Here is a 57,671-nt window from a genome sequence, read left to right on the forward strand (position 1 = left end):
AGACGATCGGCCGGTTCAGCAGAAACTCGCCGCTTGAAATCGATCGCCGTCAATTTGTTCATACACCACTATTGACGTTAGCTCCAGAACGCATCCAGTCCGCGATAACGTCGAGAGCTGGTTTGGTATGTCCTTCAAGCCGAGCAGCAACGTAATATTGATCAAGATGATTGTCCTTGAACATTGCGGCGAGACCCGCCACATAGTCGTTCAAACCGATCAAACTGTCTTCAAGTTGCTCATAGGTCTGGAACCGCAGTGCTGCCGTTCCATTGACGAATTCCCGAGCCATCGCATTGATGTCCCGGCGGGCGACGATGATCAGCATGTCTAGCTTTTGCGTATCGACCAGCTGCTGGTGCTCTGCCCAAATTTCGGTACGAATTCTGTCCTTGGTGAGCGGCGTTGCTTCGTTCTTGCATTCGACACCGACCGTGATACGCCGGCCGAAATCCGAAGTGGTGTAGACGATATCCACCTTTTTGGCGCCGACGAGTACCTCCGTTTTTGCATCGGAATACTTCGTGCGCAGAAGCGCTGCGACAGCATCCCTAAAGCTGTCGCCGACCTCGGTTGTACTGGTGGAACTGGCAGATTTTTTTGCCATCGCTATGTTCGATGTTGGTTTGCGGAGACGTTGCATACACCGCCAGCAGCGGAGCCGGCTACCCGCGAGCGCAATTGTGCAACAACTGGCCATTATGCACCTACGGCATCTCACAATACGAGCAGCATAATTTGACGCGAAGCGCGAAGCAAAACCCGCTTACCTGTGAACGCCCTTCCCGCTCTAAAATCGCGGATAGACCGATTGCCCCTCGAACAAATTTAGCTCTTCGCTGACAGATAACCGCGAACGCCGATACTCGTCATGACAAAACCGCCCGTCGATGTTCGAAAGTTGCTTCAGGCAACAGCCGTGACCATGCAGGCAACCTTCCAACTGAGCGGCGCCAGCGCGCGTCCCGACCATCAGGGAACTCCGCGCGAAGCAGAGATCAGGACGTTCCTGCGCAACCGGCTGCCGCGCAAGTTCGGCGTGTCGCACGGTCATGTGATTCATGCCGACCGGACGTCACGCGAATTTGACGTGATCATTTACGACGCATTGAACTGTCCCACCTGGGCGGTGGACCCCACGGACGACCCTAGGCTATTGGTGCCAGTCGAAGCCGTCGTCGGCGTCATCGAAGTGAAGTCGACGCTAACACGAGATATGCTCAAGAGCGCTTGCCGAAAATTGGGCGAGCTGGACGAGTTCCTGGAGGCAGCAGGCACCGACTCCTCCTCGCGCCCCTTTCGCTTCGTGTTTGCGTACAGCCTCGACGTAACTGACACCTTCAATGGTTGGGGGTCACCGGAGATTTACTTGACCCGCTATGCGTCAGAGGTCGCGTGTCAGCCCGATGCTGTATTTGTGCTGGACTCTCGCTTTTCCCTGCTAACCAGCGTGCACTCCGTCACGAAAGCTTATGCTTTGCACTGGGGCGTGTCCCGCGACGAGGTGTGGACATCTAGCAATATCGAGCCGCAACTCGAGGATGAACGACGTGACTTTTACCGCGATCAGTACGGTTATACGCTCGACTACTTTGCTGCACCAGCCACGAGTGGACTGCTACTGCTGGCGTTTTTCACGTTTGTCCTCGAAGCGGCTGAGCGATATGTTCCACTCGCCATTAGCTACACGGATCGGTTTTACACATGGGGCGGCAGTGGGATCGTTAGCTTGCGCGAGGACCCCTTATCCGACTAGCCGTCGGCGCATGTCCAGGTCTAGTCGTCGTGGCGAACGCGGGCCGGGCGAGAGCGCACCTGGTTCGCTGTTGACTTGGGCGCCGGAGTGCGGCTTCACCGATCCGGTCAGCCGCCCTAGACGGGCACGTCTAACCTACAACAAGAAAGTCTATGGATACTATGAGCGGGCGAGGAGTGAAATCGGAACAGCGGTATTTAGTGGACGGGCTCATCCCGGTCAGCCCACCGGTATATGCGATCCGTAAATCTGTCGACGCATCGACCCACCCGGGCCTAGGCCTCGAGGTTTTCCTAGACGACGATAAAATCGGACCGTTCCTGGAAGCCATACGGGCGAGAGAGTGGACGCGCCGCTTTCTCAACGTACCGGTCTCGGCCATTGTCGCGATCGCCCATAAAAATTCACCGTTGCGCGGTAATACATGGCGTGAATTGATCGAAGGCATTATCGGTGACAATTGGGGGGACGAGGTGTTCGAGTACTTTCGCTCGGAGATCGGTCAAAAGAAGTTTCCCGTTCCGCATTCTGAGCCGCGATCGCACGGGGACTCCAGCTGGCGGCAGTCGGCGGCGCTGTCATCTGTTCCAACGGCGTGCATCGCCTCATCGCCGCGGTATGCTCACGCCTTGGCGACACAACGGACCATGCCGCGTTTCCGACGCTGCTCAAGGTCGACGTTCGGTTCTGCGAGTTGCATCCGGCAGTGCGGCAGTTCTTTGACGAAGAAAAGGCACTCGACGCCGAACTCTTGGTCGCGCCGCGCGACCCGCTCTCTCGGGCCGATTGCGTGTTTCGCACACGCCGGCGCGGCACCGCGCGCGACTTTGTGTTTGACGGGAAGGAGGTCGTCCCGCGAAACCAGCATATCGCCCCTCTCGTGAGCGACGAGCAACGCAGTTGGCTGCCCGTGCCCATGCGAATCGCACAAGCCCTAAAACACGACGCCTGATTGAGGCACCAACATCCGGCCTACACAGATGTGCCGGTCTAACTCGATGCCGACTACCCGCCAAACCGCCATCGGCTGAGCCTATGCGCGCACGAAGAAGACGATCGCCGTCACGATGAGACGACCCAGAGCCATCGGATGAACTGGAACTGAGCGACGCGACGCAATCACGTCGGCGCGGCAACGCCAAATGCGATGCGGGGGATTTGTTGGCGACACTTTGACGCTATCGCTCCGCCTGGCCGGAGACGCGGCTCATCACGAACAGGAATCGCAGCCGAGAGCCCCTTAGCCTAGCGCCGGCCGAACGCGAGCATAGGCTTCAAAGCGCACTTCAATGCCTGTAATCTGCTTGAGCTGGGTCTGGGATAGATTGCGCAAGCGCAGCTTCCACGGACCATATGGACTAACGCCAACGAATTGGGCCGTGCCCTCGCCTTGCACGCTACCGGCCACCGTTCCGTCTGCAATTATGCGGCCATCGGGACCTACCTCGTAAGCCGTGGGCACCATCACGTGCGAGAATACTTGCAACTCACCACGATCATCGATCATCAGTGAGCGACCGAGATGCAACAGCGCGGCTTGGTAGGGCGTATGTTTCGGCATGCCCTTCAGATCGATCTGAATCTTTTGAGCCAACACGTGGGAATACCCGAGAAACACGGCTGTTTCGGGTGGCAGTGAAAAGATCATGTTCCCGTTGTCGCGCAACGCTGCGAGTCCTTGCGGCCCAACGAAATCCCCGAGGGCGATCGCTTCCGGCGTCAGTTTCAAGAGGCCTACACCGTAGGACACTAGTGCGCCGTTATAGTCGGACACCTGCTGTACAGCGGTCGTTTCAAGCGCCGCAATCGTGGCGTCAGTCACCGGAAACGCAGGGACAGCCGCGCTCAACGTATAAAAGCGGTGGCATCGATCGACTTCGTACATCACCCTCACAATTTCGGTCTTCGCTTGCAAATACGCGCTCTCCATGAAGGTCATTGCGCCGGCGACACTACCGGCCGTGGTCATGGCGAGCTTCGTTGCGATCGCATTCGCATCTGCGCGCAAGGACGTAATCCGCGCGCTCACACGACTGTATTCCGCACGTTTCCAGTTGTATTCCAAGACTTTGTTGTTACGAGCTTCGGCTATCGTCACAAATGTATGGATCAGCGCTTGATACTGTCTAGCCTCAGGTAGTGCAAGGTAGGGCTGGAGTTGCTTATCGATGTCCGCCGCCTGTGCCAACAGTTTGGTTTCATCACCGGGCAACGACGGGGCTGGTGCATCTTTCGGCTGCGATAGCCCAATCTTGTCTCGCGCTACATCGACCGCGTGCATAAAGTCACCGACCGATTGGCCGGCGGCGACAACGGTCTTCACCTCGTACTCGAATCCCGAAAAGTCGTCTGAAATGGGCGCACCGTTTTGACCGGGGGCTCCCGGTCCACTGAGCGCGCTCAGGGCCGGCCCAATCAGCGCCGCCGCGGATCCCCCTGTGGCAACGAGGGTAGCCACTGCCGAACCGATAGCAGCAATCTGTCCGAAGCTGCACCCACCGCCGAGCCTCGCCACGGCCCGCTTGAATGACGACTCAGCGGTGAAAAGTTGCACCCACAACCCATCCAGCTCGTCGCGCAACGCGTCGATCGATTTCTGAAGGTCCCGCTGATCCACGAGAAGTCCCGCGAGCTCGTTTTGCAATCGATCGGCGTTTTCGAGCGTTGTGGCCTGAGCCACGCTAAGTGCGGCAACCTGTTGTTTTATATCCGCATTCTTGGCCGCGTAGGCGTTGTACTGAACTTCGATCGAGCGGCCGTAGGAAAAAAGGTAGTCGAGCAGGCTTTTGTAATACGCGGCCGTAAGCAACGGCACGTAGTTCTGATAGTTCCCGAAGTAGTCGAGGCCTAACTGCATTTGGCGCCCGAGCACGCCGACGCGATCGCGTTGCGCCTCATACTGCGTCTTTGGCTGGAAACCTTGTTCTGACGCCGTGCTCACAAGGGGGGTCAATAGATTCGCGATCCATCGCAGACGTGATGTAGCGCTGTCGAAACGCCCATGTAGATAATCGATTTCCGCCGCGTGAAGGAGCAGGCCGGTATAGTCGGGCGACACAACATTCGACGCCGCGCTGTATGGGACCGCTTCGACGACGACAGGGCCACTGGTGCCGCTGAGCGCGATCGGCGGCCTGCTCGCATACGGCGCTCCGCCGGGTCCCGGGTGCCCGCCTGCAACATTGACTGGATCCCCATAGTCTTCGCACATCATCGGCATGGTGCGCTCCCTACGTCAGTAAATGGATCTGGGTGACCAACTCAAATCGCGCCGACGTCGTGCTTCCATGCGAGCGGCGGGACAACTTAGGAAGGCGGACTTTGCTTTAGCGCTGACCGCAGACGTGCACATGAACCGGCCAATATCGGCCGCCATTGCCCGCTTGGCCACCTGCGCCAGGTTTCCCAGGCGACGCCGGGGTGCCAGCACCTCCTCCGCGACTAACGAGAATGGGTTTGGGCAGAACCGTTATGGTGCCGACGACATACACTCCGATCCTTCCGCCGTTTCCGCCGTTCCCCGGCTTACCGGGCGCGCCTGCCCGTCCACCAACGCCCCCGTCGCCCCCTTGGGCCATTCCTCGAGCCCAATCTCGACCATGCGCGCCAGGCGCACCGTCCCCACCGTTTTCTGCTGCGCCGCCTTGCGCGCCGGATGCATCGACAGTTAGATTGCCGGACATGTTCTCGGCAAAAATCAAAACTTGGCCACCATTTGCGCCATCACTGCCGTTTCGCCCATCTTGTCCGGGATCACCCGATCGCACACCGTTCGGCGCGGTGGCTCCCGCATAGTCGACAGCTACCGCAGGGGCCTTCGTTGAAATAGTAGCGTTGGCACCACAAACAATTTGTCGAGCCAAAATGGTCAGATCCCGACCTGGGAGAGAAATTAAGCCGTCTATCCTTATGGTATCGGCGCGCACAGTTAGCGCCCCGTCACCGGGGATATGCGATTGATCGAGTGAAATGTCGATTGCATCCAGAAAAAAATCTTTGCCGGATTGAGTTAAGGATTCGTCGGCTGTACCAGCCTGGGGCGGCAATGTCAGAGCGGCCTGAGTGGTCGCATAACGATAAAGGAGCAGTGTGCCGATACCAGCTAAGGTGCCTTTAAGCACGTCACGTCGAGTAAACATGCTGATTCCCCGTCTGATTTTGTGGCGCTGGTCTTACGCCTTGCACGAAAGATTAGTAAGCGGGCAGTCGCCAGTCAAATTTTTCTTTCGCGTGACCATGTCGTATCAGCCCCTACAGCCGCAGTGCCCCGTGCAATCGCCAATTCGCGGTTAAACGCGATTCCAACTTCGCATGCACGGCTCTTTAGTTCCCGCGCCGACGCATAAAGCGAATCCGCTCGAGTGCGTGCTTGACGGTGCTCGCCGCTCGCCCACGTGACAACTTGTAGCCGCCGCCCGGGGCCATCGGGTCGGCTGCGAGTTAAACTACCGAGAACGAAGAAGAGCCATTCTCGCCGGGGAATCAATGACATCGTCATCAGCTTCGAATTGGCAGGATCTACCCTTCCGGGTCCAACAAGCGCCGTCAGCCGCTTGGGACAACGGTGCAATGCCGGCTGCGGCGTCGGCCCTCTACAGTCGGTGGTGGCAACTCGAAAGTCTGCCCCGAATGTGCATATGAATGGTCGTCGCAAGACGCGACGGCAACAGAGGCGGTTGCCAAGGTTTACCGGGACTCGGCCGGGAACGTTTTGCAGGATGGAGACACCGTCACCGTCATCAAGGATTTGAAGCTGAAGGGTTCCGGCGGTGTCGTCAAAATGGGTACAAAAGTGAAAAACATTCGGCTGGTCGACAGCGACCACGATATCGATTGCAAGATCGACGGCTTCGGCGCGATGAGTTTGAAATCCGAATTCGTTAAGAAGGCTTGACTTAGCGAGGCGCCTGATTTCGTTTGGATGGGCGCCCGCGTAGATGGCTTTCGGTAAAGGAGGCAGTATCGATGGCTAGCGAATCAATTGCCGAATCCCCAGCCCGACGATCACGCCTCCGCAAATTCGATCGATCCATGTCTTCGCATGACGATACGCGCCCGCAATCGCCGCTTGCGACAGAAAGAACGCGACCGCGCCGTACCAGCAGGTCGCCGTGAGCCCCACGGTTGCCAGCATGGCTAGAAACGTTTCAGCGGAAACATGGCTCGGCGCCGCGGAAGAGAAGACCGCGGCATAAAAAGCGATCGACTTCGGATTGGCGATATTCGTCGCGACGCCTTGCAGGAAGGCGGCACGAAACTTCGGAGCCTTCAGCGAAGACGGCACGGCAGCGTCATTCCCCCCCGACGATGCGATCAAACGCACCCCGAACCAAATCAGATATGCCGCTCCCGCGAGTCGAACTCCGACGGCGAGCCATGGAAATACCGCGAATACCATACCGATGCCCAGAATCGCGCATGTCGCCCAAAACAGATTGACCGCGACGATACCCGCGACAAGCGCCGCCGTGTCGGAGCGCGTCCCGGACACCGCCTTGTGAACTACGGCCACGAAATTTGGCCCGGGAATGACGACTCCCGCCGCATAGACGGAAAAGACGGCCGCGATAGCCGACACATCGATCATGTTTGCCCTCTTTGGATGGGTGGACGACGGGAGCGGAACCGGACTTTCCAGGCGGTATTGTCTATCAATTCTCGAGGGGCCCGCCAAGGCTTTGCGCAAAGTCGGGCGACAATGTTCTCGCGCTCGTCGCACGCCGGATCGCCGGCCGGCGCGCCAACTTATCAAGTTCAGCAAAGAACTCGAACGCTTTGTCATTCTCCCGCACCACATCGAATCCAAGCTTACGATGAAAGGAAACGGACAAGCGGTTCGTCTTGTACACGTGACTTCTAAACGCTCGAATTCCCCGTTCCTCGGCTACCATCCCAACCTTCGCCAATAGTTCGGCGATAACGGCATACGTCCGGTGCAGGGGGTGGATACCAAACGAGCCGACGAACCAGCATGAGTCAGACTCCGCACGAAGCATGGCGTAAGCGACAAGCTTGCCGTCGCGTCGCACGAAGCAAAGCGCGTCGAGGATCAAAGACTCGTGAAGCCGAGCCCTATGTTTTTCCACATCGAACGCAGCACCAGATCGTTCTGTATGCTCTCGCAGGGTTAGTAGGTCAAGTGCAAGAAGTTCGTCGATGGATGGCGACATATCGCAACAAGATTCGGACAGTCACCGCAGTATAGGGCATTGATATGGCCCGAGTTTTACCGCCGCCCTCCTATTAAAGGCGGCGCTCCCAGCTCCCCGCCACCGAAACCCCACCGCCATTTAGCGAAGACGCGCGAATCGTCCTAATCTTTAAGCGTCAGGGGCGGCTCTCCCGCCGGCGGCGGCGCATTCGCATGCGTCGAGTGAAAACGATGAAAACCCACCCGTTGCCGCGAATCGCGTCGACTTGCCTAATGCGCCCGCCCATGCGGTTGCGCGGATGGCTATGGTATTGCGTAGCCGCATGGCTCGCGCTCTCATCGTGGGCATCGTGGGCGGCCGCAGCGCCATCGGCTGCCGCGGCCGGCAACAACGAGGTCGTCGTCATTCCCGTGGCAGGCGCGATCAGCCCCGCAAGTGCCGACTTCATCACCCGCTCGCTCATCCGCGCGGCGAATGAACGGGCCCAATTGGCCGTCATCGAACTCGATACGCCCGGCGGACTCGATATTTCGATGCGGCAAATCATCAAAGCCATCTTGGCCTCGCCCGTGCCTGTCGCCGCGTTTATCGCGCCTGGCGGGGCACGCGCAGCGTCGGCCGGCACCTACATCGTCTATGCCAGCCACATCGCGGCGATGGCGCCGGGCACCAACCTGGGCGCGGCCACGCCGATTCAACTCGGCGCCCCAGGCCTCGCGGCCCCTGAGCCGAAACGCCCGAACGAATCCGGCAAAGGCGCGGCCTCCGCGCCGGCGACCGATTCGCAATCGACCGAGACGCGCAAGCAGATCGGCGACGCAGCCGCCTACATCCGCGGCTTGGCCCAATTGCGCGGACGCAACGCGGACTGGGCCGAGCACGCCGTCCGGGAAGCGGTCAGTTTGTCGGCAAACGAAGCACTCGATCAACACGTCGTCGATCTAATAGCCCGCGATCTGCCCGAGCTACTGGTGAAACTCGACGGCCGAATCGTCGAAACGGCAACCGGCCCGCACCGGCTCGCAACGTCCCATGCACGAGTCGTGACGTTGGAGCCCGATTGGCGCAGCCACTTCCTAGCCGTCGTCACCAATCCGAACGTCGCGCTGATCCTTTTGACCATCGGCATGTACGGCCTCTTTTTCGAATTCGCCAACCCCGGCTTCGTCCTGCCGGGGGTAGCCGGTGCGATTTGCCTCCTGGTCGGCCTGTTCGCGCTGCAGTTGCTGCCGATCAGCTACACCGGACTGGCGCTGATATTTCTCGGCCTAGCCTTCCTCATCGCTGAAGCATTTCTGCCGACGTTCGGCACGCTCGGCTTCGGGGGAATCGTCGCGTTCGCCGCCGGCGCGCTGATGCTGATCGACACCGATCAACCCGGCTACGGTATCCCACTGCCGACAATCGCCGCACTCTCCGCCGCCGGCGCCGTCTTGGTCTTCTTCGCCTCGAGCTTCGCCTTCCGCGCGCGGCGGCGGCCCGTCGTCACGGGCGGCGAAGCGCTCGTCGGCAGCGTCGGCGAAATCATCGATGCCGCGCTCGTCCCGGCCGACGGCGAAGCGCAAGGCGCCAGTGTCGGCTGGGCACGCGTTCACGGCGAGCGCTGGCGCGTGCGCGCCGCCGCACCGCTCGTGGCCGGCGCCGCTGTGCGGGTGACGGGCCGGCAGGGGCTGACGCTCGACGTCGTCGCGGCCGAAGAACCACAACAGCGAGGAGTCTCGCCATGATCGGTTTCACGTTCAGCTTCGGCACGATTGTGCTTCTCATCGTGATCGTCGTCGTGGCCTCGTCCATTCGCATCTTTCGCGAATACGAGCGCGGGGTCGTCTTCTTGCTCGGCCGCTTTTGGAAAGTCAAAGGCCCGGGCCTCGTCCTGATCATGCCCGTCGTGCAACAGGTCGTGCGCATCGATCTACGCACCATCGTGTTCGACGTGCCTCCGCAGGACGTCATCACACGCGACAACGTCTCCGTCAAAGTCAGCGCCGTCGTCTACTTTCGCGTCGTCGACCCGGAAAAAGCGGTCATTCAGGTCGCCCGTTTCTTAGAGGCCACGAGCCAACTCTCGCAAACCACGCTGCGCGCCGCCCTCGGCAAGCATGAACTCGACGCCTTGCTGGCCGAGCGCGAGCAACTGAACGCGGATATTCAAAAGACGCTCGATGCCCAGACCGACGCTTGGGGTATCAAAGTATCGAACGTCGAAATCAAGCACGTCGATATCAACGAGACGATGATCCGCGCCATTGCCCGGCAAGCGGAAGCGGAACGCGAGCGGCGCGCGAAAATCATTCATGCCGACGGCGAATTGCAAGCTTCGCAAAAGCTGCTGGAAGCGGCGCAAACGCTCGCAAAAGAGCCGCAAGCGATGCAATTGCGCTACCTCCAAACGCTGACGACGATCGCCGCAGACAAAAATTCGACGATCGTTTTCCCGCTCCCCATCGATCTCCTCAATACCCTGCTCGATCGCCGTTGAGACGCCCGCGCCGCCGCCTTGGGAGATGCGGGCGGGACGCGATGCGCTAGCGTCGGCGCAGGCTCGCTATTACACTGTGCGGCTGGTCTGCGGAATTGGCCGCCCGTGCGTAGCCGAGCGGCCGCCGGCGCAATCGATAGGAGACGCTTCTCAATGGAACAAGTCAAAGCCCTTCCATTTTTGGAATCGGCAAAGCGCTATTTTGGCTTCGAGGAAGCCCGCACGAATTTCCGCACGGAAATACTCGCCGGCGTCACGACGTTTCTGACGATGGCTTACATCATCTTCGTCAACCCGGCGATTCTCGGCGACGCGGGCATGCCCAAGGCCGCCGTCTTCGTCGCGACATGCCTCGTGGCCGCCATCGCGTCGCTGATCATGGGCCTGTACGCCAACTACCCCATCGCCTGCGCGCCGGGCATGGGGCTCAACGCGTACTTCGCCTACGCCGTCGTCAAGGGCATGGGCTTTTCCTGGGAAGCCGCGCTCGGCGCCGTCTTCATCTCGGGATGTTTGTTCCTGCTCGTCACGCTCATCGGCCTGCGCGAGATGATCGTTAACGGCATACCGCGTTCGATCCGCGCGGCCATTACCGGCGGCATCGGTCTATTCCTCGCGATCATTTCGCTGAAGACGGCCGGCGTGATTGCCGGCAACCCGGCCACGCTCGTCACACTCGGCGACCTGCATAAGCCCGAGGTGGTACTCGCGACCATCGGATTCTTCACGATCGTGACCCTAGACTCGCTGCGCGTACGCGGCGCGATTTTGATCGGCATCCTGACGGTGACCGTGTTGTCGTTCTTCTTCGCCGGGAATCAATTCCATGGCGTCGTCTCGGCGCCGCCTTCCATCCTTCCGACGCTCTTTCACCTCGATGTCCGCGGCGCACTGTCCACGGGCATTTTGAACGTCATACTCGTATTTTTTCTCGTCGAGCTATTCGATGCCACCGGCACGTTGATGGGGGTGGCCAACCGCGCGGGGCTGCTCGTCGAAGGGAAGATGAACCGTCTGAACAAGGCGCTGCTCGCCGATAGCACGGCCATCGTCGCCGGCTCGCTGCTCGGCACCTCGTCCACCACGGCGTACATCGAAAGCGCATCGGGCGTTCAAGCAGGCGGACGCACGGGCATGACGGCGATCACCGTCGCGGTGCTCTTTCTGGCGTGCCTGTTCATTTCGCCGTTGGCCGGCGTCGTGCCCGGCTATGCCACGGCGCCCGCCCTGCTCTACGTCTCCTGCTTGATGCTGCGCGAATTGGCCGACTTACCGTGGGACGATGCGACCGAAGTCGTACCGGCCGTACTCACCGCATTGATGATGCCGTTCACGTATTCGATCGCGAACGGCGTCGCGTTCGGCTTCATCGCCTACGCCGGTTTGAAGCTGTTCACCGGGCGGGCGCGCCAAGTCAAGGCGATCGTCTGGATCATCGCCGCGATCTTTCTTTTCCGCTTCTTCTATTTGGGCGCGGGCTGACAGCCGCGTCCGGGCACGGCGAAGCCGCCGCCATTCGTGGCGGCTTCGTCGTTTGTACGACAGGGCACGCTTCGGTAACGCCCGGGTAACCGCCGTCAGGCGCGTGCGTTCGCCTCGTAAAACCGCACGTATCCGCTGCGCAGCGTCACGCATTGGCCGCTCGTCTCGGCGAGCAGCCTGCGCGTCGCCGCCTCGATGCGGGTCCGATGCGCGTCGAACGCACCGACCATATCCTCGAGTCGCGGCGATGCCGCCCCGAAATGGTCTTCGAGCGCCTCGGCCGTAATGCTGCACCAGATACGCTCGCCGTTGACGAGCGCCGGAAATGCCACTTTAAGCTCGCGCCCCGAGTACTCGGGCGCTTCTTTGGGAAAACTGATCTGCATGGGATTCGCCTTTGCCGTGACGAAGACACGCCGATGACCGCGCCGAGTGGGAGTGCTTCCTTCTTGCTGGAAGCGCGGGCTGACCGGCCAAGACAAAACCGCCAAGACCGATTTCATCTACTTTAGGACGTTTGCGGTATCGAGCAAGTTTTCCTTGCATCGCGCCATCGGGACGGCATTTCGTCGGAGCAAATACGCTCCGATTGCGCGCATTCATTGACAGGAGTACGAATCGTTTTCATGACACGCCATCTTCTCGTCCGCATCGAACCGCACGGCTACACATTCCCGGCGCCGGCGGCGCTCTCCGTGCTGGAAGCGGCCACGGCCGCTCGTGTAAGGTTGCCGCGGTCCTGCCGTAACGGCACCTGCCGCACGTGCGCGTGCCGGTTGATCAGCGGCGCCGTTTCCTACCGCATCGAATGGCCTGGGCTGACAAAGGAAGAAAAGGCCGAGGGCTGGATTCTGCCGTGTGTGGCCACCGCCGAAACCGACCTGGTTCTAATGGTGCCGGAAGCCGAAGGCGATTGACCGAAATCGGCCCCCGAGCAACCTACTCCCCTATCGGCTACGCGGCGCCTTCCATCTGCTTTCGCAAGCTCAGCGGGCGCATATCTGTCCATACCGAAGCGATATGCTGTAGGCACGCCTGCTTTTCGCCACTAAAGCCGGTCGAGCGCCAACCATTCGGCAACTGGCGACCGGCGTCCCATATCGAATACTGCTCTTCCTCGTTGACGACGACGATGTATTCCTTTTCTGTTTCTGACATGATAAAGCTCGCCTTTTTGTGGATGGGAAGGGAAGATCGTCGCGCTCAAGTGCCGGGGACCGACTGAAGTTCGCGTAACGCTCGCTCCAATTCTTCGACACTCATATTACTCATCTCGGCAACCAAGTCGCCGTCCAATTCCGAGGCGCCCGCCTGCTGGGACAGCAAGTCCTCGACGACATTGGCCAGTGCCGCCGGCGTGGGATGCTCGAACAGTGCTCGAACAGGGAGGTCGATCGCGAATGCATCGCGCACCCGTGCGACTGCCCGCATGGCGGTTAATGAATGGCCGCCAATGAGAAAGAAGCTGCTGTCGACCGATACGTCGCGCTTGTTCAAGATCTGCTCGAAAATGCTTACCAGTTCAGCTTCGACCGGCGTACGGGGCAACACCTTCTCAGTCGAGGTACGAGCGGTCGTTTCCGGTTTCGGCAATGCGCCTCGGTCGACCTTGCCGTTCGGGAGCAGCGGCAGGCGCTCCAGCACGACGATCGCGGACGGAATCATGTATTCCGGCAACAGCGGCACGAGGTGTGCGCGGATCGTCTCGGGCTCGAACGTCGCGGGCCGAGAGCCATTCAAGACGACGTAGGCCACGAGTTCCGCCTCGCTACCGAGGTCGGCGCGGGCAAGCACCACCCCCTCTTTGACGCTAGGATGCTGCCGCAGGGCGGCCTCGATTTCGCCCAACTCGATACGAAACCCGCGTACCTTGACCTGGAAGTCGGCCCGTCCGATGAATTGCAAAATACCGCCGGCACGCCAGCGTACGAGATCACCGGTCCGATACAACCGGGCGCCGTCGTCGAACGGACTTGGCACGAACCGCTCGGCGGTCAGATCCGGACGGCCCAGATAGCCGCGCGCAAGGCTCGGCCCCGCGATATAGAGTTCACCGACCGCACCGGTAGGCAGCAGTTGCAGATCGCCGTCCAGCACGTAGACGGACATCCCCTCGAGCGGCCTGCCAAGCGGCACACCGCCCGATTGATAGTCGTCGCCCGTGCCCGCCAAATGCCACGTCGCGTCCCAGAACTCGGAGGTACCGTAGAGGTTGACCAACGTCGCACCCGGCAGCGCCTCGGCGAAATCGTTTGCCAATCCGGTGGACAAAGGCTCTCCGACCGAGGCCCAGTAGCGCAGTTTCGGCAGTTCCTGCGCGAGCCGGCCTCCGCCGAAGTCGAGCAGCGCCCGAGTCAACGACGGAACGAGGACGATCCGCGTCGCGTTCGCAGCGCGCAACTCCTTCACCATCAATTGCGGATCCTTGACGGCATCCGGGCTGATCACGGCGACCTGCTCGCCGCGGGTCAGCGGCATGAACAGTTCCCACATGAAGTCGATCGCATTGATGGTCGTCTTCTGCGCATAGACCTCGATCACGGTGTCATCGCGTGCGGCGACATCGGCATGAAGTCGAGCAGCGATGCTCCGGTGCGTGCCGACGATACCTTTCGGGCGGCCCGTCGACCCGGAGGTGTACAGCACGTAGGCCGGGCTATCGAGCGATCCGCCCGGCGCCGGTATGCTCGAAGCCTGCCCGGCGATCTGCTCCCGCTCCTTGTCGAGCCATACCTTGCGTGCCGCCGGCGCGTTCACCTGCGGGGACGACTCGGCGGTGATGATGGCCTTGGGCTTTGCATCCGCCGCCATCAATTCGAGCCGCTGAACCGGATACGCCGGATCTAGCGGCAAGAACGCGCCGCCCGCCTTCATGATCGCGATCACGGCGACGATTAGCTCGATGGAGCGAGGCAGATTGAGACCGACGATATCCTCGGGGCCGATTCCAATGCCCCGCAGGTAGTTCGCCAACCGGTTCGACTCGGTTTCCAGCTCGCTATACGTCATGCGCCGCTCACCGTCGATCAGCGCAATGCGATCCGGCACGGCGCGCGCTTGCGTCGACAGGGACGTCTCGATCCGCATCAGTGCATCGCGCAGCGCCTGCCCGCAGCCCCACACTTGCACTTGCTGTCGGACTTCCTCGGCATCGAGCAGCGAAGCTTGCTTGACGCGCAGTGCAGGATTTGACGCCAAGCTCGAGAATGCCGAAGCCGTGTGCCGCGCGAGCAACTCGATCGTCTCCGTATCGAACAGGTCGGCTGCGAACTCGTAGTGTCCATGCAACCCGCTAGCGCTCTCCACCAAAATGAGCGAGAGGTCCACCTTCGACCCGGTGCGCCGCTGGTTCAGGCGCTTCAGCTTCAGGTCAGGCAATTGGCCGGCGGCGCGCGGCATGTTTTGCAGCACCAACATGGCCTGGAAGATGGGTTGCCGGCTCAAATCCGGTACCGGCTGTAGCACTTCCACGATTCGCTCGAAGGGTATTTCCTGATACGTATAGGCGTCGAGCGTGATATCCCGGACGCGTTGCACGAGTTCATTGAAGGTCGGGTTTCCGGAGGAATCCACGCGCAACGCCAGCGTGTTCGTAAACAGCCCGATCAGCTCTTCGAGCTTGCTTTCCGTCCGCCCCGCGATAATCGTCCCGACCACGATATCGTCTTGACCGCTCCAGCGGGCAAGCACGACGTTGAATGCGGCGAGCAGCACCATGTAAAGCGTCGCATTCGCCGACTCGGCAATCGTCTTGAGCCCCGCGAGGACATCGGGCGCAATGCCGACCGACACGGTCGCCCCCTTGAACGACTGAGTAGCGGGCCGAGGCCGGTCCCACGGCAAGGTGAGCAGCGGCGGCGCACCGGCAAGGCTATCGCACCAATACTTCAATCCGCGCTGGTAGGAAGCTTCCCCCATGCGCTTTCGCTGCCAGATGGCGTAATCGGCATATTGCAACGGCAATTCCGGAAGTGGACTGGCGTCCCCCCGCAGAAAGGCCGAATAAAGCGTCGCGATCTCTCGCATCATGACGGCGACAGACCATCCGTCCGTTGCAATGTGATGAACGACCGATTGCAAGACGTATTGCTCGGTCGAGATTTTGAACAACGAGAAGCGGTACAGCGGCCCCTTGGTCAAGTCGAACACGTGCGATGCCTCGACGTCGAGCCGATCGAGCAGGTCGCTTTCGTCGATCTCTTGCGCGACGAGCCGAACGGGCGCAGGCTCGTCCGCGACCTGCGCCGCGACACCATCCACCGATTCGATGCGCGAGCGCAATACTTCGTGGCGGCGAACGATCTCGGTCAAGGCGGCCTCGAGTACCGCGACTTCGAGATGTCCGTTCAGTTGCACGCCGCTCACGACGTTGTACGCGCTGCCCACACCGCCGATCTGATCGATCATCCAAAGGCGGTCCTGAGAAAAGGAAAGCGGGACGCGCTGCGGCCGTATTTGCCGCCCCAGCCGCCCGGCTGCCGCCGTGTTTGGCTCATGTGAAGTCATATGAAGTTGTCCTATTTCGAGCGGGTTACCGAATCGGCTCGAACGTTCGGGAGCTGATGTAGTTCGGGCGAGGCTGTCCGCCGCTGTGCGGCACGCCAATCTTGTTGTCCATGCTGTTCAAGATGAGCAGCAGTACCCGTCGCTCGTCGAGGCCGAAATTCGGGCCGCTAGCGTGAACGAGGTTGCCGTCCATGATGAAGATGTCACCCGGGTTTCCCCAAATGGTTTCGATCGTGCGGTGTTGGGATAGGCGCTGCAGCGTGTCGAAATCGACGAGGCCGTTGGCTCTCGCGTCGCTCTGGAAGTCGTGCCGCACGGCCTCCTTATGGTCGTCTACGCTGCGATACCACTCCGGGTGCGTAATGTAGTGGTGCGAACCCGGCACCACGCAAAGCGGACCCGTTTCGGTACGCGATGGATCGAGAAAGATGAAGATCGAGATCGCGCGCGGCTCACGCATGCCGTCTTCCCAGTACCAGAACGTGAAATCGGAATGCCAGAAAAATTCGCCGCCGCCCGGGCGTTTATAGTTGACGTGGCATTGATGCACGTAGACGCCGTTGCCGAGAATCTGTTCCGCGATGTCGAGCAGCAGGTCGTTTTTGACGACCTGCTGCGAGATCGTCGGATTCAAATTATGAGCGTCGAACACCGAACGGACGGCCTTGCTATTGCGCTCACGAATGATCGACAAGTGCTCTCCCTCCTTCATGTTGTCGACCTCGGCACGCAATTGCTCGATCAGCGTGGGGCTTAGCACGTTCTTAAGAAGCAAATAGCCGTTTTCAGTGTAGGAGCGCATTTGCTCGTCGCTAAGGGGACCAACGCCATGCCAGACTACGGGTGAGCCTCGATGCTTCATTTCGACGATCTCCGAACAAGTAACGAGCCCGGCCCGACCCTCGGCCAGCGCAGGCTGTCGCGTGGTAACCAGGGATAGCCGGCAGTTCGTCCGCTTGCGCTTTCGCGCCCGCTACCCCGCTTCTTACTGCTTCATTGAACTCAGCAAAGCACGTCGTGCGCAGAGCCGTCTGGTTGCACATCGCGGCGAAGCGAACTTAAAAACAGGTCCACTGACGTATCGAGATAGAAATGGCCACCTGCAAAACGCCGAATATCGAAACTCGCGCGGGTATGCGCGGCCCACCCTTCTAACTCATCGGGAGTCAAGTCGTCGTCGTCGCCGGCGTAGACAGTCACTCCGATCGGCAACGGCGTCGAGGCGTCAGGCTTGTAATGCCGGCATGCAGCGAAGTCGGCACGAGCGATCGGGACGAGTAGCTCGCACATCTGGGCGTCGTTCAGCACTTCGGGCGGCATACCGCCGAGCGCACGCAAGTAATCGATCAATTCGTCGTCAGGCAACGTGTCGGGCGCGATGCGCGTGCGCGGCAGATGAGGCGCGGCACGCCCCGAAACGATCAGATGCCGCGGCAGGGGCTGGTCGCGCGCCTGCAACTGACGGCATGTCTCGTACGCGACGAGACTGCCCATGCTATGCCCGAAAAAGACTGTCGAGCGGCTATCGAGCGGCGCCTGCGACTCTATCCAGTCCTTGGCGATGGCCTCGATCGATGTGGCCAGCGGTTCGCAAAACCGGTGACCATGGCCGGGGTAGCGCACGGCCTCGAACCGCAACGCGCCGTCCACGTAGCTTTGCCACGCCGAAGTGCTCGGCGCCGCCGCACCCGCATGCGGGAAGCAGTAGATCAGGGTCTGGGCATTCATCGTAATCGTTGGGGATCTGTGCCGGGATGACGCTGTCGTGGCCGCTCGCTTAACCGACGGTCTCGTCGACTTGCTCGTCCACGCCGCTCTCGCCGCGGGCGGTCTCGCTCTCGATCAGTGCCTTCACTTCCTCGGCCAACGCACCGACGGTGGGCCGCTCGAACAGCGCACGAAGCGAAGGTTTCACGCCGAAGGCATCCTCGATACGCGCCACGACGCGAATCGCGAGCAGCGAGTGGCCGCCGAGCATGAAGAAGTTGTCGTCTCGCCCCACTCGTTCGACACCAAGCAACGACGAAAAGATTTCCGCGATCGTTTGCTCCGTCGCGGACTCCGGCACGGCGAAGCGACTGCGCAGCAGGCTCTTTTCGAGTGCGGGCAACGCGTTGCGGTCGAGCTTGCCGTTCGGGGTCAATGGAATGGCGTCTAGCGGCACGAAAGCATTGGGAATCAATGCATCGGGCAAGCGTGTCTTCAACTGCGCCACCATGCGCTCGACCGCCGGATCGGATTGGGCCGCGACGAAATACGCGACCAGCCTCTGCTCGTCTCCCTCGCCCTGAACGAGTACCGCCGCCTGTTCGACCTCCGGCAAAGCGTTGAGCGCGGCGACGATCTCGTTGAGTTCCACACGTATGCCGCGCAGCTTGACTTGGAAATCGGTTCGGCCGAGATAATGCAGTTGACCGTCCTCGTCCCAGCGCACGTGATCCCCGGTGCGATAGAGTCGTTCCCCGTCCCCGAATGGATTGGGCACGAAACGTTCGGCAGTCAGGTCGGGACGGCCTAGATAGCCACGTGTGAGACCTGAGCCGCCGATATAGAGCTCTCCCGTGACGCCAATCGGCACCGGGGTCATGTGCTTATCGAGCACATACACACTCGCGTTGGGTAGAGGACGACCGATTGCGACGGCACTGTGCGTCGTGTCGCTCGCCGGGTGCCAGGTCGAGGTCATGGTGCATTCCGTCGGACCATACTGATTCACGACCCGAACCGTGCCTCCCATGGTTGCCTTTACCTTCGACACGAGAGCGGCATCCAAAGGCTCTCCGGATGTGAGTATCTCCTGCAATCGATGAGGCTTGGATTCCGCCGCCGCGGCTTGGCAAAGGACGTGGAGAAAACTAGGCGTGATACTCAACAGCCGGGTAATCCCGTGCTGGACGACCGCGCGCCAATAATGCTCTGCGTCGAGCGTGCCGGCACCGCCAACAAGCACTGCAACGCCACCACTGCCCAGCGGGCCTAGAAAGTCTCGAATCGATGCATCGAAGCCGATCGTCGCCACGTTCAGTACACGATCGTTGGGTGCCAGTGCGTAGTTGGCGTGGATAAACCTCAAATAATTGACCACGCCTCGATGAGGCATCATTACGCCCTTGGGCTGCCCGGTCGACCCGGAGGTGAAGACGACGCAGGCGAGATTGCTCGGTGATAACCGCGGCTCAAGCAGGCCCGCGTGTGCGTCCTCGTCCGGCGCCCGACTGTCAACGTGAAGCCGCTGCAGCCCCGGAGCAACAGCCGGATCGTCGAGCCGATCGCAAGTAACCAGCGCACGAGCACCCGCTTCCGTCACCATGAAATTCGCCCGCTCTCGCGGCAGCGCGGGGTCGAGGGGCAGATAAGCTGCCCCCGCCTTCAAAATACCGAGTATTCCGATCAACAGTTCGGCCGATCGATCGATCCTCAATCCGATCACCATATCCGGTCCGAATCCGGCCTCGCGCAACGACCGCGCAAGCCCATTCGCGCGGCGATCGAGTTCGCCGTAGCTCAGCTCGTGCTCGCCTGCAATAACGGCGACCGCGTTCGGCGTACGTCGCGCCCACCGTTCGAACAAATGATGCAAGAGCGTTTCAGGCTCCTCGTAATCCACACGAGCTCCGCGCCAGTCTTGCAAGATTCGCGTTCTTTCGGCCGCGGCAAGCAGCGGAAGGTCGGCCACTTTGCAGTCCGCATCGACGGCAATGTGTTCGAGCAGCGTTAGCCAATGTTTCACGAGCCGCCTAACCGTCGACGCCTCGAAGAGGTCCGTGGCATACTCGACCGAGCCGCGCAGTAAACCATTCGCTTGCATCACATTCACCGAGATATCCATCTTGGTGGTCGCCTTTGCTCCGCCCACGCTGCTCGCGCGCAACCCCGGCAAATTGAGCTTGCGCTCGGGCAAATTCTGCAAGACGAACAACACTTGGAATACCGGATGCCGCGACATATCGCGCTCCGGCTGAATCGCCGCGATGACGCGATCGAACGGCGCGGCTTGATGCGCGTAGGCGTCGAGCGTCGTCTTGCGAACCCGAGCAAGCAGTTCCTTGAACGTCTGCTCGCCCGAAACGTCGGTGCGCAACGCTACCGTGTTGATGAAAAAACCGATCAGCGGCTCGACTTTCGGATGATTGCGCCCCGCAATCGGCGAGCCGACAACGACGTCGTCTTGCCCGCTCCATTTGCCGAGTACGATCTGCCAGGCGCTCAACAAAACCATGAACAACGTGGCGCCTTCGCGCTGCGCCATCAGCGTCAACGCCGCCACGAGCGGCGCGGGCACCGCCACCCCAATGCTGGCGCCATGCGAACTTTGTACGGCCGGACGCGGCCGGTCAGTCGGCAATTCGAGGCTTGCGGGGGCACCGGCGAGCGCATTGCGCCAATAGGCGAGGTCGCCGGCAAGTCCATCGACGGCAGCGACGCGGCGTTGCCAGATCGCGAAGTCGGCATATTGAATCGGCAGCGGTTCGAGCGGCGAGGCATCGCCGACGACGAATGCACCGTAAAGCGCCGCCATCTCGCGGATCAATACACCGATGGACCATCCGTCCGACACGATGTGATGCAGGACGATTCCAAGTACGTGCACGTCCTGCGCGATCCTGAACAAGCGGAAGCGATAAAGCGCGTCCCGGCCGAGATCGAAAGGTTCATTGGACAACGCACGCATCGCCGCCGTTAGTTCGGTTTCGGCGACTTGCGCCGGCTGCAGCGCAAGCGGCGCCGGAGGATCGACGATTTGGACGCCCTGGCCTTCGTGGCTCGCAAATCGTGTCCGCAGTGCCTCGTGGCGCGCGACGATCTCGCTCAGGGCGCGCTCGAGCGCGGCGATATCCAGTTTGCCTTCGAGTCGTACACCGCCGGAAATGTTGTACGCGCCGCCGGCCATGCCGAGTTGTTCCACGTACCACAACCGCTCTTGCGCAAACGACATCGGAATATGCTCCGGACGCTTTTGCACAGTCAGCGGCTCCGCGGCCAACGCCTTTTTCTTCTTCAGGATTTGCTCGATCAACGCACGCTTCGCTACGGGGTCTTCCGCTCGATTCTCAGGCATCGTCATACGGGCTCTCCACGGGACTGGGCCACGATCTGCCATCGAATCATCGGCGAGTTGCGCGCGCTTGCGCGTCCGCGATGTGCGACGCATTGTACAGATCGGTAAAAAAATATACCGTCCCGCGCGGATTCAAGCAAGCACGACTTCGATTTTTTATACCGATTTGTACTATCTACATTGAATATGACGCGACGCTTTGCGTAGCGGTCAGTTCGACTTGCCGACTATCGTGGGATCGGTATCGGGCCAGTCTCCGCCGATGCTTTTGATCAGCGAGATACGATCGATCGCCGCGGTCGTGACGCTCGCTTCCCAGCGCCTGCGGGCGTCCGCCACCCCGATCGTCCTTCGCGCAAGCGTCAATTCGGTCGCGAGACCGAGGCGGTTTTGCAGCGTCGCGTTCTGCTCTAACTGCGATGCGCGCTGCCAGCGTTGCTTGAGCGCCTCGGCCACTTTGTCGTCGGCGGAGCGCCGCGCAAGCGCATCGTCCACCTCTCGCATGGCGCCCACCACGCTCTCCCTGTATTGAGCCGCCGCCGCATCGTAATCGGCCTGCGCGGAACTTAAGCGGGCACCATTGCGACCCGCATCGAACAGCGTCAGCGCAAGGCTCGGCCCCACCGACCAGACGCGCAGCGGCGCAGCGAGCAAATCGGCGAGCGTCGTGCTTTCGCCCCCGATACTTGCCCCGAGCGAGAAGTCGGGGTAATACGCCGCCTGCGCGACGCCGATCCGCGCGTTGGCGGCTGCCACGCGGCGCTCGGACGCCGCGATGTCGGGCCGGTGTTCAAGCAACGCGGACGGCAGCACCGGCGCGATGTCAGGCAACGTGACGCTATAGTCCGCAACGGGCTCAATCGAAAACGCCGCCGGCGGCAGTGCCAATAACGCGCCCACCGCATGTTCGGCGCGAGCCCTCGCATCTTCCTCTCGCGCAACGCGCGCCTGCGCGGCGGATACGGCGTTCTGCGCCCGCAACACGTCGTCCGCCGTTGCAAGGCCCTGTTCACGCGCGCCTTGGACCATCGCCGCGATGCGCGCATAGGCTTGCTGCTGCGCTCGCAACAATGCAAGTTGACGATCGGCATCGCGTACCAATAAATAGTCTTCGGCCAGTGCGGCGGCGACGCTCAAGCGGATGGCCTCGCCCGTCGCGGCCTCAGCCGCGCTATCGGCTTCGGCCGCTTCGGCGGCTCGACGGTTCTTGCCCCACAAGTCCAGTTCCCAACGCACGTCGGCGCTCGCGCGCACATTGGTTTCCGGGTAATAGATGAACTTCTTGCGTGTGTAGATGTAATCGGGCTCGTTACGCTGTGTCGAACCCGCGCTCAATTGAACGGACGGGTACTGCGCGGTGCGAGTCTGGGCCACGAGCGCACGCGCGCGCGCAACATTGGCGCGCGCAACCGCCAGCGACGTGTTGGCCTCGAGCGCCTGCCGTTCGAGGCGATCCAGCACCGGGTCGCCCCAACGCCGCCACCATGCATCGCTCGACAAACTCGGTTCCGCCGGGCCGTTCGCGCGCATGACCGGCACGTCCGCCCGGTGCGCGGCCGGGCGCCAACGCACATCTTCCTTGAAGCCGGCCGGCAGTGCGATCTCGGGCCGCGTATAGGCGGGGCCCACCGTACAGCCGGCGAACGGCGCGGTCACGAGTAGCAGGGTTGCCCATACGCGCGGAGCGCCGCGCCGTTTAATCGAGCGGAAAAGAGAAATCATGCGCGACTCACGCTAAAACGCGATAACGATCGTTCGAACCGGTGCAGGACGAGGTAGACCACCGGCGTCGAATACAGCGTCAGCAACTGACTGAGCATGAGCCCGCCGATGATCGCCGCGCCCAAAGGGTGACGCAACTCCGATCCCATGCCGGTGCCCAGCGCGAGCGGGATGGCGCCGAACAACGATGCCATCGTCGTCATCAATATCGGCCGGAAACGCAGCGCGGCGGCGCGCGTCACCGCATCGACGGGCGCCATGCCCTGCACGCGCTCGAGTTCGAGCGCGAAGTCGATCATCATGATCGCGTTCTTCATCACGATTCCGATCAGCAACACGATTCCGATCAGCGCCATGACATCGAGGCCGAGCCGGCTAGCCCAGAGCGTCAGCAGCGCGCCGAGCGCGGCGGACGGCAACGTCGACAGAATAGTCAGCGGGTGGATCAAGCTTTCGTACAAGACGCCCAATGTCCCATAGACGACAAACACCGCGGCCAGCACGAGGAAAACCTCATTCGACATCGAGGCAACGAACACCTTCGTCGCCCCCTCGAACGCGATCGATACGTTCGCCGGCACGTCCAAGCGCCGTAGCGCACCGGCGACGTGCGTGAGCGCGACATCCAACGAGCGATTCGCCGCCAAATTGAACGAAACGTCGGCATAGCCGAATTGATCTTTACGCTGCACCGTTAGCGGGACGTCGCGCACCTGCGCGCGCGCAAGCTCCGCCAGAGGCACGACCTGATGAGCGGCACCCGTCGTATAGACGCCGCGCAAGAGCGCATCGGGCGATGCGATCCTTTCTCCCGCGTCCATCACGACGCGATACTGATTCACTTGCGTAAAGATGGTCGATACCTGCCGCTGTCCGAATGCGTCGTACAACGTATCGTCCACCTGCTGTTGGGTCACGCCGAGCCGTGCCTCGGCGGCACGATCGAAGTCGAGGTAAATCTCCGCCCCGCGCTGCGCGGCCGCGCTGTGCACATCCGCGAATACGCGGTCGGCCTGGAGCGTGCCGATGACCTTATCGGTCCATTGCCGGAGCGAAACCGGATCGGCGGACTGAAGGCCTAGCCGATAATCGGTGTCCGATACCTGATCGTCGAACGTCAGATCTTGCACCGGTCGCAGGAATAAACGCGCGCCCGCGAGGTTCGCGTCGGCACTGAGCCGGGCGGCCACCTGCGCGCTCGACGCGTCGCGGCCCTGACGCGGCTTCAGGCGCAAGCGTAGCTTGATTGCGTTCAACGTCGGGTTTTGCGCATCCACGCCGACGAACGAGGAGACCTGCGCAACCGCGGGATCGGCTTGCAGCCGCCGCAAGACCGCATCTTGCGCCAATGCGATTTGCTCGAAAGAATCGCCGGGCTGGGTCAGTGCGATACCGTCTACGAGCCCGGTGTCTTGAGTGGGAAAAAGCCCCTTCGGAATCGCATACAAACTGATCGCGGTGAGGACGGTGGTGACGGCAAGCAGTCCGAGCACGCGCAGCCGATGCTCGACCAGGCCGCTAAGCGATCGCGCATAGGCATCGCTCAACGGTTTGACGATGTCCCATCGCGAGGCGTGGCCGTGCTCGGGCGCGGTCAACATGCGCGCGCAGAGCATGGGCGTGAGCGTGAGCGATACCAGCGCGGAAACGACGATCGCGGCAGCGAGAGTCACGGCGAATTCGCGAAACAGACGACCGAGCAAGTCGCCCATGAACAGCAACGGAATCATCACGGCGATCAGCGCGACCGAAAGCGACACGATCGTAAAGCCGATCTGCCTCGCGCCGGCCACGGCCGCTTGGAAGCGCGACTCGCCGGCTTCGATCAATCGCGTGATGTTCTCGACCACCACGATCGCATCGTCGACGACAAATCCGATCGCAATCGTCAACGCCATCAGGGTGAGGTTGTTCAGGCTGAAGCCGAACGCATAGATAGCCGCCATCGTCCCGATGATGGATACGGGTACGCAAAGCGCGGGAATCAGCGTCGCACCGGGGCTGCGCAGAAAGACGAATACCACGATCACGACGAGCACGATCGAGGTCAGCAGTTCCGCTTCCACATCGGTCACGGACGAGCGAATCGTTTCGGTGCGATCGGTCAACACATCCAATTTGACGCCGGCGGGCAAGCTCGCCGTCAGTTGCGGCAGCAAAGCGCGGATCTGGTCGACGACCTGAATGACGTTCGCGCCAGGCTGGCGCTGGATATTCACGATGACAGCCGGTTTATCGCCGATCCATGCAGCCTGTTGACTGTCTTCCGGTCCGATGCCCGCGTGCGCGATCGAATCCAGCACGATCGGCGAGCCGTTGCGATAGGCAACGACTAAATCGCGGTAGGCAGCGGGACTGAGCATCTGATCGTTGCCGCCGATCGCGTAGGCGTTGAAGCGTCCGTCCAACGTTCCTTTTGCGAGGTTGACATTGGCGGCGGCAATCGCGCGGCGCACGTCCTCGAGCGACTGATTGATGCCGTTCAGTGCAACCATGTCCACCCGTACCCGCATGGCGCGACGTTGACCGCCGGCGAGCGAGACCAGACCGACGCCGCTGATCTGTGACAGTTTTTGCACGATGCGGGTGTCCGCGAAATCCTCGACCTCGGTCAACGGCAGTACGTCCGACGTCAAGCCGAGCGTCAGGACCGGCGGATCGGCGGGGTTGACCTTGCTATAGGCGGGCGGATAAGGAAGGATCGACGGCAGCAAGGTCGCCGCGCTGTTGATAGCCTCCTGCACTTCTTGTTCGGCGACGTCGATCGGTACGGTCAACGCGAACTGCAACGTGATGGTCGAGGCGCCGTTCGAGCTGATCGAATGCATCTGGCTAAGCCCTTGCATCTGGCCCAGGCGGCGCTCGAGCGGCGCGGTCACCGTCGTGCCGACGATCGATGCGCTGGCGCCGGGATAAGGCGTGAATACCTGGATCGTCGGATACTCCACCTCGGGCAGCGCCGAGATCGGCAAAAACCAGTATGCGAGCAAGCCCACCGCCGTAGCGGCGATCATCAAGAGCGCCGTGGCGATCGGCCGCTCGATGAAGACGCGAGACAGGTTCATGGCGTCTTCTCTTCGCTCGCGGGAAGCGAGTCGCCATCGCGCTGCCCCGCCGCCGCTGCCAGGCGCACCGCCACCTCCGTATGCTCGGAGACGCGTGCGGCGCCGTCGGTGATCACCAGATCCCCCGCTTTCAGTTCGCCCGCCGTGACCGGCATTTGTCCATGGCTTTCCGCTCCGAGGCGCACGTGCACCAGCTTGGCCTTATGGTCGCTTCCCACCACGAAGACGTAATCGCCCTTCGTGCCATGCAGCACGGCGTGGGACGGCACAACGGGGACCTGTTTGAGTAACCCGATGCGTAGGCGCGCATGCACGAATTCGCCCGGACGCAACGTTTCCTCGCTGTTCGGAAAAACGGCCTTCAATTTGATCGTGCCGCTCGCTTGGTCGACGACATTGTCGATTGCCTCCATCGCTCCGGTCGCAAGCACCCGCGTGTCGTCCGCATCGAGCGCGGAAACCGGTGCATCGGGGTGGCTCTGTATCGCGGCCACGACGCGAGCGATATCTTTCTGCGGAACGGTAAAAAGCACCGCGATCGGCGACATGCCCACGATCGTGACGATCCCGCCCGCGTCGTTCGTCTGTACGAGATTGCCGACGTCGACCTGGCGCAATCCCGCAACACCGGTCGCGGGCGAGCGAATCGTGCAATAGTCGAGCCGAACGCGCGCTTGCTCCAGCGCACCTTCATCGGCCAGCACCGCGGCCTTTTCTTGCGCGACCGTCGCCGCTTGCGTGTCGATGCGCTGCTGCGTCACGGTGCCGGTATCTTGCGCGCCGCGATACCGTGTCAAATCGCGTTCGGCGTTGGCCAGCAGCACGCGGTCGCGCTCGAGCCGGCCGGCCGCCTGTTTCACTCGCCCCCTAAGATAACGAGAGTCCAATTCCACCAGCACATCGTTCGCGCGAACGCGCTGCCCTTCTTTGAACCGTATCGCCACGATCTGACCGTCTACTTGCGGCCGAACCGTCACCGTCTGCATCGACACGACGGTGCCGAGCCCGGACACATAGACGGGCACATCCTTTAGAGCGACCGCCACCGCCTCCACCGGTACCGCGGGGGGCGGCAAGTCGGCCGGCCTCGTGTTTTGCGCGAGGTATAGACCGGCTCCAGCCAATACGGCCAATACAGCTAACACCACGTATCTTTTTTTCATCGGCGCACAAAATTTTTGTGGATTGACGCGGCGACAGCCGCTGGCGTTGCCGTGTATCGAGTCGCTCGCCCGTTAACGGACGAGTGCCCAAACTCGATGACCGACAAGCAACACCTCATGCGGCAATCGATGTGAAAGCGCCGTTACCATCCGAGCAAAACGCTATCGCCGGCCGCGCGCCGGATGATCTGCGCGTCGTCGAACGGGAATGCGAGCCAGCGCTTGTCCGCATACCGGCGACTCGCATCACGAAAATGGGATGAGCCTGGATCATCCGACTCCGACGTACTCAGGAGCGTGTAAGCCTGCACGCCGCTTGGGGGGAAATCGACGATTTGCATATAACTATTGCCGTGCCCGTGCTCGCCCATCGCTGCCACATGCACGCCGTCATGCGACGAACACACGACCGTAAAATAGCCGGCCGCTGCGCAGCCGCCGTACAGCGGCAAGCGCGCCTCGCCCTCCGGCAAATACAATTTGTCGCCGCGCGGCGCGTCTAAAGCATCGCCACGCTCGATCGTCGCGGCAACCGCCAGACCAAACGCCTCTTGTACCCGCGGATCGCTGGCCCGCAGTCCTGCCGGAGTCGCTAGCGGTGCCCGCGGATCGAACGGCTTTTCGAAAAGGTTCTTCGCGCCGAGCGCATCGATACGGCTCCAAAACTCATCCCATAGGTTTGCGCCACGAGCGCCGGCATCGGCGTCGCCGCGCCAGCGCCGCAGGACCGCGCAAGCGGCCGTTACATCGACGGCTTTGGGGGAATCCAGCGAAGCCCCCGTCAGCGGATCGTGCGAAATCGTCACGTACCCCTGCGGGCAAACCCCGGCGAGCAAATCCCCCTTGAAGAGTTGCGCCGACATCGACGTACTATCGAGCACTCGCTTTTGCAATATCGGTACGTTGAAGCGATGCCCCGGGTAACCGTCCCTCGCCTGAAGGCGCGAATTGACGATCTCATGACCCAATCGGGTACGCAGCGATTGCGCGACGTCCACCGGCCCGAGAATCGCCGGCCCCGCCGGCATGGGCCGCGCCGGATCCGTGAGCCAATAGCTGTCGTTCATATTGGCGGCGTAATGGCCGCTCAAACGCTGCGGCAATTGCGAAAGACCGAGCGTCCGAGGCTCGACGGAATCTGCGTCGCCGTGCCAATCGCACGCGCCGCGCGAGCCGTCCAACACCGGCACGCGCGGCGCGATTTTGCTCCACCGGTCGTCGGCGATCGCTATGCCGCATGCACGCTCGAGCGAATCCGACACGCCGGGAACCGGGCCGATGTCGGCGAACCAAACGCGCGGTTCATGCGCCCCGATCGCGAGCGTATTCGCCCACGGCACGGCGGCATAACGGCGCTGGACGGCAATCAGTTCGGCAAGCGAGCGCGCCTGCGCCCAGCCGAGGTAGGTATCGAAGGCGTGCAGGTTCGAAAGGTTCGCATCGTCGAGCGCATAGGCTTGTTTTTCGGTCCAACGCAACTGTCCCGATAACGCGGCCAGGTTGACCAGCATCCCCGCGCGCGACTGATAAAAGCGGCGGGAAACGCTATGCCGAGCCCCCGACGCATCGGCCACCTCCACGGACACGACGCGGCTTGTCATCGACTCGCGCCGGCCGTCGAACCAATAAGCCGTCGCGTCGCCGGGCACGAGCGACAGCCGGAACAAACCGAAGCGCCGAGCGGTGGACACCGTGTGTGTCCAGGCCACGTCATGGTTGAAGCCAATCACCACGAGGGGAACGCCCAGGAACATCGCGCCGGCCACATCGATCTGTCCGTCGATCTTCATCTGCGCCTGATAAAAGCGATCAGGGCCGGCCCAAAACCAATGAGGATTCCCGAACAGCAGCGCTCGGCCGCTGTCAGTCATGCTGCCCGACAAGGCGAGCGCATTGCTGCCGATCCCTTGCGCACCGCCGATTTCCAGCGCCTGGGCATCGTCCACCGGCGAACCCGCGAGCGCGCCCACCGTCGACTCCCGGGGCGGGCGTTGCTGCGCGCTAGGCGGCAAGGCATGGACGAGCGAGCCGACGAAACGCAGCGCGCCGCCCGCGAGCGATATCTCGATCATGCGCCGATAAACGTCATCGGCATCGATAGGCGTAAGCCATGCCGCGTCTTTGCACGCAACGTGCCGTCCGGGCGCGCGGCCCGCTTGGAGCTCGGCGAGAAAGCGGTTGTAGCCTTGCGCGAAACCGTCGACGAGCCCCTGCAATTGCGGGCGCTGAGCGTTGCGATACGACGCGAGCCGCTCCGGGGTCATGACGAGCTTGAAGAAAAAATCCGAGTCGAGACTATCCGGCTCGCCAAGGATCGAATCCGCATGCGGCCTGCCAGCCAAGGCGCGGTATGCGGAGCGCGTGCCGCGTAAAGTCGCGAAAAGCTCACCGAGCGTGCACAAGTTGTCGGACGCTTGGGCATAACCCACGCCAAGTCCGAGCTCTACCCAGCCGGGCGCCTCGATATGAGGAATACCGTAATCGGTGCGGTAGATGGCGATTTCCGTATGCGCGGCCACGTCTTGCGGCATACCCGGATGCACCGTCTGCGCGCGGCTCGCGAGCGGGAGCATCACCGCCAGTAGGCCAACTACCGGGAAGAGCGCGGCACGCCATGAGCGCAAGCCGCGCCGAGCCTTAAGCTTGGACATCGAGTGCGTGCTCCCCTAACCTCGTTTCGGTGACCCAACGCCGGAACAGGCCGTCCGGCTTCGCCAGCAGCGCCGCCCTGGGGCCCCATTCGACGACGACTCCGCGCTCGAGCATGACGACCGTGTCCGCCGCCAGCGCTGGGGCCAAGCGATGGGTCACCATGACGATCGTCTTTTTTCCTCTAAGACGTAGAAGGTTGTCGACAACGGCGGCTTCGGTCATCTTGTCTAGCGCGCTGGTGGGCTCGTCGAGCAACACGAACGGCGCGTCGGTGGCGAAGCACCGCGCGAGACTCAACCGCTGCTTCTGCCCCTGTGAAAGGTTCCGTCCGTCGTGATGAAGCTCGGTGTCGTACGCGCGATCCATGGCGCCGATGAAATCGGCGGCGGCGGCGATGCGCGCGGCCTCATGCACCGCATCGGCCTCGAGTACGCCGCCGAGGGTGATGTTGTAATTGACACTGCGGTTGAACAGCGTGTCTAGCGGGGTGGCGATGCTGTAGCGAAGGCGCCGGCCCTTGACGCCGTCGGCAAATGCCACTTGTCCCGCAGTCGGTGGATACAGCCCGCACAACAGCTTCAGCAGCGAGGTCTTACCCGCACCGGAGCCGCCGACCACCGCGACGAGTTCCCCCGCTCGAATCGAGAAATCGACCGACTTCAAGATGTCGGCGTGCCCTCCTGGGTAGCGAAACCGCAGCCCACTCACGACGATACGGCCGAAATCGGGCACCTCGGGCACCTCGGGCTCGATATCCTCACGGCCGTCCTTGCGCAAAACATCGAGCAATTCGAGCACTTGATCGACATCGTGACCAGTTTGATGGAGCCGTTGTATCAGCGGCACCGTACCGCGCGCTTCCGACAGCACTCGGCGGAAGATCAGATTGATCGCAACCAAATGACCGATCGACAGGCTGTGTCTGAACACGAGCAGCGAGCCAACCGTGAGCAGTACGATGATGGCGAGCCGCATATAGCCCGACGAGAGTTGCCGCAGCGCTGAAATTCGGCGCATGCGCTGCTCGCGCAGCGTTTGCGTGCTCTCTTGTTGCTCCCGAAGATCGCGCCGGAAAGCCCCGATCTTGCCGGCCATGCGCAGCGTGATTAGCCCATGCACGAACTCGCTCATGCGCCGCGCATCGGTATCGCGCTCCCTCGACTCGAGCTGGTATTGCGCTTTCAATTGACGATTCACGCGCCAGTAGGCGTACACGTAAACAACCGTCAGCAGCACCATCCCGGCGCCGAGAATCCAATTTTCGATGACGACGAACGTCGAAATCGCGACGACGAAAATCGGCACCGTCATCAAGCTGCGATACCAATCGAGGTAAAACGCCACGATCTTATCGATGGAACGCACACGGCGCAGGATCAGCGATGCGGCCTGCTCCTCTAACGCGATCAACGATGCGCCCTCGAGCAGGCCGATGACGTAGAACCTCAAGCGCTCGCTCGCCTGCCGGATCAGTGCCGAAGACATACGCTGATCGAACGTCGCGATCGCCATCTCGGCGAAATGGCCAGCGAACAACGCGAAGGTGATGAACAAAAGGTTGCGTATCGAATGCGTGTAGATCACCTTGTCGATGGTGATCCCGAAAGCGACCGCCGGAATGAGACCGAGAAATGCGGCGATCAGGCTCAGTGCGCTCATCAAACAAACCTGAGCCGTATGCTCGCCGAAAATCTCGGCAAAAGGCCGTGCGAGAAAAGGGGAAGCTTGCTCGCGGCCCCCCGCTAGGCCAGCGGCTCGGGTATCGAGGCAAGCGGGTTCGGACACGACCGCGCTCACGAGCCGACCTCTGACGGATGGGCGTGCGCAACGTCCTTGCGCGGCTCGCCCGACGGCAGCAACCGTTCGATGCGCCGGGCAACATGACCCACGGTTGGGGCTTCGAAGAATTCCCGTATCGACAGCTCGACGCCGAACCGGTCACGGATCCGCGCAATGGCCTGCGTGGCCATCAGCGAATGGCCGCCGAGCGTGAAGAAGTTGTCGGTCATTCCGCATTGGACGCCACCGAGCATCTGGTCGAACAGGTCCGCCAACTGCCGTGCGACGAAGGTATCCGGCACCACATGAGTGCTCCGCAGCAGCGGCGCCTGCACGGCGGCAAGCGCGCGGCGATCGACCTTACCGCTAGTGGTGAGCGGCAGTTCGCTCAACTGCACGAAACCGCTCGGCACCGCATAATCCGGCACGGCCGCTCTCATGTGCCGTCTGAGCGCCGCCGGATCCAGCGCCACGCCCGTCGCCGCGAGGTATGCCGTCAACCGTAGCTCCCCTCCTTGTTCCGCGTGGGCCAGGACAGCGGCCTGGCGAATGCTTGGATGCCGCAACAACACCGCCTCGATTTCACCCAATTCGACGCGCGCGCCACGAATCTTGACCTGAAAATCCGTTCTGCCCAAGTAGTCCAACTGACCGTCGGCACGCCAGCGTACCTTGTCCCCGGTGCGATACAGCCGATCGCCATTGCCGAACGGATTCGGGACGAAACGCTCGGCGGTCAGATCCGGGCGTCCCGCATAACCGCGCGTCACACCTACCCCGCCGATATACAACTCGCCGGGCATGCAGGCGGGCACCGGTTGCATCGCATCGTCGAGGACGAGCGAGAACACGTTAGCCAACGGTCTTCCAATAGGCAAGCGATGTCCGCTCGGGTTCGAGGTGTCGAACCATGTGCTCGTCATCGTGCATTCGGTCGGACCATATTGATTGAAAATGCGCACGTGTTCGCCCATCACCCGCTTCACGCGCGCGCAAAGCTCTCGGTCGAGCACCTCACCGCTGACGAGAATCGTACGCAGGCTCGGGGTGGGCGTGGCGGCCGAATCGCAGAGCGCGCGCAAAAAACTCGGCGTGATACTGAGCAAGCGAGTGACCGCGTAACGCGTGATGTCGGCGCGATACCGCGCAGGGTCGCGACCTTCGTTTCCGCTGACGAGGACGAGGGTGGCGCCGCACGACAACGGCCCGAAGATATCGCGCAACGAAGCGTCGAACGCGAGCGCGGAGACGTTGAGCACGACATCCGTCGCGCCGATGCCGTAATGCTCGATCAAGAAATGCACATAGTTCACCGCACCGGCGTGACGGCCGGCGACGCCCTTCGGGGTCCCGGTCGACCCCGACGTATAGATCACGTAGGCAAGATTCTCTCCATGGAGCGGCGCAAGCGGCGCACCGCAATCGTCCGGGCCGCATTGCTCGAGTGCCGTCGCCACGTCGATCGTTTCCACATCGAAGTCTTCAAAGCGCCCGTGGGCCGCCCCCTCGGTCAATACGAGCCGCGCCCCCGCATTGCGCAGCATATAGGCCAGCCGCTGCGGCGGCAGATCGATATCTAGCGGCAAATATGCGCCGCCGGCCGCCAAGACGCCTAGCAAAGCCATGATCATGCGCGGCGAACGTTCGACGGACAGCGCCACCACCGTCTCGGGTCCGACGCCCGCGCGTTGAAGATACCGCGCGACGCGACGCGCACCGCGAGCCAACTCGGCATAGGTCAAACGGCCGCCGTCATAAATCAGCGCGACGGCGTCCGGGCTTCGCCGCACCTGCAAGTCGAACATCTCATACAGATGCACGGAGGGATACGTATTTGCAACGCCGCTCCATTGCAGGACGAGGCCGGCCTCGTCGCAATGCAGCTTGGACATTAATTCCGAAATCATGGCGCGCGGCGCCGCAACCGCGGCGTCGAGCAGCGCGTGCCATTGCCCGAGCCAGGCCCTGACGGTCTCTGGCGCAAACTGGTCGGATGAAAAGTTCAGTGCCCCCCAAAGCCGGTCGTCTTCCTCGAAAAGCGCGAGCGCAAGGTCGAAACGCGCCGTGCGCGTAGGAATGAGATGCGCCGACGCCCGAAGCCCCGAAATGGGCTCGAACGGCGTCAACGCCGGTTGAAGGATGAACTCGAGTTGGAAATCTCCGTGCGCGGTCGCGCCGCACCGGTTCTCCAGATCGAGCAGCACCTGTGCAAACGGTACGGAGGCGGCTTGTTGCGCGCCTAGTACCGTATCTCGTACCCTGGCGAGCAACTCGTCGAAGCGAGGGTTGCCGGAGAGATCGGTTCGCAGGACTACCATATTCGCGAACAAACCAACCGTGCGCTGCACGTCGAGTGTCGGCCTCCCCGCGAACGGAGAACAGACCATGATGTCGTCCTGCTCGCTCAAGCGTGACATCAAAAGTTGAAACGCCGCGAGCAGTACCGTGTATAGCGTGACGCCATGTGCTCGGGCAAGCGCTCTAAGCGCAACTAGGCGCGACGATTCAATTTGAACGTCGAGAGAGGCACCGCGCAACGAGCGCCGGTCGCGCGGCGCGCCATCGGTGGGGATGGCTAGGCGCTCGGGGGCACCGGCAAGGGCCCGCTTCCAGTACTCACGCAAGCCGTCCTGCATATCGACGCTCGTTGCACCGCGCGCCAGCCATGCGAGATATTGCGGCGCGGGGTCAGCCAGGGCGGCCTCCCTCGCTTCGCCGCCCTCGGCGTAGAGTCGGCCCAACTCGTCGATGATTTGCCGAATCGACCAGCCATCGGCCACTAAATGATGCACGACGATCGCCAGCCGATGAGACCGCTCATCGAGACGCCACAAACGAAATCGGCAAGGCGGTCCGTCCGCGAGGTCGAACGGCTCGCACGCGAAAGCCTCCATGGCGGCACCGATTCCCGCCGGCGTGGAATCGGCCGCCGCCAGACGCACGTCGAACGGCGCCGCAATTTCTTGCAGCACGACACCATCGCGCGTCGCAAAGCGAGCGCGCAATATGTCGTGTCGTCGCACGACGGACGAAACCGCCGCGGCTAGTCGCTCGACGTCGAGTTCTCCGGTCAACGTCAATGCCACGGCGATGTGATACGCGGGGCCGGCGTCCCCCGTCTGTTCGCTCAGCCAAATTCCCGATTGCAGAGCGGACAGCGGTCCTTGCCGCGGCGGCGCCGCCGTCGGCTCTGCCGACGCGGCCGCGTCGCCCCCCAACGCGCGCTGCGCGAGAAGCCGCTCGATATGAACGGCGAGAGCTTGAAACGTCGGAGCGCGGAAGATCTCGTCGGCGCTCACCTCGACGTTCCATTGAGCGGACGCGCTCGCGGCCAATTCGACGACCTTTAACGAATCGCCGCCCTGCTCGAAGAAATGACCGGCGTCACCGTCGACCTCGACGCCCAGCACACGCGACCACAAGTACTTGAGTTGCGTGCGCAGGTCGCCGGCGGGCACCGCCTCGTTTGCATAGCTAACGGCGGATACCGGCGCCCGCCATTGCGCCACCACCTCGAGGCTGCCTTGCTCCCATGCGCGGCGGACGGCGGCGCGCTGGATCTTGCCGCTCGTCGTTCGAGCAATCGTCCCCTGTCGAATGAGTACGACCGCGGCCGGGGCGATCCCATGCTGCTGCGCGACGGCGCTGCGCACGCAGCCGATGATTTCGTCTGTGCCGCCACGCCACGTGCGGCTGATTTCCTGGACTACGAGTAAGGCCTCGCCGCCCTCCGGCGCCCGAAAGGCCGCCGCCGCTCCAGCATGGGGACGCAGTGCGCGATGAGCGCGCTCGACGGAAAGCTCGACGTCCTGCGGATAATGATTTTCGCCATGGACGATGATCAAGTCTTTCAGACGCCCCGTCACGACCAGTTCGCCGTCCACGAGAAAGCCTAGGTCGCCGGTGCGCAGGAACCTGCCTTCGGCCCGTGGCCCGGCAAGCCGCCCCTCGAACACCTGTTGCGATTCGCTCTCCCGGTTCAAGTAGCCGCGCGCCACGCTTGGCCCTTGGACCCAGATTTCGCCCACGTGACGCTCGTCCAAAGCAAGTCGCGTGACGGGATCGACGATGAGCAGGCGCTGACCGTCGGCCGGCCGGCCGCACGATACGAGTTCGACGAGCTCGTCGGTATCGCTGGGTGCGACGGCCCGCGCCTGCTTTTCGAGTGCGGCGCGCGCTACCCGAACTCGGCGCATGCCGCTTTTCGCGGGCCCGCCGGCCACGAAAAGCGTCGCCTCGGCCAATCCATAGCAAGGGAAGAGCGCTTCGCCTCTCAAGCCCGCCGCCGCAAACGAGGAAGCGAATGCCTCCAAGGTTTCGGCACGGATCGGCTCGGCACCGCAAAACGCCACTTCGAGCGCGGACAGGTCGATTTCGTCGAGCGCCAGTCCGGGGAGCTTGTCGACGCAGGCCTGATAGGCAAAGTTCGGCGCACCCGTGAGCGTCGCGCGAAACCGCGAGAGCGCTCGCAGCCAGTCGAGCGGCCTCGCGGAGAAGCCCGCCGGCGGCATCAGTATCACCGGATAGCCGCCGACCAACGGAAGAATCACGCCATTCATGAGCCCCATGTCGTGATAAAGGGGCAGCCATGACAAAGCGAGCGTGCTTTCGCCCACGGCCATGCGCGCCCCTACCCGCGTCGCGTTCTCGATGAAGTTGCGATGGGAGACCTCGACACCTTTGGGCGCGGACGTGGAACCGGAAGTGTATTGGACGATCGCGATGTCGCCAGCCTCCGCGCCAGGCAAGTCCAGCGCTACAGTATCGGCACGCAGCACGACGTCACGGCAGTCGAATACCGCCACCCCGGCAAGCTCCGGCACGGTTGCTTTCAATTGCGCGATGCGTTGCGCCATCGGCGATGAAGCCAGGCACCAGGCCGGCGCCGCGTCGGTCAGAATTTGCGCCAGCTTTTCCGCGGGCTTGGTCGGATGCGGCGGTGCGAGCGGTACCGCGGTCGCACCGGCGTATAGGATGCCGAAGAACGCCCGGACGAAATCGAGCCCGGACGCGTCGAACAACGCCACCCTGCCGCCGCTTGCGCCCTGCTCGATCAGCAGCCGAGCAATACTCAGGGCGTCGGCGTGAAGCTCGCCGTAAGTGATCGACTCCTCGGGCGCATCGGCTTGAGCGCAGTAGCGATAGGCGACGCGGCCAGGTTGTTCCGTTGCGCGCCGCTGGAGTAGCAAATTCAATGTGTTGGTCATGAACATCCTGTCCTGATCGCGTTGGCGCCCGCTGCTACCTCGCGGCCCGTGAAGCATGCCAAAATTTTACTTACTCGTCAGTACAAAATCGCATCGAATGACGATGACGTTCGATTGCGTCGAACGCGCGCGCCGCAAGCCTACCTCGAGAGGTCGTCAAATCCGTGACAAACGCCGCGAATTTAGCGCAACTCCGCGCGTTTGCGCAATTCCACCCGCTCATCGACACAACGCCTTCCGATCGCGTTGACGCAACTTCGATCGCCGTTTATGCTTTCCTCAAGGTCAGTTTTTTGCGTACAGGTCAGTATAATTTAGATCGCCACATCCACTCGTGAGAGGAGTGACGCAATGCATCCGAAACGGCAGCCCGCCGAAGCCGCGCAAAGGCCCGTTGCCCCGCCCGCGGGCGCGACATGGTCCGTGAGCAGGCCTGCCACCATCGGAATCATTGGCGGCATGGGGCCCGATGCCGGCGTGGATTTGGCCGCGCAGTTTCTCTTGGCATGCCGGCAATGGCTGACCACCCGTGGGTTGCCAATCAACGATCAGCTCTATCCGCCGCATCTGCTGATTCAGCGTCCGATCGCGGACCGTAGCCGTGCGATCACACACGGCGGCCCCGATCCGCTGGAGGGAATCGTCGACGCCTGCCGAGTCGCCATCGAAGCGGGCGCGACCACCCTGGGCATTGCGTGCAACACCGCGCACTTGTGGTATCCCCAGATCGCGCTCGCCAGCGCGCCTGCTCGCGTGCTGCACATCGCGGAAATCGCGGCGCAAGCCGTGGCCCGCGGCGGGTTCCGGCGCGCGGCGCTGATGGCCACGGCTGTGACGTGCGCATCGGGCCTGTATCACGAGAGCATGGCGCGCCATGGTGTGGAAGTCGTCGATATGACGCCCGCGCAAAGCGAAGACATCCAGCGAGCCATTTATGACGGCGTGAAGGCCGGTAACTATTCGCTAGCGCGCACGCTTGCCGACGGCGTCGCCCGCGCGCTGCTCGAGCACGCGGAGTGCATCGTCATGGCATGTACCGAACTGCCGCTTGCCCTTCAGCAGGCCGAGTGGCTGGACCGGCGCAGAGCGATCGACGCGACCGCCGCGCTCGCCTTTGCGCTCGCGCAAGAGGCGTTTCGTCCTTGCGAGACCGTCGCCTGATGCGCTTCGCGAGATACTTCGTCACGCGGCCGATCGGCACGGCATTGTTGGCCCTCGCGTTGGCCGTGGCCGGCTTTATGTCGTTTCGCGCGCTCCCGGCGGCGCCGTTGCCCGAAGTTGAATTTCCGACGATCAGCGTGCGCGCAGCCCTGCCGGGCGCCGACCCGGAAACTATGGCGAACGCGGTCGCCACGCCGCTCGAGCGGCGCCTCGGTCATATTGCCGGCGTCAGCGAGATGACCTCGGTCAGCGAAGTCGGCTTCACCCGCATCGTTCTACAGTTTGCGCTCGATCGAGACATCGACGGCGCCGCGCGCGACGTGCAGGCCGCGATCGACGCGGCCAAGAGCGATCTGCCGAAAGACATGCCGCAAAACCCGTTGTACTACAAGTCCAATCCCGCCGATGCGCCGATCATGGTGCTCAGCTTGACGTCAGCGCGCGCGTCGCCCACCGAGATGTTCGATGTCGCCTCCACCGTGTTACAGCAGCGCTTGCTGCGCACGCCCGGGGTCGGCGAGGTAGGCGTGGGCGGCGGGGCACTGCCCGCCGTGCGGGTCGAGCTGGACCCCGACCAACTGACGCAACATGGCATTGCGCTTGCGGACATGCGGCAGTTTCTGCTCGATGCCGCCCCGGCGCGCGCACTCGGCAGCGTAGTCATCGGCACGCGCCAGTATACGATCGACGGCAACGACAACTTGCTGCGTGCGAAGCAATTCGCCCAGCTCTACTTTCGAACGCAAAACGGCAGCGTCGTTCGGCTATCCGACCTCGCGCGCGTGCACGATTCGGTCGAGGACGTACGCAACAGCGGTATTGCGAACGGCAAGAGCGCGGTGCTGTTGATCGTATACAAGCAGCCCGGCGCCAATATCATCGACACCGTCGCGGCGATCAAGGCGCAACTGCCGTTTCTCAAGGCGTCGATTCCCGCCGACATCGACATTTCGCTGATCGGCGATCGGACGCCCGCGATCCACGCTTCGCTGGCCGACATCGAGTTCACGCTCGCATTGTCGATCGGACTCGTGATGCTCGTGACGATGGCGTTCTTTCGCGATTGGCGCTCGGCGATCGTACCGTCGATCGCGTTGCCGCTCGCGTTGCTCGGTACCTTCGCGGTTATGTACGTAGTCGGGTACAGCCTGAATATTTTGTCGCTGATGGCGCTTGCGATCTCCACGGGTTTCGTCGTGGACGACGCGATCGTCGTCGTGGAAAACGTGATGCGTCACGTCGAGCAAGGCAAGACGCCCTTCGAGGCGGCGATCCACGGGACGGCCGAAGTCAGCTTTACCATTTTCTCGATCACGCTGTCGCTGCTCGCGGCATTCATTCCGTTGCTGCTGATGGGGGGCATCGTCGGGCGATTGTTTCGCGAATTCTCCGTGTCGATGTCAGTGGCCGTCGCGCTTTCGATGCTGCTCTCTCTAACGCTCACGCCGATGATGTGCCGCTTGTTCATTCGCGGGCGATCCGATGCCGGGCACGGCCCGGCCCGGGCTGGGCCACTGATCCGCTTCTACGATCGATCGCTGTCGTGGGCGCTCGATCACCGCGGTTTCGTGCTGGCGGTTGCGCTTGGCACGACCGCCGCCACCGCCGCGCTCTTTGCCTTCATCCCGAAAGGCTTCTTTCCGCTGGAAGACACCGGGCGCATCGGCGGCGTTCTCTACGTTTCGCAAGCGAGCTCGTTCTCGGACGTGCACCAGAAACTGCAGCAGGTCATCGAAGAAATCCGGCGCGACCCCGACGTTGCCAATGCGCTCGGGTACGCGGGAACGGGGCTCGTACCCAACAGTGCCACGGTATTCATGTACCTCAAGCCCGAGCAGGCGCGCCACGCGACATCGGATGAGGTCATCGCCCGGGTGCTCAAACGCAGTACGTCGATACCGGATCTGCACCTCTATTTGCAGCCTGCACAGGATTTGGTGCTGGGGGGACGTCGAACCGCCGCGCAATATCAATACACGTTCAGCGCCGAAAATCTGGACGAATTGAACCGTTGGAGCCCGGCCCTCATCCGAGCCGTCCGCCATACCCCCGGCGTGATGCAAGTCAACAGCAATGCGGCGATGGGCGGCCGGCAATCCTTCTTGCAGATCAACCGGCAACTGGCCGCGCGTTATGGCACGGACGTCAGCCGGATCGACGAAACCTTATACGACGCATTCGGGCAGCGCCGTCTCGACGTGCTCTACGAGCCGGGCAACGAGTATCGCCTCGTCATGGAAGCCGATCCCCTGCGGTGGTCCGGCAAGGATGCATTGGCGCGGTTGCGTATCCCGGCCGATTGTCTCGCATGCGAAGCGCCACGCGGCGCCCACGACGAGCGCAGCGAGCCGGCAAGCGCGTCGCTCGCCGCCCTGAGCGCCTTCGGCACCGTGCGGCAGGGCCATACGCCGCTGCTCATCAATCACACCGGGCAGTTTCCCTCCGAAACGATCTCGTTCAACCTCTCGCCGGGCACCTCGCTCGGCGACGCGACACGCGCGATCACCGCGAGCATCGCGAAGCTCGGCTTACCGAGCGGCATCAGCGGAAGCTTCACGGGCTCGGCACAAGCTTTCCAGCAATCGCTGAAGGCGGAGCCGCTGTTGATCGCCGTGGCGCTTGCGGCGGTCTATCTGATTCTCGGCATCCTTTACGAAGATTTGATCCATCCTCTGACCATCCTTTCGTCGCTGCCGCCCGCTGGGCTCGGCGCGCTTTTGACGCTCAGTGCATTGCATATCGAGCTGAGCGTCATGGCATTGATCGGACTCATCCTGCTCATCGGCATCGTCAAAAAGAACGCCATCATGCTCGTCGATTTCGCGCTCACGTTGCAACGCGAGCGTGGACACGATCCACGCAGCGCCATTCACGAAGCATGCCTCGTCCGAGCGCGGCCCATACTGATGACCACACTGGCCGCCCTGCTGGGGGCCTTGCCGCTCGTGGTCGGGACGGGCTACGGCGCCGAATTTCGGAAACCGCTTGGCCTGACCATTGTGGGCGGGCTCGTATTGAGCCAGCTCGTGACCCTGTACACCACCCCCGTCGTGTTCTTGATGCTGGCGCGCATCCGCAAGGCGGGACACTCGCCCCAAGCGGCAACCGGTTCGCCGCCTGGCATTGAAGAGCGCTGACCGCTCGTACTCGTGCTTTCTGGCCGTTGGCCTTTGCCCCTCCCACCGCAACATACTCGCCCTTATCAAGGATCGACAATGTCTGGACCGCACTTCCCGCCCGCCCCCGGCATACCCGCCAATGGGACCGACTGGGCCGCCCTGCGCGAACGCATGCTCTCGATGCGTGTCGACGACGCCGACTGGCGCGGCGGACGCACCCCCCTGCATGTCTATTTCGCCGGCGACGACGTACTGAAGGTCGCACGCGAAGCCTATACGATGTTCATGAGCGAGAATGCGCTCGCCCCCGCCGCGTTCCCGAGTCTTCGCCGGATGGAAGACGAGGTGCTCGCGATGGTGTTGCACCTGTTGGGCGGCGGGCCGCGCGCCGCGGGCAACTTCACGTCGGGCGGCACGGAAAGCATCATCTTGGCCGTACGCGCCGCGACCAAGTGGTTCGAGGCGGCCGGGCGGCGTACGCCGCGTTCGCACCTGTTGTTGCCGGAAAGCGCTCATCCGGCCTATGACAAGGCGGCGGAGCTGATCGGCTTGGCAGTTCGACGTTATCCGATCGACGCGTCATACCGAGCGAGCGCCGACGTGCTGGCCTGCTATATCGACGTGGATACGATGATGACCGTCGCGTCGTTCCCGTCTCTACCGTTCGGTACGGTCGACCCGGTCGGGGCGATTGCGGACGTGGCACGCCAACACGACATCTGGCTGCATGTCGATGCCTGCATAGGCGGCCTTCTTGCGCCGTTCGCCAAGATGCTGGGCCACGAGCTGCCTGCGTTCGACTTGAGTGTCTCCGGAGTGCGTTCGCTCTCTGCGGACCTGCACAAATACGGCTATGCCGCAAAGGGGGCGTCCACGATTCTGTATGCCGATGCACAAGATCGCGACCGTCACCACTTCGAATTCGACGCCTGGCCGAAGGGCCGCTATCGGACGGAAACGCTTGCGGGCACACGTTCCGGAGGGGCGGTGGCCGCCGCTTGGGCAGTCATGCATTTCCTCGGCCAGGAAGGCTACATGGAACTCTCGCGACGCGTGCTGGCCACGCGCGAGGCTCTGCATCGCGGTATCAAGTCGATCGACGGGCTACACTTGCTCGGCCATCAGCCACTCGGGCTTTTGTCGTACACGTCGGAGGGAGCCGACATTTTCGCGATAGGCGATCAGATGGAAGAGAAAGGCTGGTATATCAGCCGGGTCGCCGAGCCGTGCGCGTTGCAGATGACGATCACGCCCGCGCACGAACCTATCGTGGAGCACTATCTCGAGGACCTTCGAGCCAGCGTGGCGTTCGTACTGGAAAGCGGAACCGCCGCGCGCGAGCGCAAGGTCGTCACCTACTGATCGATATCGTCATCGCGGCGGCGCGATCGGTACCGCGCCGCCGGAACGGACAGAAAGAACGCCCCGCCGCCGAACGCTATACGGGCAGCGCGGCGTGACGCCACCGACGAAAGCCCGTGGTCGCCTCGACTTCCTGAAAGATTCGCTTGATCACACGCGGCCGCGCCGAATGAATAAAAAAGTGCCCGCCGTCGAAGCGAAACTTCGAAAAATACCCGCCGGCATAAACGGACCAAGCATCGAGCTGCTTCGCCGTGATCTGCTCGTCGATACCGGAGAACACCGTCACCGGCGCCTGGATCACCGGCATTTCGACAGGACGATAGCCCGCCATCATACGGAAGTCGCCCCGCAGTATCGGAAGGAATAGGTCGAACAAATCTTTATTTTCGAGCAGCTCCAGCGGTGTACCTTGATAACGCAACAAGCGCTCGCGAATCTCGTCGTCCGAAACGTCGTGCTCCGCTACGGGTTTTCGTGCATGATGGTCGGGACTCCTACCCCCCGACAAGAACACGTGCTTGAGGTGCTCGAGCTTGCCCCCCTTCTCGAGCCGGCATACGGTTTCGTAGCAAAGCGCGGCCCCCATGCTGTGTCCGAACAGGACGAGCGGCAAGGGATCGAGTTGTTCGATGGCCGAGGCGATACATGCCGCGACGTCGGTCAGATCGGTCGGCTGGGGTTCGTTCAAGCGCTTGCCCCGTCCCGGCAATTGCACCGCCCGAAGCTCGATACCGGCCGGCATCAGTGCGGCCCAGGGCCGATAAGCGTGGATATCGCCCCCTGAATAGGGAATGCAGACAAGGCGCGCGATCGGGGATTCGCATTGATTGATGACCGGTAGCCACGACTGAGGATCGTTCATGAGGACGTTCGATAGGTTGGATGACTTTTTTGTAGCCGTACAGGTCGGTATATAATGACGCTTGCACACTAGGCTCGCAGCCGCTAGTGTTGCAGCTCTTTCCGCACTTCTCGTTGCAACTTACCCCATGAGCGTCAAGAAGCAAGCTCTCATCGATACCGCCGCTCGCCTTTTCGCCACCGAGGGCTATCATGCCGTCGGCGTGGATCGTATCGCCGAAGAGTCCGGCGTCGCGAAGATGACAATGTACAACCACTTCTCCTCGAAGGAGTCGCTCGTCGTCGAAGTGCTGCTTCAGAGCATGGAGCAAGCGCAGCAGTCGCTCGAGCAATGGGTGATGAAAAAGTCCGGGGCCATGCAACGGCTCCAGGCTGTCTTCGCGTGGCAAGCGCGCATGCTCAAGGCGCCCGGGCACCAAAGCACCCTATTCATCGGTGCGATATCCGAATACCACGCAGACCGCAACGAGATCATCGACATCGCCACCACTCAAAAACAGCGGCTGCGCGGTTTTATCGCTGATCTGCTGGCCGAACTGTTCGACAACGAGACGGCGGCGCGACTGGCGCGTCAAATCGTAATGCTGCTCGATGGCGCGATCATCGCCAGACAAGTCGGCGACACGAAAGCAATCGAAGAAGATGCCTGGCAGGCGACGCAGCGCCTTGTCGCGCTCGAGTTGGCGTCGAGCAAGCTGAACATCACGGTATAACGCCAGCCCCCGTCGCGCCCTGACCGGGCTGATGGTCAGCAGGGGATTGGCGTTCGTCAATGCACTTCCCGCAAGGCGTACGCTGTAACGCAAACAGCCCCAAAAAACCTTTTTCGCCTCTCATGCTTCACATGGATATCGCCACTCGGAATTTACATTCCGAGTGGCCCGAACAAATACATTACAAATATAATATTTCTGAATGTATTTTGTAATTTCTCTTTTTTTGTTGAGAACAATTCTCATAAGACATACAATTGGCACTCGAGCTTGACACTGCATGCGGGAATACTCAGCACCTCACTGCCGCTTGAGCGAAGCCATGGATTCGACGCCACAACGAAAAAAAACGACCGTTAAATATTTTGAGTCGAAAGCTCACGGGCTACGCGATCACTCCGAGAGCCCTTGCTTATTCGAGTTGATTGAAACCGTCAGTGAGTGTGTTTGCGACCATCTCATTCTGTCGCATCCGATCTTCGACTATATCGAAACAACCGCGCAGCGCCCCGAGATCAGCGCATTCGTGCACGCCGAGATCAGTCGAGAATATCTCCTGCTTGGTCTTGACGCGCCTCGCGTCCCGACCTCTGCCCAGCCGATGCCGCCGCTGCTTGGCACCCAGGGGTACTGTCCTTTCGCACGGATGGACGGCACCGCGTCCAGTCACTCCAGCGGGAATCGATATCTCGTTTTACTGCAATATCTGATGTCGAAACTTTCACGTGACGACACGGTTTTAGAACAGCAGGATAGGCTGCATATCAATGTACCGCATCATGGGCTCCCAAGCGACTGGGGCAATCTTCTTAACCGATCGAGAATGGGATCGGTAATCCTGCTCATTCAATCCAATATCTACCAACGGGTTCGCGTTGGATGCCTGAGGCTCGGGATCATTCCACAAAATTGCGACAATATTGTGTCATCGGATTCAGCGGATCATTCCATTAAAGCGGCACTGCATGCTGCATTGCGCGAGCAACCGTTTGACACGCTGGGTCAGGCCGAAGCGATTTCCGGTTTTCTCGACTGGAAGGTCGCGTATTACGATCAGCTTTTTCATACCATCCTCCGGTCGAGCTGACACCTCCGCGGCAATGCCGACTCGCGCGCACTTTCGATGCGCGGAAAGGTCTCGTGTAATGTGACGGCTTCTTTTCGATTACGTCATCATTTCGGAGACCATCGATGGCAAAAGCGAACAAGCGCACGCCCCCAGTCGACGATAACGCCTCGGCATCGCCCGGTCGGCGCCGGTTTATGACGGCACTCGTTGCGATGGTGCCGACTATTGCGAGCGCGACCGACCTCACGCGTCCCGCCGCTGCAGCTGCATCGCTGCCGGGGCCGTCAGAACGCGTGCCGGACATCTTGCCCAACCGCCCCGCGCGCGCTCGCGACATTGGTATTCGGACGGGAGTCCTCTCGCCCGGCCCGATGAATGCGATCACCGACGTGGCCGGTGTCGCGGTAGGTCACGTCACACTGAACGAAGGCGATTCCATACGAACCGGCGTCACCGCGATCTTGCCGCACGGGGGTAACCTTTTTCAGGAAAAGGTGCCGGCCGGCTTCGCGCGCGGGAATGGTTTCGGCAAATTCGCCGGGTCAACTCAGATCGAGGAACTCGGAGAAATCGAAACGCCGATCGTTCTGACCAATACGTTGTCCGTCGCGGAAGGCATTGCGGGTTGCGTCGAGTGGACGCTTAGCCACCCCGGCAACGAGCAAGTCGTCTCCGTAAACGCCGTCGTGGGTGAGACGAACGACCACTATCTCAACGATATCCGCGCGCGGGCGGTCCTCAAACAGCACGTGCTCGATGCAATACGAACGGCAACGAATGGTCCGGTCATGGAGGGTTCCGTGGGCGCGGGAACCGGTACGCAGGCATTCGGCTGGAAAGGCGGCATCGGCACCAGCTCGCGGATCCTTCCAACGGGCCTTGGCGGGTACACCGTGGGCGCGCTCGTCCAAACGAACTATGGGGGCACCCTATCGATCGACGGCACGCCTGTGGGTCAATTGTTGGGCCGTTACTATCTCAAAGACGAGATCGACGATCACGGCGGCGACGGATCGGTCGTCATCGTCATCGGCACCGATGCCCCGCTATCGGATCGCAATCTCACTCGCATGGCGCGGCGTGCTTTTCTTGGCATCGCGCGGACCGGTTCATCAATGGCAAACGGCTCCGGTGACTACGCGATCTGCTTTTCCACCGCATTGCCAGTGCGGCGCACACGCGAGCGACGCCAGAACGTCGCCACGTTCGCCGAAGTTCCGAACGAAATGGTTTCGCCGTTGTTTCAAGCCGTTTCCGAGGCAGTCGAAGAGGCGGTCTATAACGCCATGCTCATGGCTTCGACCGTATCGGGCCGAGACAACCATCGACTCGATGCAATTTCACCTCGCGTCGTCAAGGACACCATCGCCCGGTATCGCGGACAAAACACAGCCGGTTGACGGCGCTGCCTCGATTTCGATCCGCGCTTCGAATCGTCGCACGCGAGGCGAGCGCAAGCAAGCGCGACGCGGCCCTCGGCCGCTGGCGCTCGCCTCCGTAGACGAGGCAAGACCCATTTTGCTTTCGGTTACGCACGGCTTAGACTAGCGGCCAGTTCACGTACAAAACGATGAAAACGAACGCAAAGCAAAGTTAAGCAGTTCGCATCGCTGCCGGCTCTTCGCGCCGCACTTCCGATCAACCGAACCGGACCAGATCCCATGGATTTCGATGTCGTCGTTCTTGGAGCGGGCATTGTCGGCGTGTCTTGCGCAATTCATTTGCAAGACCGTTCGCGCCGGGTCGCGCTCCTCGACCGCGGCGCACCCGGCGAAGGCACGAGCTTCGGCAATGCCGGGCTCATCGAGCGCTCGGCCGTCATGCCGTTTGCTTTCCCGCGCAGTCTCGGGGCGCTGCTCCGGTACGCCCGCAACCAATCCACCGATCTCTATTGGGATTACAAAGCGCTGCCGAGCTTCGCTCCATGGCTCGCGCGTTACTGGCATGAGTCGGCGCCCGAACGCCTCGCGGGCGCCGCGCGCGACATGCTGCCGCTCGTTCGGCTCTGCGTGGACGAACACGATGCGTTGCTCGCACGCGCCGGCGCCGATGCCGCCGCCCTCGTTCATCGTCAGGGCTGGATCGAAGCGTTTAGGACCCCTAGCGAGTACTCGGCCGCCGCCAAACATGCCGAAGAGTTGGCCCGCGCGCACGGTTTGACGCTCGATACGCTCGAGGGGGCGGCGCTGCGCGAGCGCGAGCCGGCGCTCGCCGACGCGTTCTGCGCGGGCCTGCATTGGCGCGATCCCGCAAGCGTGACGGACCCGGCTGCCCTCACGAAGGCTTATGCGGCGCTATTCGAGGCCAACGGCGGGCAAATCGTGTCGGGCGATGCCGCGACGGCGCGCCCGGAAAACGACGCCTGGACCGTGCAAACGAGCAACGGGGCGATTTCGGCCCGCGAGCTCGTCGTCGCCCTCGGGCCCTGGTCCGACCTCGTCTTCGCGCCGCTCGGCTATCGCATTCCGCTGCGGGCTAAGCGCGGCTATCACATGCATTACGAAGCGACGCGCGAGGTGCCGCTCGGCCGCCCCATTTTGGATCGCGAGCAAGGGTATGTGATCGCGCCGATGCAACGCGGCTTACGCTTGACGACCGGCATCGAACTGGCCGCGCGCGAGGCCCCGCCCACCGGCATTCAACTCGACCGCGCCGAAGCCTATGCGCGCCCCGCCTTCGGTCTTGGGCAGCGCCTGGATCCACGGCCTTGGCTCGGTTTGCGTCCCTGTACGCCCGACATGCGTCCCGTCATCGGGCCGGCGCCGCGGCATCGCGGCCTTTGGTTCGCGTTCGGCCACGCTCATCACGGGTTGACGCTAGGCCCTGTCACGGGCCGCCTGCTTGCCGAAATGATGACGGGCGCGACGCCTTTTACCGATCCTCGCCCCTATCGCCCGGAGCGCTTTTAAGTCCGGTGCGCACAGCGGCGGCGGTTCTAGGCCCGGGCTTTCCGCGTCTTTAGATTCCACATGCCGCAATTACCACACGACAGTGCAAAAAAGTGTACTGATTTGTGCAAAACAACGTAAGCCACCCCCGATTATTTCCATTTGGAGAATTGTGTTTCTACGGATATAACGATGGCGATCCTGGCCGGACCCGAATACATTTAGGGAGCTCGATTCCAGGAGCTGCTATGAGGACAAAAAAGTCTCACGCTATAGACGTAAGCCGCGTCCAAATCGAAATTCTCGAACAATCCGACACGACGCTAATCATCCGTTGGGTAGAGCCCGGCCGCTGCCATTACGGGGAACAGCGCTGGCGCCGCCGTTCGGCCAATTCATCGGGAACTTGCATCGTCTCGCGCCGGGCGATTCGCCGGGGCGATGCCGTATTTCGTCCCGCGGAACGTCCCGCCCCCGCCAATGCGGCGGCCATGATCTCCGTCGAAGCATTTCGCCGTTCGGTCGAGGAATAAGTCTATTTAGCCGGCTGGGCCCCACTACGATTTCCGGTAGTTGTACGTCATTGCCGTTTATGACGTTTTCGGCGTGCCTCCGCACGCTCTCGCCGGATCCCCCTGTCGCAATTGATCAGACAGCCGTCGCTTACCGGCAAAAGCGACTCGTTCCCACTGCCGATATTCACGCGGTGAGCGCCGTTATCTCGCGCCCCATCCGCCGCCGTCTGCCCCGTCTTCGCACGCGCACCGGCGCCTGCCCGCCACATGGGTGCTCCGCACGTGAATCATCGTCATGCGAATCTCGCTGTCTATTCGAGGCGGCCTCGCCGCCGCCATCGCCGGCTACACGGTCTTGCTCGTAGCGGTCATCGCCGGTGCTGTCGCGATGCTCTCGGCGGGCAACGCCGCCCTGGCCGCCATGTACGCGGACGATACGGCCTCGCTGCTTCACCTGAAAACGAGTTCGGAGCAGTTGCTGGTCTTGCGCGGCGGTTTGAGCGAGGTGGAGCAATTGATTAGCGCCGGGCAGCCGGCCCAGGCTCAAATCGCGCGCCTGCATCGATTGCTCGCGCGAAGCAACGACGAACTGGCCGCATACCAGCGGTTGCATCGACCCGACGCAGCCGAGCAGACGCTGCACGATACGTTGCTCGCGCGCCGGCAAGCGCTCATGAGTCAAACGCTGCAAAAGGCGCTCGCCCAATTGGATGCCGACAATATGGTCGACTTTCTCGCGACCCAGCGCGAAGCGCCATCCTCGCTATTTTCCGCGTATCAAGACGCCATTGCCGCGCTCGAGGATCTGCAAGTGGCGCGCGAGCAAGCGCGTTTCGCGGCAGCCGACCTTCGCTTTCACCGAGCCCTATGGGTGCTCGGCGCCGCCGCCGCCCTCGCCGTCGCCGCAGGCTTGCTGACCCAGCGGGCGTTGGCCCGCGCCATCGTGGTACCGGTCGATTGCGCCGTGGATCATTTCGAGCGCATCGCTCGAGGCGATCTGACACAAGGCGTGTCGGTCGGGCGCATGAATGAAATGGGCCATCTGTTGACTCGGCTAGGCGAGATGCAAAGCGGCTTGGCGCGGACGGTAAGCCAAGTGCGCACGAGCACGGAGTCGATCGTCGGCGACGCTCGCGCGATCGCGCATGGAAATATGGAGCTGTCCGACCAGACCGAGCAGCAGGCGGCGTCATTGCAAGAAGCAGCCGCCAGCATCGAGCAACTGACAGCCACGGTGCGGCAGACCACGGACAATGCCCGCAATGCGCGAGCGTATGCGGTCAGCGCCGCGGAGATCGCCCTCAAGGGCGGCGATGCCATGGGGCGCGTCGTGTCGACCATGAATGCAATTTCGGCAAGCTCGGCGCAGATTGCGGGCATCGTCGGCGTCATCGAGGGCATTGCTTTTCAGACGAACATCCTCGCTCTGAATGCCGCGGTCGAAGCGGCGCGCGCCGGGGAAAACGGCCGAGGCTTCGCCGTCGTCGCGGCGGAGGTTCGGAATCTGGCGCAAAGATCGGCATCGGCGGCGAAGGAAATCAAAACGCTCATCGGCGATTCCACGCAGCGGGTCGACGGCGGCAGCGCCCTCGTCGGCGAGGCCGGTGCATTGATGACAGAACTCGCGCATGCCGTGGAACGCGTGCGCACGATCATCGCGGAGATCAGCCTCGCCTCGGAGCAACAGTCGGTCGGCATCGAACAAGTCAACGCATCGGTCGCGCACATGGAACAAGCGATGCAACGCAACGCCGCGCTGGCTGAAGAGGCGTCGGCTACCGCCGCGTCGTTGCAAGACCAAAGCCGCCGCCTCGATGAAGCGGTCGCCCGCTTCCGGCTGGCGCCCCACGGCAGTTGACGCACCGATACCATCGGCGCGGCGATTCGGTTCTATCGGCGGGACGTCTGGCCTGGTCTACTCAATGAGCCGCGTGGCCGTCCGATCACGCGAACCTCACCGAAGACTCCAGGCTACTTTCATGTCGACTCCCGATCGTTCTCACCAATTCGTGCTCACGCTCGCTTGCCCGAGCGCCGCCGGCCAAGTGGCCGCCGTCGTCGCCCTGCTCGACAAACACGGCGGCTACATCGACGAGCTCACCGTGTTCGACGACGACGCGAGCGAGCGCTTTTTCATGCGCTGCGTCTTCCACGGCGCGCGAGCGCATCACGCGCCGCTCGACATCGAGCGGCTCAAAGCGCAGTTCGCCCCGATCGCCACCGATTTCGATATGACGTGGGCGATCCACGATGCCGACGTGCGGCCCAAAGTACTCATCATGGTGTCCAAGCTCGAACATTGCCTGGCCGACTTGCTGTTCCGGTGGCGCATGGGCGAGCTGAAGATGGATATCGTCGGCATTGCGTCGAACCACACGACGCTCGAGCCGATGGCTGTGCAGCACGGTTTGCCCTTTCACTACCTGCCGCTCACCCCCGACACGAAGGCCCGCCAAGAGGCGCGGCTACTCGACTTGTTCGAGACGAGCGGCGCGCAATTGATGGTGCTCGCGCGCTACATGCAGATTCTTTCGGAAGAAACGAGCCGTAAGCTGGCCGGGCGCGCGATCAATATCCATCATTCGTTTCTGCCCGGCTTCAAGGGTGCCAAGCCCTATCACCAAGCGCATGCGCGCGGCGTGAAACTCATCGGCGCGACCGCGCACTTCGTCACCGACGATTTGGACGAAGGCCCGATCATCGAACAAGAGGTGCAACGCGTCGACCATTCGCACAGTCCGGAGCGGCTGTTGGCGGTCGGCCGCGACGTCGAATGCATCACGCTTGCACGCGCGGTCAAGGCATTCATCGAGCGGCGCGTCTTCATCAACGGCGAGCGGACCGTGGTGCTGCAGTAGGCGGGCGCGAGAGAACGCCTCCGAACGTGCCCGGCGGGCGCGGCGCTTGCGCACGCCGAAGCACGGCGCCGACCGCTACCGCGGTATCGCACGTGCCAAGGACCGGCCCCTCGGTCCCGTGCTGGCGCGCTCTCATAGGAGGCAAGATGGCCCACTCCGCCAATTCTCGCCCAGGCAGCGCCTTCGGCTCGATCGCGGCGGCTGCTTGCGCCGGCTTTGCTGCCGCGCTCGCGGTTGCCGTCGGCCGCAAAGCCGCCAGGGCCGCGTGCACGGGCGAAGGGCACTCGGTCAAGCACCGGCTGCTCGACGCGGCATCAGGCGTCATCCAGCGCAAGTACCCGCTGGAGGCGATGAGCACCTATTTGAACGGCTTCCATTTCTACGCCGACGATATGGGACGCCAAGTATCGGCCGTTCAGTTCTGTACGCATTTGCGGCACGACTTGCATCAATGTGTGATCTTCGATTCCAATCGCCCCGACGCAAGGCTGATCGGGATCGAATACATCATCAGCGCCGAACGTTTCCGCGCCTTGCCGGACGATGAAAAGCGGCTCTGGCATAGCCATCACCACGAGGTCAAATCGGGCTTGCTCGTGGCGCCTGGGATTCCCGAGCTCGCCGAGCGAGCCTATTTTCAAGACCTGGTAACGACTTACGGAAAAACCTTTCACACCTGGCAGATCGATCGCGCCGACTTCCCGTTCGGCATCCCGCAACTGATGATGGGTTTCACGGCGGACGGCCAGATCGACGAACAACGCGTCGCGGATCGCGATTGCAAGATCGGCGTGTCGTCATCGGAACGCCGGCGCTTGCGCGAGTCGATTCCGATGCCCGAACTTATCCCCGGCGCCAACGGATGGGAGAGCGGGCACGCCGTCCAAATCTGCGCATGCGAGCAGCCCTTTCGCCGTTGATACGATCGCCCGTTGCAAAAAAAGCGGGACGCAGCGGCCGTCACGACCGTGCGCCCCGGATGGGACACGCTCGAACCCGTTGCCGAGTGTTATTTCACATCGGCAATCCAATCCGACACGCGATCGGGATGCGCCGACACCCATGACTTCGCCGCATCCACGGGCTTCGTTCCGTTTTGGGCCGCCAGCATCACGCCGTCGATCTCGCCCGGCTTCCACTGAAACTTCTTCAAGAACTCGACGACCTGCGGCGCTTTCTTCTGCAACTCGGGGTTGATTACGTTGTCGACGTGCTCGGCGCCCCCGAACACCTTCTTCGGATCGTCCAGAAACTTCAGCTTCCACTTCGCGAACATCCAATGCGGCGCCCAGCCGGTCACGACGATGGCCTTGTTCGCATGAATATCGCGAGCCAGCTCGGCCGTCATCGCGCTGCCCGAGCTAGGCATCAACTGATAATCGAGGTTGTAGGCCTTGATCGCGTCGTCGGCTTTCTTCATGACGCCGGCGCCGGCGTCGATCCCGACGATGCGTCCGCCGAAATCGCCCTTTTGCGCCGCGAGGTCGGCGATCGACGCCGCTTTGACGTCGACCGGCACGACGAGCCCGATCTTAGCGTCGTTGAAATTGGCGCCGAGGTCTTCGACCTTCGATTTGTATTGCTCCCAATACGCGCCGTGCGTGGCGGGCAACCAGGCCGACAGCGTCGCGTCGAGATCGCCGCGCGCCACGCCGCCCCACATCACGCCGGCCGCCACGGGCACGAGCTTGACGGGGTAGCCGAGCTTCGTTTCGATGACTTGCGCCGCCACGTTCGATGTCGCGACGCTGTCGTCCCAGCCTTCGACATAGCCGATTTTGATCGTGGGCTTGCCGTCCGCCAACGCGGGAATGGTGCCGGTCAGGACCGCGCCGAGCGCGGCCGTCATCAGCAATCGTCTGAGTAGGTTCATGATGGTCTCTCCTGGTCTATCCGCGGCGCGGGTGTCACAGGCTTTAGATTGAGGAGCCATAAATCGCCTGTGAGTGCGGTTTCCGACATGCGCTTGTCCACAAGCGACGAGCGCGTGTCGCTATTTGTCGACGATAAGATCGCTGAGCGGCTTGCTGCAGCAAAGCAGCACCATGCCCTGATCGATCTCGCGTTGACGGATTCCGCCGTTATGACGCATATCCACCTGCCCCGAAACCAATTTGACCTTGCAGGTACCGCACATGCCTTGCGTGCACGAAGCGGGCAGACGAACGCCCGCGCGCTTGGCGGCATCGAGCACGTGTTCGTGCCCGCCGCACTCGATATCGCGGCGCATCTTCGCGAACGTCACCGAATACGTCGCCGCACCGTCGCTAGGCGCTTGCGCCGTAGGGGTGGCCGCGCCTTCCAAAGCCGCTGCCTGCTCGGCCGCGGGCAACGCGTCGAACGAGAAACTTTCCTCGTGATAATGCGCGCGGTCGAACCCGGCTTCGGCCAGCATCTCGCGCACCGCCTTCATATAGGGCGCCGGGCCGCAGGTGAAGATCTCGCGCTCCATGAAGTCGGGCGCGATCAGCCGCAGTAAAGGTAATGTCAAGAAGCCGGTGATGCCGGGCCATGTCGTGCGCTGCCCGATGCGCTCGCACACGAACGAGGTCCTGAAATGCTGCTGATTGGCCGCGATCAAGTCCAGCTCGCGCGCGAAAATGATGTCGTCGGGCGTACGCGCGCTGTGCACGAAGACGATATCGCGGTCCTCGCCCAGCTCGTGGTGCGAGCGGCTCATCGACATCAACGGCGTGATGCCCGAACCCGCGGACAAGAACAGATACTTTCCAGCCGCATGACGCGCACAGGTAAATTCACCGGCCGGCCCCAGCACGCGGATCGAATCGCCGGCACGGAGATGGTCGTGCAGCCAATTCGACACTTTCCCGCCGGGCACGCGCTTGACCGTGATCGAAATCGTATGAGGCCGCGTGGGCGGCGACGAAATCGTGTAGCAGCGATTGATCGTCTCGCCCTCGATGTCGAGTTCGAGCGTGATGAACTGCCCGGGCTCGAACGCGAACGTTCGGCCCGTACGCGACATGAAGAAAAAGCTCTTTACGTCGTGCGTCTCCTGCCGCACTTGGCAGCAGACGAGCGTTTCCTCCGCATCGCTCGTCCACGGCTCGCCGGGGGCGCGCCAAAACGACGGCCGCGTAAGGCGCCCGTTCGCCGGTTCGAAGGGTTGCGCGTCTCGCATCATGTCGTGCCTCGTCTATCCGCTAAGCGCCGACGTGAACGCCCAAGCGCCGGATGTACCAATCGCAGAACTTTTCCACGAGCCCTTCCGTGTACGGCGAATATGGGCCCGGCTCGTAGGCGCTGCTGCCCGCCCCGCGCTGCGAGAACTCGACGAGCGCGCGATCCTGTGCGTTGGTGGCGTTCCAAACGGCCGTCAGATTTTCGACGTCGTAGTCCACGCCCTCGACGGCATCCTTATGCACCATCCATTTCGTGCGAACGAGCGTCTTGCCGGCCGAGAGCGGAATCACCGAAAACGTGACGATGTGGTCACTCATGAAGTGGTGCCATGAATTGGGCTGCGTCCAAAACGAAAGCCCACCCAAGTCGGCCTGTTTGAATTCGCCGAGCAATTTCTTCGATGCGACCTTCGCATCGAGCGTCTGCGATTCGCCGCTGCGATCGAGCGGCAAACGCTGGGTGCGGAAACCGGTCACGTCGCTCAATCGATCGATCTCTACCGACGGCAAGCTCATCGCTTCCCACTGCGCGGCACGCTCGACGCACGTCCGCTCGAACGCGGCCATCCCTTCGGCGTTGGCCGGCGACGGCTGATAGCCGAACCCGTATTCGTAAAGCGAAATCGTCAGTTCGGGATGGTTCGCGACGCAGTGGTAGCACTCGCGATTGTTCTCCATCGTGAGCTTCCAGTTGCCCTCCTCGATGATGTCCACCTGCGCGGCGATCTTGCAATTGGGCAGATCGTGCGGCAGCAAGTACGGCTCCATCGCCGCTCGCATCACGGCGAAATCGGCCGGCGGCTCGTCGGCCAAGCAAATGAAAATCAAGCCGCCCAAGCTCTCGACGTGCACGGACTTGAGACTATGCTTGCAGCGGTCGAATTTCTCGCCCATGTGTTCGGCGAACATCAGCGCGCCGCTCAAGTTGTAGGTCCAACTGTGATAGGGACAAACGATATTCCCCACGGTGCCGCGCTCTTCGTTGCACAAGCGCGCGCCTCGGTGCCGGCATACGTTGTGGAATGCGCGGATCGACATATCGTCGTCCCGTACGATCAGTACCGACTCGCCGGTCAGCTCGACGGTCACGTAGTCGCCGGGCTCGGGAATATCGGGTTCGACCGCTACATGGATCCAGTGCTTGTGGAAGATCGCTTCCATATCGAGCGCGAAGATCTCCTCGCTGAGATAAAACGGCGCCTCCAGGCTGTAGCCTTGTTTGCGCCGATCGATGAGCGCGCGAATGTCTGCGGATACGGTCATGTCTGCTCCGGATGCTTACTTGCTTTAAGTGCTTGGAACGCGTTACGTGCGAATTCAGTAATCGACGAGTCGATGCTCCCGCAAATACCCCAAGATCGCTTGTGCTTTTTCGACCGAAGTCCCTTCAATTACGACGTTTCCGCCACGGCTCTCCGTCGTCGTGGCCGTCAGCATGCGGGCATGTCCGGAGCGCTTCTCCGCGGCGGCGAGCTTGACCGGCTTGCGATGCGCGGGGGCGATTTGCCAAGCGTCGGCGTCCGAGTCGGGCGCGCAGGCCACGCGCTGCGGCTCGATCGAACCCTCGACCGCGCGCGCATAGGCATAGCGCGGCGCGGCGCCCGCTTGCGGATGCACGGTCACGACGGCCGGCAGCGCCGCGTCGATACGACGGCGAAAACCTTTGGGCAAAAACTGCGTCACCGCTGCACGCTCGCCTTCGATCGCCAAGTCGAGCGCGGAATCGATCAGCGCATAACCGAGCGCATCCGCTACGCGATACGGCAGCATGCCCGTGTCGTAAGCGCCTTCGGCGCGCATCCCCGTCAGCACGAGCGGCACGCCGCGCAGACGATCGGCGAGCAGCGCCGCGGCGTCGTCGGCATCGCCGCATGTCAGGACGTCCACGCGAGGCGCGCCCAGCGCCAAGTAATCGGTCAACGCGAGATTCGATGCGTCGCCCGCGTGCACCACGTCGAGCGCGGCGCCATGCGCTCTAGCGAGCGTACGGGCCATTTCAAGCGCGCAGGCGTCGTTTCGGCTGTAGCAGGAGACGCCGCTGACGCGATGCCGCCCGACCGAGACGAGTACCGCGATCCGATTCAGTTTCGAGTCCGCTTTCATGCTGCCAATCCCTCCCGAACTGGGGTACCCGCGACAGGGCCGGCCTGGCCCTGGCCGCCTTGCTTCGCCGCGCCGACCGCGTCCGCCAACGCGCGCATCGCCGATTGGGCATCGGCGATCACCGTCAGGTTCGCGCGCTTGACGATCGGAGCACTGGCGTCCAAGTTGACGGCGATCACATGGCGGCAATCCTTGATGCCCTGCAGATGCTGGACGGCGCCCGAAATGCCGAACGCGATATAGACGCTCGCGTTGACGGTCTTACCCGTCGCGCCCACTTGCTTGTCGCGCGTGAAATGGCCGTTGTCCACCGCGACGCGGCTCGCCCCTATCGCCGCGCCGAGCGTGCGGGCCAACGCCTCGAATGCGGCGATGTCCGTTACGCCGTTGCCCGCGGAGATGATGAAGTCGGCCTCTTCGAGAGCCACCTGCGCCGCATCGAGTTGAGCCGTGCCGTGATCGCCGTAGCGGCCGGCATCGTGCCAAGGCTCCGCCGCGCGGCCCGATTTGAGCGCGGCCGGCTCACCGGAGCCGACGAACGGCAGTTTGGCCGAGACGGCGTCGGGTGCCAGCAGGATCACCTCGGGCAACGGGCGCGTGGCGAACGAACGCCCAGCATCCACATAACAGCCTACGTGCCCCGCATCGATTTCGACGACGCGCGTGGCGATGCTGGCGCGCGTTTGCGCGGCGTACCGGCGTCCCAGATCGCCGTCGCCGGTCGCGTTATCGGGCATGAAGATATGGGCGGGCGCGAACGCTTGAACGCAATCGCGCAACGCGGCGAGCGCCTGATCGGGCGCGAACGCCGGCCTCGCCAACAGCGGCAACTGAACGACCTTGTCCGCGCCGAG

General features: G+C 62.3%; 41 protein-coding genes (1 of these 41 running past the window's edge). 17 read left to right on the top strand and 24 right to left on the bottom strand.

The genetic code is table 11. The annotated features are described in order from the left end of the window. Positions 1-58: 58 nt before the first annotated feature. Entirely contained in the window at positions 59-607 is a 549-nt protein-coding gene (locus tag DXT59_RS26260; RefSeq protein WP_162878248.1) for a restriction endonuclease, read from the bottom strand. Between the two features lie 264 nt (positions 608-871). Between DXT59_RS26260 and DXT59_RS26265 the strand changes: the two genes are divergently transcribed. Next, positions 872-1,756, top strand: a complete 885-nt coding sequence (locus DXT59_RS26265) for a DUF6602 domain-containing protein (protein ID WP_116140799.1) — start codon at positions 872-874, stop codon at positions 1,754-1,756. A gap of 622 nt (positions 1,757-2,378) precedes the next feature. Here the strand turns inward: DXT59_RS26265 and DXT59_RS30810 are convergent. The 3 genes from DXT59_RS30810 to DXT59_RS30815 form a co-directional block, all read right to left on the bottom strand. Continuing rightward, complete coding sequence (locus tag DXT59_RS30810) at positions 2,379-2,624, bottom strand: hypothetical protein (RefSeq protein ID WP_162878249.1); 246 nt, start codon at positions 2,622-2,624, stop codon at positions 2,379-2,381. A 372-nt stretch (positions 2,625-2,996) separates the two neighbouring features. After that, positions 2,997-4,976 (bottom strand): hypothetical protein, encoded by a 1,980-nt coding sequence (locus DXT59_RS26275; RefSeq protein WP_116140803.1) that lies wholly within the window; start codon positions 4,974-4,976, stop codon positions 2,997-2,999. A 106-nt stretch (positions 4,977-5,082) separates the two neighbouring features. Continuing rightward, complete coding sequence (locus DXT59_RS30815; protein WP_162878250.1) at positions 5,083-5,895, bottom strand: hypothetical protein; 813 nt, start codon at positions 5,893-5,895, stop codon at positions 5,083-5,085. Between the two features lie 425 nt (positions 5,896-6,320). Between DXT59_RS30815 and DXT59_RS26285 the strand changes: the two genes are divergently transcribed. Continuing rightward, positions 6,321-6,650: a zinc ribbon domain-containing protein YjdM gene (locus tag DXT59_RS26285; RefSeq protein ID WP_116140808.1), complete on the top strand. Its 330-nt coding sequence runs from the start codon at positions 6,321-6,323 to the stop codon at positions 6,648-6,650. 75 nt (positions 6,651-6,725) lie between these two features. On the opposite strand, the gene DXT59_RS26290 is transcribed toward DXT59_RS26285, so the two are convergent. Further along, complete coding sequence (locus tag DXT59_RS26290; RefSeq protein ID WP_116140810.1) at positions 6,726-7,343, bottom strand: LysE family translocator; 618 nt, start codon at positions 7,341-7,343, stop codon at positions 6,726-6,728. Positions 7,344-7,407: 64 nt separating this feature from the next. Next, positions 7,408-7,926, bottom strand: coding sequence for a GNAT family N-acetyltransferase (locus DXT59_RS26295; protein WP_116140812.1), 519 nt, complete (start codon positions 7,924-7,926; stop codon positions 7,408-7,410). Between the two features lie 254 nt (positions 7,927-8,180). On the opposite strand from DXT59_RS26295, the gene DXT59_RS26300 reads away from it, so the two are divergent. From DXT59_RS26300 to DXT59_RS26310, 3 genes are all read left to right on the top strand, one after another. Next, the gene (locus DXT59_RS26300; protein ID WP_116140814.1) at positions 8,181-9,635 is read left to right on the top strand and encodes an NfeD family protein; all 1,455 of its coding nucleotides are present in this window, start codon (positions 8,181-8,183) and stop codon (positions 9,633-9,635) included. Beyond that, on the top strand, positions 9,632-10,387 hold the full coding sequence (locus DXT59_RS26305; RefSeq protein ID WP_116140816.1) for a slipin family protein: 756 nt from the start codon (positions 9,632-9,634) through the stop codon (positions 10,385-10,387). The genes DXT59_RS26300 and DXT59_RS26305 overlap by 4 nt, the downstream gene beginning before the upstream one ends. A 180-nt stretch (positions 10,388-10,567) precedes the next feature. Next, positions 10,568-11,869: an NCS2 family permease gene (locus DXT59_RS26310; protein WP_116141149.1), complete on the top strand. Its 1,302-nt coding sequence runs from the start codon at positions 10,568-10,570 to the stop codon at positions 11,867-11,869. A 95-nt stretch (positions 11,870-11,964) separates the two neighbouring features. Here the strand turns inward: DXT59_RS26310 and DXT59_RS26315 are convergent, their stop codons facing one another. Continuing rightward, positions 11,965-12,255 (bottom strand): DUF1488 family protein, encoded by a 291-nt coding sequence (locus DXT59_RS26315; protein ID WP_116141151.1) that lies wholly within the window; start codon positions 12,253-12,255, stop codon positions 11,965-11,967. A 240-nt stretch (positions 12,256-12,495) separates the two neighbouring features. Between DXT59_RS26315 and DXT59_RS26320 the strand changes: the two genes are divergently transcribed. After that, positions 12,496-12,786, top strand: coding sequence for a 2Fe-2S iron-sulfur cluster-binding protein (locus tag DXT59_RS26320; protein WP_116140818.1), 291 nt, complete (start codon positions 12,496-12,498; stop codon positions 12,784-12,786). A 37-nt stretch (positions 12,787-12,823) separates the two neighbouring features. On the opposite strand, the gene DXT59_RS26325 is transcribed toward DXT59_RS26320, so the two are convergent. From DXT59_RS26325 to DXT59_RS26375, 11 genes are all read right to left on the bottom strand, one after another. After that, positions 12,824-13,027, bottom strand: coding sequence for an MbtH family protein (locus tag DXT59_RS26325; RefSeq protein WP_205417481.1), 204 nt, complete (start codon positions 13,025-13,027; stop codon positions 12,824-12,826). A 45-nt stretch (positions 13,028-13,072) separates the two neighbouring features. Next, positions 13,073-16,375: a non-ribosomal peptide synthetase gene (locus tag DXT59_RS26330; protein WP_116140822.1), complete on the bottom strand. Its 3,303-nt coding sequence runs from the start codon at positions 16,373-16,375 to the stop codon at positions 13,073-13,075. A 25-nt stretch (positions 16,376-16,400) separates the two neighbouring features. Further along, positions 16,401-17,177, bottom strand: a complete 777-nt coding sequence (locus DXT59_RS26335; RefSeq protein WP_240324687.1) for a phytanoyl-CoA dioxygenase family protein — start codon at positions 17,175-17,177, stop codon at positions 16,401-16,403. A 200-nt stretch (positions 17,178-17,377) separates the two neighbouring features. Continuing rightward, positions 17,378-18,103, bottom strand: a complete 726-nt coding sequence (locus tag DXT59_RS26340) for a thioesterase II family protein (protein ID WP_116140826.1) — start codon at positions 18,101-18,103, stop codon at positions 17,378-17,380. A 49-nt stretch (positions 18,104-18,152) separates the two neighbouring features. After that, complete coding sequence (locus DXT59_RS26345) at positions 18,153-21,440, bottom strand: non-ribosomal peptide synthetase (RefSeq protein ID WP_162878252.1); 3,288 nt, start codon at positions 21,438-21,440, stop codon at positions 18,153-18,155. Positions 21,441-21,644: 204 nt separating this feature from the next. Next, on the bottom strand, positions 21,645-23,156 hold the full coding sequence (locus tag DXT59_RS26350; protein WP_116140830.1) for an efflux transporter outer membrane subunit: 1,512 nt from the start codon (positions 23,154-23,156) through the stop codon (positions 21,645-21,647). Continuing rightward, a complete protein-coding gene (locus tag DXT59_RS26355; protein WP_116140832.1) occupies positions 23,153-26,221 on the bottom strand; it encodes an efflux RND transporter permease subunit in 3,069 nt (1,022 codons plus the stop codon). The genes DXT59_RS26350 and DXT59_RS26355 overlap by 4 nt, the downstream gene beginning before the upstream one ends. Further along, the gene (locus DXT59_RS26360) at positions 26,218-27,384 is read right to left on the bottom strand and encodes an efflux RND transporter periplasmic adaptor subunit (RefSeq protein ID WP_116140834.1); all 1,167 of its coding nucleotides are present in this window, start codon (positions 27,382-27,384) and stop codon (positions 26,218-26,220) included. The genes DXT59_RS26355 and DXT59_RS26360 overlap by 4 nt, the downstream gene beginning before the upstream one ends. 143 nt (positions 27,385-27,527) lie before the next feature. After that, positions 27,528-30,035 carry a penicillin acylase family protein gene (locus DXT59_RS26365; protein WP_116140836.1) on the bottom strand — a complete coding sequence of 836 codons (2,508 nt, stop codon included), beginning with the start codon at positions 30,033-30,035 and terminating at the stop codon, positions 27,528-27,530. Next, entirely contained in the window at positions 30,022-31,695 is a 1,674-nt protein-coding gene (locus DXT59_RS26370; RefSeq protein WP_116140838.1) for an ATP-binding cassette domain-containing protein, read from the bottom strand. Before DXT59_RS26370 ends, DXT59_RS26365 begins: the two co-directional genes overlap by 14 nt. Positions 31,696-31,829: 134 nt before the next feature. Continuing rightward, a complete protein-coding gene (locus tag DXT59_RS26375) occupies positions 31,830-37,022 on the bottom strand; it encodes a non-ribosomal peptide synthetase (protein ID WP_162878253.1) in 5,193 nt (1,730 codons plus the stop codon). 351 nt (positions 37,023-37,373) lie between these two features. Between DXT59_RS26375 and DXT59_RS26380 the strand changes: the two genes are divergently transcribed. From DXT59_RS26380 to DXT59_RS26390, 3 genes are all read left to right on the top strand, one after another. Then, a complete protein-coding gene (locus DXT59_RS26380; RefSeq protein ID WP_116140843.1) occupies positions 37,374-38,183 on the top strand; it encodes an aspartate/glutamate racemase family protein in 810 nt (269 codons plus the stop codon). Further along, complete coding sequence (locus DXT59_RS26385; RefSeq protein ID WP_116140845.1) at positions 38,183-41,320, top strand: efflux RND transporter permease subunit; 3,138 nt, start codon at positions 38,183-38,185, stop codon at positions 41,318-41,320. Before DXT59_RS26380 ends, DXT59_RS26385 begins: the two co-directional genes overlap by 1 nt. Positions 41,321-41,398: 78 nt before the next feature. Next, a complete protein-coding gene (locus DXT59_RS26390; protein ID WP_116140847.1) occupies positions 41,399-42,664 on the top strand; it encodes a pyridoxal phosphate-dependent decarboxylase family protein in 1,266 nt (421 codons plus the stop codon). A 76-nt stretch (positions 42,665-42,740) separates the two neighbouring features. On the opposite strand, the gene DXT59_RS26395 is transcribed toward DXT59_RS26390, so the two are convergent. Beyond that, positions 42,741-43,529, bottom strand: coding sequence for a thioesterase II family protein (locus tag DXT59_RS26395; protein ID WP_116140849.1), 789 nt, complete (start codon positions 43,527-43,529; stop codon positions 42,741-42,743). A 127-nt stretch (positions 43,530-43,656) separates the two neighbouring features. On the opposite strand from DXT59_RS26395, the gene DXT59_RS26400 reads away from it, so the two are divergent. From DXT59_RS26400 to DXT59_RS26435, 8 genes are all read left to right on the top strand, one after another. After that, a complete protein-coding gene (locus DXT59_RS26400; protein ID WP_116140851.1) occupies positions 43,657-44,241 on the top strand; it encodes a TetR/AcrR family transcriptional regulator in 585 nt (194 codons plus the stop codon). A gap of 322 nt (positions 44,242-44,563) precedes the next feature. After that, positions 44,564-45,328: a hypothetical protein gene (locus DXT59_RS26405; RefSeq protein ID WP_162878254.1), complete on the top strand. Its 765-nt coding sequence runs from the start codon at positions 44,564-44,566 to the stop codon at positions 45,326-45,328. Between the two features lie 176 nt (positions 45,329-45,504). Further along, positions 45,505-46,710: a DmpA family aminopeptidase gene (locus DXT59_RS26410; RefSeq protein WP_205417482.1), complete on the top strand. Its 1,206-nt coding sequence runs from the start codon at positions 45,505-45,507 to the stop codon at positions 46,708-46,710. Positions 46,711-46,971: 261 nt separating this feature from the next. Then, on the top strand, positions 46,972-48,219 hold the full coding sequence (locus DXT59_RS26415) for an NAD(P)/FAD-dependent oxidoreductase (protein ID WP_116140855.1): 1,248 nt from the start codon (positions 46,972-46,974) through the stop codon (positions 48,217-48,219). Between the two features lie 227 nt (positions 48,220-48,446). Beyond that, a complete protein-coding gene (locus DXT59_RS26420) occupies positions 48,447-48,731 on the top strand; it encodes a DUF3331 domain-containing protein (RefSeq protein WP_116140857.1) in 285 nt (94 codons plus the stop codon). A gap of 277 nt (positions 48,732-49,008) precedes the next feature. Next, positions 49,009-50,571: a methyl-accepting chemotaxis protein gene (locus tag DXT59_RS26425; RefSeq protein WP_116140859.1), complete on the top strand. Its 1,563-nt coding sequence runs from the start codon at positions 49,009-49,011 to the stop codon at positions 50,569-50,571. A 121-nt stretch (positions 50,572-50,692) separates the two neighbouring features. Then, complete coding sequence (gene purU / locus DXT59_RS26430; RefSeq protein WP_116140861.1) at positions 50,693-51,571, top strand: formyltetrahydrofolate deformylase; 879 nt, start codon at positions 50,693-50,695, stop codon at positions 51,569-51,571. A 146-nt stretch (positions 51,572-51,717) separates the two neighbouring features. Continuing rightward, on the top strand, positions 51,718-52,491 hold the full coding sequence (locus DXT59_RS26435; RefSeq protein WP_116140864.1) for an OBAP family protein: 774 nt from the start codon (positions 51,718-51,720) through the stop codon (positions 52,489-52,491). Between the two features lie 89 nt (positions 52,492-52,580). On the opposite strand, the gene DXT59_RS26440 is transcribed toward DXT59_RS26435, so the two are convergent. From DXT59_RS26440 to DXT59_RS26460, 5 genes are all read right to left on the bottom strand, one after another. Further along, a complete protein-coding gene (locus DXT59_RS26440; RefSeq protein WP_240324702.1) occupies positions 52,581-53,420 on the bottom strand; it encodes a glycine betaine ABC transporter substrate-binding protein in 840 nt (279 codons plus the stop codon). A gap of 144 nt (positions 53,421-53,564) precedes the next feature. Beyond that, the gene (locus tag DXT59_RS26445) at positions 53,565-54,716 is read right to left on the bottom strand and encodes an FAD-binding oxidoreductase (RefSeq protein WP_116140868.1); all 1,152 of its coding nucleotides are present in this window, start codon (positions 54,714-54,716) and stop codon (positions 53,565-53,567) included. Positions 54,717-54,735: 19 nt separating this feature from the next. Further along, positions 54,736-55,977 (bottom strand): aromatic ring-hydroxylating oxygenase subunit alpha, encoded by a 1,242-nt coding sequence (locus DXT59_RS26450; protein ID WP_116140871.1) that lies wholly within the window; start codon positions 55,975-55,977, stop codon positions 54,736-54,738. Between the two features lie 54 nt (positions 55,978-56,031). Next, positions 56,032-56,817 (bottom strand): electron transfer flavoprotein subunit beta/FixA family protein, encoded by a 786-nt coding sequence (locus DXT59_RS26455; protein WP_116140873.1) that lies wholly within the window; start codon positions 56,815-56,817, stop codon positions 56,032-56,034. Next, positions 56,814-57,671 carry the 3' portion of an electron transfer flavoprotein subunit alpha/FixB family protein gene (locus DXT59_RS26460; protein WP_116140875.1) on the bottom strand. It continues 327 nt past the right edge of the window, so the window shows 858 of its 1,185 coding nt (coding positions 328-1,185); the start codon falls outside the window, past its right edge — the gene reads right to left on this strand; the stop codon is at positions 56,814-56,816. The genes DXT59_RS26455 and DXT59_RS26460 overlap by 4 nt, the downstream gene beginning before the upstream one ends.

The sequence above is a fragment of the Trinickia diaoshuihuensis genome (genome assembly GCF_003390925.1).
Taxonomy (GTDB): domain Bacteria; phylum Pseudomonadota; class Gammaproteobacteria; order Burkholderiales; family Burkholderiaceae; genus Trinickia; species Trinickia diaoshuihuensis.

Excerpts from the sequence above, each read along its gene's own strand:
- DXT59_RS26450 (WP_116140871.1), bottom strand. The coding sequence starts at position 55,977 with ATGACCGTATCCGCAGACATTCGCGCGCTCATCGATCGGCGCAAACAA.
- DXT59_RS26320 (WP_116140818.1), top strand. The coding sequence starts at position 12,496 with ATGACACGCCATCTTCTCGTCCGCATCGAACCGCACGGCTACACATTC.
- DXT59_RS26400 (WP_116140851.1), top strand. The coding sequence starts at position 43,657 with ATGAGCGTCAAGAAGCAAGCTCTCATCGATACCGCCGCTCGCCTTTTC.
- DXT59_RS26330 (WP_116140822.1), bottom strand. The coding sequence starts at position 16,375 with ATGACTTCACATGAGCCAAACACGGCGGCAGCCGGGCGGCTGGGGCGG.
- DXT59_RS26355 (WP_116140832.1), bottom strand. The coding sequence starts at position 26,221 with ATGAACCTGTCTCGCGTCTTCATCGAGCGGCCGATCGCCACGGCGCTC.
- DXT59_RS26290 (WP_116140810.1), bottom strand. The coding sequence starts at position 7,343 with ATGATCGATGTGTCGGCTATCGCGGCCGTCTTTTCCGTCTATGCGGCG.
- DXT59_RS26370 (WP_116140838.1), bottom strand. The coding sequence starts at position 31,695 with ATGAGCGCACTGAGCCTGATCGCCGCATTTCTCGGTCTCATTCCGGCG.
- DXT59_RS26295 (WP_116140812.1), bottom strand. The coding sequence starts at position 7,926 with ATGTCGCCATCCATCGACGAACTTCTTGCACTTGACCTACTAACCCTG.
- purU (WP_116140861.1), top strand. The coding sequence starts at position 50,693 with ATGTCGACTCCCGATCGTTCTCACCAATTCGTGCTCACGCTCGCTTGC.
- DXT59_RS26395 (WP_116140849.1), bottom strand. The coding sequence starts at position 43,529 with ATGAACGATCCTCAGTCGTGGCTACCGGTCATCAATCAATGCGAATCC.
- DXT59_RS30810 (WP_162878249.1), bottom strand. The coding sequence starts at position 2,624 with ATGCTGGTTTCGCGGGACGACCTCCTTCCCGTCAAACACAAAGTCGCG.
- DXT59_RS26420 (WP_116140857.1), top strand. The coding sequence starts at position 48,447 with ATGAGGACAAAAAAGTCTCACGCTATAGACGTAAGCCGCGTCCAAATC.
- DXT59_RS26375 (WP_162878253.1), bottom strand. The coding sequence starts at position 37,022 with ATGACCAACACATTGAATTTGCTACTCCAGCGGCGCGCAACGGAACAA.
- DXT59_RS30815 (WP_162878250.1), bottom strand. The coding sequence starts at position 5,895 with ATGTTTACTCGACGTGACGTGCTTAAAGGCACCTTAGCTGGTATCGGC.
- DXT59_RS26455 (WP_116140873.1), bottom strand. The coding sequence starts at position 56,817 with ATGAAAGCGGACTCGAAACTGAATCGGATCGCGGTACTCGTCTCGGTC.
- DXT59_RS26425 (WP_116140859.1), top strand. The coding sequence starts at position 49,009 with ATGCGAATCTCGCTGTCTATTCGAGGCGGCCTCGCCGCCGCCATCGCC.
- DXT59_RS26325 (WP_205417481.1), bottom strand. The coding sequence starts at position 13,027 with ATGTCAGAAACAGAAAAGGAATACATCGTCGTCGTCAACGAGGAAGAG.
- DXT59_RS26410 (WP_205417482.1), top strand. The coding sequence starts at position 45,505 with ATGACGGCACTCGTTGCGATGGTGCCGACTATTGCGAGCGCGACCGAC.
- DXT59_RS26435 (WP_116140864.1), top strand. The coding sequence starts at position 51,718 with ATGGCCCACTCCGCCAATTCTCGCCCAGGCAGCGCCTTCGGCTCGATC.
- DXT59_RS26405 (WP_162878254.1), top strand. The coding sequence starts at position 44,564 with ATGGATTCGACGCCACAACGAAAAAAAACGACCGTTAAATATTTTGAG.
- DXT59_RS26415 (WP_116140855.1), top strand. The coding sequence starts at position 46,972 with ATGGATTTCGATGTCGTCGTTCTTGGAGCGGGCATTGTCGGCGTGTCT.
- DXT59_RS26385 (WP_116140845.1), top strand. The coding sequence starts at position 38,183 with ATGCGCTTCGCGAGATACTTCGTCACGCGGCCGATCGGCACGGCATTG.
- DXT59_RS26390 (WP_116140847.1), top strand. The coding sequence starts at position 41,399 with ATGTCTGGACCGCACTTCCCGCCCGCCCCCGGCATACCCGCCAATGGG.
- DXT59_RS26260 (WP_162878248.1), bottom strand. The coding sequence starts at position 607 with ATGGCAAAAAAATCTGCCAGTTCCACCAGTACAACCGAGGTCGGCGAC.
- DXT59_RS26275 (WP_116140803.1), bottom strand. The coding sequence starts at position 4,976 with ATGCCGATGATGTGCGAAGACTATGGGGATCCAGTCAATGTTGCAGGC.
- DXT59_RS26380 (WP_116140843.1), top strand. The coding sequence starts at position 37,374 with ATGCATCCGAAACGGCAGCCCGCCGAAGCCGCGCAAAGGCCCGTTGCC.
- DXT59_RS26445 (WP_116140868.1), bottom strand. The coding sequence starts at position 54,716 with ATGATGCGAGACGCGCAACCCTTCGAACCGGCGAACGGGCGCCTTACG.
- DXT59_RS26365 (WP_116140836.1), bottom strand. The coding sequence starts at position 30,035 with ATGTCCAAGCTTAAGGCTCGGCGCGGCTTGCGCTCATGGCGTGCCGCG.
- DXT59_RS26360 (WP_116140834.1), bottom strand. The coding sequence starts at position 27,384 with ATGAAAAAAAGATACGTGGTGTTAGCTGTATTGGCCGTATTGGCTGGA.
- DXT59_RS26335 (WP_240324687.1), bottom strand. The coding sequence starts at position 17,177 with ATGCGCTCCTACACTGAAAACGGCTATTTGCTTCTTAAGAACGTGCTA.
- DXT59_RS26340 (WP_116140826.1), bottom strand. The coding sequence starts at position 18,103 with ATGAATGCCCAGACCCTGATCTACTGCTTCCCGCATGCGGGTGCGGCG.
- DXT59_RS26305 (WP_116140816.1), top strand. The coding sequence starts at position 9,632 with ATGATCGGTTTCACGTTCAGCTTCGGCACGATTGTGCTTCTCATCGTG.
- DXT59_RS26345 (WP_162878252.1), bottom strand. The coding sequence starts at position 21,440 with ATGACGATGCCTGAGAATCGAGCGGAAGACCCCGTAGCGAAGCGTGCG.
- DXT59_RS26265 (WP_116140799.1), top strand. The coding sequence starts at position 872 with ATGACAAAACCGCCCGTCGATGTTCGAAAGTTGCTTCAGGCAACAGCC.
- DXT59_RS26350 (WP_116140830.1), bottom strand. The coding sequence starts at position 23,156 with ATGATTTCTCTTTTCCGCTCGATTAAACGGCGCGGCGCTCCGCGCGTA.
- DXT59_RS26315 (WP_116141151.1), bottom strand. The coding sequence starts at position 12,255 with ATGCAGATCAGTTTTCCCAAAGAAGCGCCCGAGTACTCGGGGCGCGAG.
- DXT59_RS26300 (WP_116140814.1), top strand. The coding sequence starts at position 8,181 with ATGCGCCCGCCCATGCGGTTGCGCGGATGGCTATGGTATTGCGTAGCC.
- DXT59_RS26440 (WP_240324702.1), bottom strand. The coding sequence starts at position 53,420 with ATGACGGCCGCGCTCGGCGCGGTCCTGACCGGCACCATTCCCGCGTTG.